This window comes from Pseudomonas sp. StFLB209, assembly GCF_000829415.1.
In the GTDB taxonomy this organism is placed as follows: Bacteria; Pseudomonadota; Gammaproteobacteria; order Pseudomonadales; family Pseudomonadaceae; genus Aquipseudomonas.
In genome coordinates, this window is the sequence record NZ_AP014637.1 from 1 (window position 1) to 57671 (window position 57671).

The 57671-nt window shown below is 60.8% G+C and carries 40 protein-coding genes (1 of these 40 running past the window's edge); 17 read left to right on the forward strand and 23 right to left on the reverse strand.

The annotated features are described in order from the left end of the window. Positions 1-28: 28 nt before the first annotated feature. Genes PSCI_RS00005 through rluC form a run of 3 tightly spaced genes read right to left on the reverse strand, consistent with a single transcriptional unit; the run spans position 29 to position 2656 of the window. Positions 29-1021 (reverse strand): S49 family peptidase, encoded by a 993-nt coding sequence (locus tag PSCI_RS00005; protein ID WP_045481110.1) that lies wholly within the window; start codon positions 1019-1021, stop codon positions 29-31. 26 nt (positions 1022-1047) lie between these two features. Further along, entirely contained in the window at positions 1048-1710 is a 663-nt protein-coding gene (locus tag PSCI_RS00010; RefSeq protein WP_045481113.1) for an HAD-IIIA family hydrolase, read from the reverse strand. Then, positions 1700-2656: a 23S rRNA pseudouridine(955/2504/2580) synthase RluC gene (rluC, locus tag PSCI_RS00015; RefSeq protein ID WP_045493612.1), complete on the reverse strand. Its 957-nt coding sequence runs from the start codon at positions 2654-2656 to the stop codon at positions 1700-1702. Before rluC ends, PSCI_RS00010 begins: the two co-directional genes overlap by 11 nt. A gap of 725 nt (positions 2657-3381) precedes the next feature. Between rluC and rne the strand changes: the two genes are divergently transcribed. Then, the gene (gene rne / locus PSCI_RS00020) at positions 3382-6750 is read left to right on the forward strand and encodes a ribonuclease E (protein ID WP_052483323.1); all 3369 of its coding nucleotides are present in this window, start codon (positions 3382-3384) and stop codon (positions 6748-6750) included. A gap of 106 nt (positions 6751-6856) precedes the next feature. Here the strand turns inward: rne and murB are convergent, their stop codons facing one another. The 7 genes from murB to PSCI_RS00055 all read right to left on the reverse strand — a co-directional run bounded on the left by murB (position 6857) and on the right by PSCI_RS00055 (position 13245). Continuing rightward, a complete protein-coding gene (murB, locus tag PSCI_RS00025) occupies positions 6857-7876 on the reverse strand; it encodes a UDP-N-acetylmuramate dehydrogenase (RefSeq protein ID WP_045481119.1) in 1020 nt (339 codons plus the stop codon). 25 nt (positions 7877-7901) lie between these two features. Next, a complete protein-coding gene (kdsB, locus tag PSCI_RS00030) occupies positions 7902-8666 on the reverse strand; it encodes a 3-deoxy-manno-octulosonate cytidylyltransferase (protein ID WP_045481122.1) in 765 nt (254 codons plus the stop codon). Next, entirely contained in the window at positions 8663-8848 is a 186-nt protein-coding gene (locus tag PSCI_RS00035) for a Trm112 family protein (protein WP_045493619.1), read from the reverse strand. The genes kdsB and PSCI_RS00035 overlap by 4 nt, the downstream gene beginning before the upstream one ends. A gap of 11 nt (positions 8849-8859) precedes the next feature. Then, positions 8860-9855, reverse strand: a complete 996-nt coding sequence (lpxK, locus tag PSCI_RS00040) for a tetraacyldisaccharide 4'-kinase (RefSeq protein ID WP_045481125.1) — start codon at positions 9853-9855, stop codon at positions 8860-8862. Then, positions 9855-10286: an ExbD/TolR family protein gene (locus PSCI_RS00045; protein WP_045481128.1), complete on the reverse strand. Its 432-nt coding sequence runs from the start codon at positions 10284-10286 to the stop codon at positions 9855-9857. The genes lpxK and PSCI_RS00045 overlap by 1 nt, the downstream gene beginning before the upstream one ends. Continuing rightward, entirely contained in the window at positions 10283-10957 is a 675-nt protein-coding gene (locus tag PSCI_RS00050) for a MotA/TolQ/ExbB proton channel family protein (protein ID WP_045481131.1), read from the reverse strand. Before PSCI_RS00050 ends, PSCI_RS00045 begins: the two co-directional genes overlap by 4 nt. 71 nt (positions 10958-11028) lie before the next feature. Beyond that, the gene (locus PSCI_RS00055; RefSeq protein WP_045481136.1) at positions 11029-13245 is read right to left on the reverse strand and encodes a DNA internalization-related competence protein ComEC/Rec2; all 2217 of its coding nucleotides are present in this window, start codon (positions 13243-13245) and stop codon (positions 11029-11031) included. A 202-nt stretch (positions 13246-13447) separates the two neighbouring features. On the opposite strand from PSCI_RS00055, the gene tssI reads away from it, so the two are divergent. From tssI to PSCI_RS00080, 5 genes are all read left to right on the forward strand, one after another. Beyond that, entirely contained in the window at positions 13448-15463 is a 2016-nt protein-coding gene (gene tssI / locus PSCI_RS00060) for a type VI secretion system Vgr family protein (RefSeq protein WP_045481139.1), read from the forward strand. Further along, positions 15460-16311, forward strand: a complete 852-nt coding sequence (locus PSCI_RS00065; RefSeq protein ID WP_045481142.1) for a DUF4123 domain-containing protein — start codon at positions 15460-15462, stop codon at positions 16309-16311. Before tssI ends, PSCI_RS00065 begins: the two co-directional genes overlap by 4 nt. After that, positions 16308-19592 carry a toxin VasX gene (locus PSCI_RS00070; RefSeq protein ID WP_045481146.1) on the forward strand — a complete coding sequence of 1095 codons (3285 nt, stop codon included), beginning with the start codon at positions 16308-16310 and terminating at the stop codon, positions 19590-19592. Before PSCI_RS00065 ends, PSCI_RS00070 begins: the two co-directional genes overlap by 4 nt. A gap of 37 nt (positions 19593-19629) precedes the next feature. Continuing rightward, positions 19630-20520, forward strand: a complete 891-nt coding sequence (locus PSCI_RS30035) for a DUF6708 domain-containing protein (protein WP_045481150.1) — start codon at positions 19630-19632, stop codon at positions 20518-20520. A gap of 203 nt (positions 20521-20723) precedes the next feature. After that, positions 20724-21695 carry a DUF6708 domain-containing protein gene (locus PSCI_RS00080; protein WP_045481154.1) on the forward strand — a complete coding sequence of 324 codons (972 nt, stop codon included), beginning with the start codon at positions 20724-20726 and terminating at the stop codon, positions 21693-21695. Here PSCI_RS00080 and PSCI_RS00085 read toward each other — a convergent pair. The 3 genes from PSCI_RS00085 to PSCI_RS00095 all read right to left on the reverse strand — a co-directional run bounded on the left by PSCI_RS00085 (position 21670) and on the right by PSCI_RS00095 (position 24183). Continuing rightward, positions 21670-22458: an ABC transporter permease gene (locus PSCI_RS00085; RefSeq protein ID WP_045481157.1), complete on the reverse strand. Its 789-nt coding sequence runs from the start codon at positions 22456-22458 to the stop codon at positions 21670-21672. The genes PSCI_RS00080 and PSCI_RS00085 overlap by 26 nt on opposite strands. Continuing rightward, the gene (locus PSCI_RS00090) at positions 22458-23390 is read right to left on the reverse strand and encodes an ABC transporter ATP-binding protein (protein WP_045481161.1); all 933 of its coding nucleotides are present in this window, start codon (positions 23388-23390) and stop codon (positions 22458-22460) included. Before PSCI_RS00090 ends, PSCI_RS00085 begins: the two co-directional genes overlap by 1 nt. Before the next feature lie 169 nt (positions 23391-23559). Beyond that, a complete protein-coding gene (locus tag PSCI_RS00095) occupies positions 23560-24183 on the reverse strand; it encodes a glutathione S-transferase (protein WP_045481164.1) in 624 nt (207 codons plus the stop codon). 135 nt (positions 24184-24318) lie between these two features. Here PSCI_RS00095 and PSCI_RS00100 point away from each other — a divergent pair, with 135 nt between their 5' ends. Then, the gene (locus PSCI_RS00100; protein ID WP_045481168.1) at positions 24319-26766 is read left to right on the forward strand and encodes an acyl-CoA dehydrogenase; all 2448 of its coding nucleotides are present in this window, start codon (positions 24319-24321) and stop codon (positions 26764-26766) included. A 66-nt stretch (positions 26767-26832) separates the two neighbouring features. Continuing rightward, complete coding sequence (locus tag PSCI_RS00105; protein WP_045481171.1) at positions 26833-27243, forward strand: PA2817 family protein; 411 nt, start codon at positions 26833-26835, stop codon at positions 27241-27243. Between the two features lie 108 nt (positions 27244-27351). Here the strand turns inward: PSCI_RS00105 and PSCI_RS00110 are convergent, their stop codons facing one another. The 3 genes from PSCI_RS00110 to recQ form a co-directional block, all read right to left on the reverse strand. Then, positions 27352-29652, reverse strand: a complete 2301-nt coding sequence (locus PSCI_RS00110) for a FimV/HubP family polar landmark protein (protein WP_231906539.1) — start codon at positions 29650-29652, stop codon at positions 27352-27354. A gap of 147 nt (positions 29653-29799) precedes the next feature. Next, entirely contained in the window at positions 29800-30237 is a 438-nt protein-coding gene (locus PSCI_RS00115; protein WP_045481173.1) for a MarR family transcriptional regulator, read from the reverse strand. A gap of 91 nt (positions 30238-30328) precedes the next feature. Then, a complete protein-coding gene (gene recQ / locus PSCI_RS00120; protein WP_045481175.1) occupies positions 30329-32467 on the reverse strand; it encodes a DNA helicase RecQ in 2139 nt (712 codons plus the stop codon). A gap of 201 nt (positions 32468-32668) precedes the next feature. Between recQ and PSCI_RS00125 the strand changes: the two genes are divergently transcribed. The 3 genes from PSCI_RS00125 (at position 32669) to PSCI_RS29400 (ending at position 33970) form a co-directional block, all read left to right on the forward strand. Continuing rightward, positions 32669-33256 carry a UPF0149 family protein gene (locus PSCI_RS00125; protein ID WP_045481178.1) on the forward strand — a complete coding sequence of 196 codons (588 nt, stop codon included), beginning with the start codon at positions 32669-32671 and terminating at the stop codon, positions 33254-33256. 1 nt (position 33257) lies between these two features. Continuing rightward, positions 33258-33662: a YbaN family protein gene (locus tag PSCI_RS00130; protein ID WP_045481181.1), complete on the forward strand. Its 405-nt coding sequence runs from the start codon at positions 33258-33260 to the stop codon at positions 33660-33662. 149 nt (positions 33663-33811) lie between these two features. Then, positions 33812-33970 carry a hypothetical protein gene (locus tag PSCI_RS29400; protein WP_158497577.1) on the forward strand — a complete coding sequence of 53 codons (159 nt, stop codon included), beginning with the start codon at positions 33812-33814 and terminating at the stop codon, positions 33968-33970. Here the strand turns inward: PSCI_RS29400 and pap are convergent, their stop codons facing one another. Beyond that, on the reverse strand, positions 33971-35470 hold the full coding sequence (pap, locus tag PSCI_RS00135; RefSeq protein ID WP_045481184.1) for a polyphosphate:AMP phosphotransferase: 1500 nt from the start codon (positions 35468-35470) through the stop codon (positions 33971-33973). Between the two features lie 128 nt (positions 35471-35598). Between pap and mnmC the strand changes: the two genes are divergently transcribed. The 5 genes from mnmC (at position 35599) to PSCI_RS00160 (ending at position 42600) form a co-directional block, all read left to right on the forward strand. Continuing rightward, positions 35599-37584 (forward strand): bifunctional tRNA (5-methylaminomethyl-2-thiouridine)(34)-methyltransferase MnmD/FAD-dependent 5-carboxymethylaminomethyl-2-thiouridine(34) oxidoreductase MnmC, encoded by a 1986-nt coding sequence (mnmC, locus tag PSCI_RS00140; protein WP_045481188.1) that lies wholly within the window; start codon positions 35599-35601, stop codon positions 37582-37584. A gap of 103 nt (positions 37585-37687) precedes the next feature. After that, entirely contained in the window at positions 37688-38380 is a 693-nt protein-coding gene (locus tag PSCI_RS00145; protein ID WP_045481191.1) for an MBL fold metallo-hydrolase, read from the forward strand. A gap of 21 nt (positions 38381-38401) precedes the next feature. After that, on the forward strand, positions 38402-39070 hold the full coding sequence (locus PSCI_RS00150; RefSeq protein ID WP_045481194.1) for an ABC transporter ATP-binding protein: 669 nt from the start codon (positions 38402-38404) through the stop codon (positions 39068-39070). Between the two features lies 1 nt (position 39071). Beyond that, positions 39072-41540: an ABC transporter permease gene (locus PSCI_RS00155; RefSeq protein WP_045481197.1), complete on the forward strand. Its 2469-nt coding sequence runs from the start codon at positions 39072-39074 to the stop codon at positions 41538-41540. Next, the gene (locus PSCI_RS00160; RefSeq protein WP_045481200.1) at positions 41530-42600 is read left to right on the forward strand and encodes a lipocalin-like domain-containing protein; all 1071 of its coding nucleotides are present in this window, start codon (positions 41530-41532) and stop codon (positions 42598-42600) included. Before PSCI_RS00155 ends, PSCI_RS00160 begins: the two co-directional genes overlap by 11 nt. Before the next feature lie 140 nt (positions 42601-42740). On the opposite strand, the gene PSCI_RS00165 is transcribed toward PSCI_RS00160, so the two are convergent. The 6 genes from PSCI_RS00165 to PSCI_RS00190 all read right to left on the reverse strand — a co-directional run bounded on the left by PSCI_RS00165 (position 42741) and on the right by PSCI_RS00190 (position 56270). Continuing rightward, a complete protein-coding gene (locus PSCI_RS00165) occupies positions 42741-44873 on the reverse strand; it encodes an HlyD family efflux transporter periplasmic adaptor subunit (protein ID WP_231906338.1) in 2133 nt (710 codons plus the stop codon). A gap of 10 nt (positions 44874-44883) precedes the next feature. Continuing rightward, positions 44884-46242, reverse strand: a complete 1359-nt coding sequence (locus PSCI_RS00170) for an efflux RND transporter periplasmic adaptor subunit (RefSeq protein ID WP_045481203.1) — start codon at positions 46240-46242, stop codon at positions 44884-44886. Beyond that, entirely contained in the window at positions 46239-53021 is a 6783-nt protein-coding gene (locus PSCI_RS00175) for a DUF4347 domain-containing protein (RefSeq protein WP_045481205.1), read from the reverse strand. Before PSCI_RS00175 ends, PSCI_RS00170 begins: the two co-directional genes overlap by 4 nt. A gap of 74 nt (positions 53022-53095) precedes the next feature. Continuing rightward, positions 53096-53944: a sulfotransferase family protein gene (locus tag PSCI_RS00180; RefSeq protein ID WP_045481207.1), complete on the reverse strand. Its 849-nt coding sequence runs from the start codon at positions 53942-53944 to the stop codon at positions 53096-53098. A gap of 20 nt (positions 53945-53964) precedes the next feature. Further along, the gene (locus PSCI_RS00185; protein ID WP_231906341.1) at positions 53965-54768 is read right to left on the reverse strand and encodes an efflux RND transporter periplasmic adaptor subunit; all 804 of its coding nucleotides are present in this window, start codon (positions 54766-54768) and stop codon (positions 53965-53967) included. Next, positions 54765-56270 carry a TolC family protein gene (locus PSCI_RS00190; RefSeq protein WP_197540940.1) on the reverse strand — a complete coding sequence of 502 codons (1506 nt, stop codon included), beginning with the start codon at positions 56268-56270 and terminating at the stop codon, positions 54765-54767. The genes PSCI_RS00185 and PSCI_RS00190 overlap by 4 nt, the downstream gene beginning before the upstream one ends. Before the next feature lie 1122 nt (positions 56271-57392). On the opposite strand from PSCI_RS00190, the gene PSCI_RS28115 reads away from it, so the two are divergent. Beyond that, on the forward strand, positions 57393-57671 hold the beginning of the coding sequence (locus PSCI_RS28115) for a phage tail protein (RefSeq protein WP_052483325.1). 390 nt of this gene lie beyond the right edge of the window; only the first 279 of its 669 coding nucleotides appear in the window; the start codon lies at positions 57393-57395; the stop codon falls past the right edge of the window.

Here is a 57671-nt window from a genome sequence, read left to right on the forward strand (position 1 = left end):
GGCCGGGCTTGCTACAAACCAGCTTGACCTAACGCAGTGACGGCCCGCCAAACCCGGCCCACATCGCCAGACGCTCAGCAATACTGGCACCCAGCTTCTTGGAGAAACGATCGAACGGCGACTCCTGAATGGTGTAGTCGACGATATCTTTGGCACCGATCACTTCGCGAGCAACGTAGCTGGAGCTGCCCAGCCCATCGACCAACCCAAGCCCCACGGCCTGCTCACCTGTCCAGACCAGGCCAGAAAACAGTTCGGGATGCTCCTTGTCTTTCAGGCGCTCGCCACGACCCTGCTTGACGCTGGCGATGAACTGGCGATGAGTGGTATCCAGTACACCCTGCCAGAACTGCGTTTCGTCAGCCTTGGGCGGCTGAAACGGATCAAGAAACGCCTTATGCTCACCCGAGGTATAGGTGCGACGATCCACACCGATCTTCTCCATCACCCCGACAAAACCAAACCCGGCTGCCGTAACCCCGATAGAACCCACCAGGCTGGCCTTATCGGCATAGATCTGATCAGCAGCACTGGCGATGTAATAGGCACCGGAAGCACCCAGATCGGTAATGACCGCATAAACCTTGATCGCAGGCTTCTCGGCACGCAGACGACGAATTTCGTCATATACATAGCCAGACTGCACCGGACTGCCGCCCGGACTGTTGATGCGCAGGATCACCCCACGCGTCTTGCTGTCTTCAAAAGCGGCGCGCAAGCTGCCGACGATGTTGTCGGCACTGGCCGACTCCTTGTCAGCGATCATGCCCTGGATTTCGATCAGAGCCGTGTGATCAGTGCCACGCGACGCGGCCTTCTTGTCACCCAACAACGGAGTGAACAACAGCAACATGCCAAACAGGTAAGCAAAGGTCAGGAATTTGAAGAAAATCCCCCAGCGCCGCGCCCTGCGTTGCTCTTGCACACCCGCCAGCAGCGTCTTCTCCAGCAATTTCCAACTTTTGGCATCTTCAGGCGAACCGCCATCTTGCGAATCTGGCGCTTTCCATTGATCAGACATAGCTCTTTCACCTTACCCGCAGACTATTAGGCACCGCGCCCATCCAACCAGACACGCAGCTCAGAAAAGTGTTCGATGGCCAATTGTGGCCGATACTCACGCAACGAATCGAGCGACTGAGCGCCATAACCCACGGCCACCGAATGCATGCCAGCATTGCGAGCCATCAGCAAATCGAAAGACGAGTCACCGATCATCAGCGAGCGCTCCGGCGCGACATCGCAATGCGCCATGATCTCGTGAAGCATCAGCGGATCAGGCTTGCTGGCAGTTTCATCTGCGGCCCGGGTGATATCAAAATACTCCAGCCAGTCATGCGCCTTGAGCACCCGATCCAGCCCACGCCGGGCCTTGCCGGTGGCTACCGCCAGCCGGTAACCCTGCTCACGAAACGCCTGCATCGAATCCAGCACACCATCGAACAGCGGCGACGCCACCTGATCCATGGCCATATAACTGTCGGCATAGCGCTGACGAAAATCCAGCAACTGGTTGGGCGAGATCTGCGGGTACAGCGTGCGAATCGCCTCCGGCAATCCCAGGCCGATAATGCCCTTGATCGCAGGATCATCACGCACCGGCATATCGCCAGTGATAGCGGCCTCACGCATGGCGGCGACAATCCGGCCAATCGAGTCGGCCAGCGTGCCGTCCCAGTCAAAAATCAGTAAGTCGTAGTCACGGCGCACTCAGACGCTCCACTGTCTTGGCCCACATCTCATCGACGGGCGCCTGCAATTCGAGTTTGCCGCCATCAGGCAGCGGCACGGTCAGGCGATAGGCATGCAGAAACAGCCGCTTGCCGCCCAGATCACGGATTTCCCGAGAGAAATCTTCCTCACCGTATTTGGTGTCACCGGCAATCACATGCCCGGCATGCAAGGTATGCACGCGAATCTGGTGAGTCCGGCCAGTGATCGGGCGCGCCTCGACCATGGTCGCAAAGTCGCCAAAACGGCGCAGCACCTTGAACAGGGTCAGCGCCTCCTTGCCTTCATCGTTGACTTCCACCATGCGCTCGCCGGAACGCAAATTGCTCTTGAGCAACGGCGCATTCACCTGCTTGCAGGCGCTCGCCCAGTTGCCGCGCACCAGCGCCATATAGCGCTTGTCGACACCGTCACCGCGCAAGGCTTCGTGCAGATGGCGCAACATGCTGCGCTTCTTGGCGATCATCAGCAGCCCCGAAGTGTCGCGGTCCAGACGATGGACCAGCTCCAGCTCCTTGGCATCAGGACGCAACTGACGAAACGCCTCAATAACCCCGAAGTTCAGACCGCTACCGCCATGTACGGCGATGCCGGCTGGCTTGTTGAGCACGATCAGTGCCTTGTCCTCATGCACAATGGCCGCCTCCAGGCGCTGCAGCAGCCCCTGGGCAACCTGCACCGGCTCGTCACGCTCCGGCACGCGCACCGGCGGAATACGCACAATGTCGCCCGCCTGCAACTTGTACTCAGGCTTGGCCCGGCCCTTGTTAACCCGCACTTCGCCTTTACGCAAAATACGGTAGACCAAGGTCTTGGGCACACCCTTGAGGTAGGTGATCAGGTAATTATCAATACGTTGGCCGGCATATTCCGGGGCAACCTCGACCAGCTGGACGCCGGGGGTTGGGGGAGTGATATTGGTCATGCGGCGAATCATAACAATTTTTTATGGATTTGAAGCACTTAATGATTGCTGCTATAGTCGCGAACGCCGCCAAAAGCGGCCGGGCAGCAGATCACCGGATGACAACCGGCCCTGACCCACGCAATTCCCCGGGCGGGAGGCCGCCCAGCAAGGCTTTCGGTGACAACGAAGATGCCTGGAAACGTAACGAGCGCAGGTGACATGAGGCCTGAAATACGCCGGATTGCAGAGTCAAGACTCGCCTTCCCGAGCGCAGAACCCACGGCCAGTTCACAAGGTGCAGTCGCTTCCCGACCCTTCGAGCGCGAGTCCTGCGAACTACGCCTCGAGCCATGATGCGCGAAACTCCACGGGAGGATCGCGGTAAATGCCAACCCGCTGCGGATTCTGCGCGCGGCAGCACCCGAATTATCAGGGATACGTGTAGGGTGGAGACGCACGACCATCGGACTGTGTAGCACCGACGCTGTTCAAGACGCATCATCGCGTCCGCTCCCGATGGCCGATTCCTCCTCCTGATCAAAGCTTTTGCTGACTGGGTGTCATCTGTCACCACAGCAAGCAGGAACGTCGTCGCGACTCTTCAGCCCCACTGGCTGAAGAACCTCGCTGGACACTGGAGCGTCCCCACGCTCCTGACGTGCTCTGACACCGACCGTGAGAAGTCGTGTGTGCCGAACGCCGTTTCCGGCAGCCCCGGAAACCGACGGTACTACATGAAAAGAATGCTGATTAACGCAACTCAACCCGAAGAGTTGCGTGTTGCACTGGTAGACGGCCAACGCCTCTACGACCTGGACATCGAGTCCGGTGCCCGCGAGCAGAAGAAGGCCAATATCTATAAAGGCCGTATCACTCGCATCGAGCCAAGCCTTGAGGCTGCCTTTGTCGATTTCGGCTCTGAGCGTCACGGCTTCCTGCCCCTGAAAGAAATCTCCCGCGAATACTTCAAGAAGGCCCCTGAAGGCCGGGTCAATATCAAGGAAGTCCTGAGCGAAGGCCAGGAAGTCATCGTTCAGGTCGAGAAAGAAGAACGTGGCAACAAGGGCGCCGCCCTGACCACCTTCATCAGCCTGGCCGGCCGTTATCTGGTGCTGATGCCCAACAACCCGCGCGCAGGCGGTATCTCGCGCCGTATCGAAGGCGAAGAGCGCAATGAACTGCGTGAAGCCCTCAATGGACTGATCGCCCCTGCCGACATGGGCCTGATCGTGCGCACTGCCGGCCTTGGCCGCAGCAGCGAAGAAATGCAGTGGGACCTGGACTACCTGCTGCAACTGTGGACCGCCATCAAGGAAGCGTCCCTGGATCGCGCCGCGCCCTTCCTGATCTACCAGGAAAGTAACGTTATCATCCGCGCCATCCGCGACTACCTGCGCCAGGACATCGGTGAAGTCCTGATCGACAGCGTCGAAGCCCAGGAAGAAGCCCTGACCTTTATCCGCCAGGTGATGCCGCAGTACGCCAGCAAGATCAAGCTGTACGAAGACAGCGTACCGCTGTTCAACCGCTTCCAGATCGAAAGCCAGATCGAAACCGCCTTCCAGCGCGTGGTCGAACTGCCATCGGGCGGCTCGATCGTTATCGACCCGACTGAAGCCCTGGTGTCGATCGACATCAACTCGGCACGCGCCACCAAAGGCAGCGACATCGAAGAAACCGCACTGCAGACCAACCTGGAAGCGGCTGAAGAAATCGCTCGCCAGTTGCGCTTGCGTGATATCGGCGGCCTGATCGTCATCGACTTCATCGACATGACCCCGGCCAAGAACCAGCGTGCCGTCGAAGAGAAAGTCCGTGAGTGCCTTGAAGCCGACCGCGCCCGCGTTCAGGTCGGTCGCATTTCGCGCTTCGGCCTGCTGGAAATGTCCCGTCAGCGGCTGCGTCCGTCGCTGGGCGAAAGCAGCGGCATCGTCTGCCCGCGCTGCAACGGCACCGGCATTATCCGTGACGTCGAATCGCTGTCGCTGGCCATCCTGCGCCTGATTGAAGAAGAAGCGCTCAAGGACCGTACTGCTGAAGTGCGCGCCCAGGTGCCGATCCCGGTCGCAGCATTCCTGCTCAACGAAAAACGCAACTCGATCACCAAGATCGAACTGCGTACCCGTGCCCGCATCATCATCCTGCCGACCGATCACCTCGAAACGCCACACTTCGAAGTGCAGCGCCTGCGTGATGACAATCCGGATGCCAGCACGCACAAAACCAGCTACGAAATCGCCGCCGAAGCGGCCGAGATCGAAGACGTCGCGCCACAGGCCAGCGCCACCCGCACTCTGGTTCGCCAGGAAGCCGCGGTCAAAACCGCTCCGGCTCGCGCCAATGCTCCAGTACCTGCCGAAGCGGCAGCCCCGGTAGCGGCTCCGGTCGCTCCGACGCCAGCCCACGAGCCAAGCCTGTTCAAAGGCCTGGTGAAGTCGCTGGTCAGCCTGTTCGCTACCAGCAAACCCGAGCCGGTTGCCCCGGTTGCCGCTGAAAAACCAGCCGTTTCCGAGCGCCCTGCGCGCAACGAAGAGCGTCGCAACGGTCGCCAGCAAAGCCGTGGCCGCAACAACCGCCGCGACGAAGAGCGCAAACCGCGTGAAGAACGTGGCGAACGTACCCCACGTGAAGAACGCGTACCTCGCGAAGAGCGCGCACCACGTGAAGAACGTGCCCCGCGTGAAGAACGCGCACCTCGCGAAGAGCGTGCACCGCGTGAAGAACGCGCCCCACGTGAAGAACGCGCGCCACGCGAACTGCGCGAAGCCCGTGACGAGTCCGGCACACGCGAAGAACGTCAGCCACGCCCACCTCGCGAAGAACGTCAGCCTCGCGAGCGCAAGCCACGCGAAGAGCGCGTCCGTGAACTGCGCGAACCACTGGATGCCGCACCGGCTGCCGAAGCCGCTGCCGGCCAGCCAGCCGTAGCCCAGGAAGAACGCGCACCTCGCGAAGAACGTGCTCCGCGTGAAGAGCGCGCGCCTCGCGAAGAGCGTCAACCGCGCGCCCCGCGTGAAGAGCGCCAGCCTCGCAATGAGCAAGCCACTGAAACCGCTGAAGATGAAACGCTCAACAGCGAAGAGCAAGCCCATGACGAGCAGGATGGCGCCGAAGGCGAACGTCCACGTCGCCGCTCGCGTGGCCAGCGTCGTCGCAGCAACCGTCGTGAGCGCCAACGCGATGCCAATGGCGTGGAAATCGCTGATGGCGAAGAGTCTGGCGAAACCGACAACAGCAATGCTCTGGCGGCCGGCCTGGTGGTCACCGCAGCCGTCGCCGGCAGCGTGATCAGCGCACCTGCCGAAGCCGAGGCCAATCGTCAGGCCGAACAGGCCCAGGCGTCGAGCGACAGCCAGGCTGCACCAGCACCAACACCTGCTGACGCAGTTGAAACACCTGTCGCCGATGCACCGACCGTTACCAGCGAAGCCGTTGTTCAAGCACCTGCCCCGGCCGTCGAAACACCTGCCGTCGAAAGCAGCGAGCCAGTCGTCGCTGTAGCGGCGCCAGAAGTTGAGCTGGCCAGCGAAACCGCTGCCGAGCCACTGATCGTGGCCGACAACAAACCGGCTGCTGACTTCACCCCGACGCCAGAGCCTGTTCCGGAGCCGGTGATTGAGCTTGAGAAAGCACCAGCAGCGCCAGTCAGCGAGTCTGCCGAACTGAGCCTTCCGGTTGTCGAGGCACCTGCTGCCGAGCCAGAACCTGCGCCTTACGTCGCGCCGGTCGTCGAGCCGGTCGCCGTTGTCGAGCCCGAGCCAGTCGTTGAGCCAGCAGCCGAGCCAGCCCCTGTGGTCGTCCCGGTTGTAGAAGAGGCACCGGCTGTAGCTGTTGCCAGCTCGGGTCGTGCACCTAACGATCCTCGCGAAGTGCGTCGCCGCAAACGCGAGGAAGAGGAGCGTCGCCGCCTGCAAGCCGAAGCTGAAGCGGCTGCGGCTGCGGCTGCCGTACCGGCACAAGCACCTGAAGCCGAGGTGGTTGCTGCCGCAGCAGAGCCCGTGAGCGAGCCTGCTCCAGCCCAGGTACAGGCCGAGGCAGTGGTTGAACAAACCGCTACCCAACCTGAAACCTCAACTGAAGAACAGACTCGCGAAAGCAAACCGCTGGTCTGATCTGCTGATGTAAAAAAGCCCCGCCTGCAAAACAGGCGGGGCTTTTTTATGGCTGTTGAGTTATCCCTGCAGGAGCCGCCCGGCGGCTCTTACAGGGCAATACCGGTCAGTACAGGTTAGGCTCCATCTCCAGCTCAACGCCAAAGCGCTCAAGCACATCCGCCTGGATACGCTGCGCCAGCCTCAATAGCTCAAGACCGCTGGCCTGGCCATAGTTGACCAGCACCAGCGCCTGCAAGCGATGCACACCTGCATCCCCCTCACGAAAGCCCTTCCAGCCGGCCTGTTCGATCAGCCAGCCCGCGGCCAGCTTCACCCGCCCGTCAGTTTGCGGGTAGGCCACCAGCTGCGGATAACGCTGTTTCAGAGCGTCAGCCTGGTCAGCCGCAATCACCGGGTTTTTGAAAAAACTGCCGGCGTTGGCCAGCACGGCCGGGTCCGGAAGCTTTTCACTGCGAATGGCACAGATCGCGCGACTGACATCCAGTGCTGTGGGCTGTTCTATCCCCTGCTCGCTCAAGCGCTGACGCACCGGGCCATATTCCAGGTGCAGCGGCGCCTGACGACTGAGCGCAAAACGCACCCGCAGGATGATCCAGCGCCCGGCCTGCTGCTTGAACAGGCTGTCACGGTAACCAAAGGCGCAGTCATCGAGAAAGAACTCACGCAGCTCACCGGTTTCCCGCTCCAGGGCGACCAGGCTGTGGAATACATCCTTGATCTCGACCCCATAGGCACCGATGTTCTGCATCGGCGCCGCACCGACCGTGCCCGGGATCAGACTGAGGTTTTCCAACCCCACCAACCCCATCTCCAGGCACTGCAACACGAAAGGATGCCAAGGCTCGCCGGCCTCAGCCTCGACCATGACACGCTCCCCGTCATCCTGCACAACGCGCACGCCACGACTGGCCATGCGCAGCACCAAACGCTCGACATCACCGGCCAGCAACAGGTTGCTGCCACCGCCGATCACCAGCAGCGGCAGTTGTCGCTCGACGGCCAGCGCCAAGGCCTGACGAACATCGTCATCGCTATGCGCTTGTGCGAACAGGCTGGCGCGGACATCGACCCCGAAGGTGTTGAATGGCTTGAGAGAGACTTGCCGATGTACATCCAGGCTCATGCGCCAGCCCTCGACAGACGGCCCATCATGCCTCCAGCAGGCGCTTTACGCGCTCCAGGTCTTCAGGCGTATCCACGCCTGCCGGCGGCGCCTCCAGCGCATCAGCCACATGAATTCGCACCCCGTGCCAAAGTGCGCGAAGCTGCTCAAGCGACTCGGTGTTTTCCAGCCAGCACGGCCCCCAGGCCACGAAGTCGTGCAGAAAACCTGCACGGTAGGCGTAGATGCCGATATGCCGACGATAAGGCACGCCTGCCGGCAGCACGTCGCGACTGACCGCCAGGGCATCACGCGCCCAGGGCAATGGCGCACGACTGAAGGTCAGCGCCAGACCATTGATGTCGGTCACGACCTTGACCACGTTCGGGTTGAACAACGCCGCGACGTCATCAATCGGCTCGGCCAGTGTCGAGATCCCGGCCTCGGGATGGGCTGCCAGGTTGGCTGCCACCTGATCAATGATCGCCGGCGGGATCATCGGCTCGTCGCCCTGCACATTGACCACAATGGCGTCAGCCGCCAACCCCAACTGAGTGGCCACTTCGGCCAGACGGTCAGTGCCGGAGTTATGATCGTCGCGGGTCAGCAGCACTTCGGCACCAAAGCCCTGGCACGCCGCAACGATGCGCGCATCGTCGGTGGCTACCACCACACGGCTGGCGCTGCTTTTACGTGCCTGTTCCCAGACATGCTGCACCATCGGTTTACCGGCAATCACCTTGAGCGGTTTGCCAGGGAAACGGCTGGAGCCGAAACGCGCCGGAATCACGACAGTGAAGGCAGTGCTCATTTATCCAGGCGCTCCTCGGCGGTCAGGGTCCGGGCTTCGCTTTCGAGCATTACCGGGATGCCATCGCGAATCGGATAAGCCAGGCCGGCGCCCTTGCTGATCAGCTCGGACTTGTCGTCGCTGAGTTTCAAGGGGCCTTTGCAGATCGGGCATGCGAGGATGTCGAGCAGTTTGGTATCCATGATGGCTCCCATTAGTGATTAAGACGTGCCAGCCAGTCATCGAACCAGCTGACGAACGCCGTGGACGGCTGAGCGTCCACGGCCAGATACCACCAGTCGGCGGCAGCGAAGGCGCGGCATTTCACGGCGTCCTTCTCGGTCATGACCAACGGCAGCGCGGGACTGAAATCAAGCGCTTCAGCAGTGAACACCGCATGATCGGCGAAGGCATGCGGCACCGGTCGCCAGTTTAGCCCTTCAAGCGTCGTGAAAAAACGCTGCGGGTTGCCAATCCCGGCCACCGCATGCACGGCCTGACCCGCGGCAAAATGCTCGACACCGACTCGCTGGCCGCTGCGCAGATTGACCAGCGCCGAAGGCTGCAGAGTAAAGCCAAAGCCATCTTCGCGATCAGCCTGCGCGCCGTTGTACAGCAGCGCATCGACGCTTTGCAGGCGCTCGACAGGCTCGCGCAAGGGCCCGGCCGGCAGGCAACGACGATTGCCAAGCCCACGAGCGGCATCGATCAGCACCAACTCCAGATCACGGGCGAGCCGATAATGCTGCAAGCCATCGTCAGACAGAATCAGGTCCAGCGGCTCAGTGTCGAGCAAGGCCTGCACGGCGCGGCCACGATCAGGGTCGATCACCAGCGGCACGCCGCTGCGCTGCACGATCAGCAAGGGTTCGTCACCGGCCTGGGCAGCGCTTTGTTCGGCGCGCACCCGCCACGGCAGGCTCGGCGGTGTGGCACCGTAACCACGGCTGACCACTCCGACCCGCAGGCCGCGTTGCCGGCAGTGTTCGATCAACCAGAGGATCATCGGCGTCTTGCCGGTGCCGCCCACGGTGATATTGCCTACTACGACCACCGGCACCGAGGCCCGATAGATGCCGCCCTCCCCGGCCAGAAAGCGCGCCCGTTTGCGGTTGACCACCCGGCGGTACAACAGCTCCAGGGGGCGCAGCAAGGACAGTGCCGGATGGCCTTGATACCAGGCGGCGAGCAACCGGTCGGAAAGCGCCATCAGTTAGCCTGCGTGGTTTCGACCGTGGTCATGCGCAAATGGCTGAAACCCAGTTTTCCGGCGGCATCCATGGCGGTAATCACCGACTGATGCGGTGTCTTGCCGTCGGCACTGATCGACAGCGGCAGGCTGTTATCACCACCGGACTCGCGCTGCACGGCTTCGATCAGGCTGTCCAGATCGTTGCGCGGCAACAACTGGTTATTGACCGAAAAGATGCCGTCGGCATTGATCGCGATATCCACCTGCTTGCGTGCGGCATCGTCATTGGACGCACCGGTCACGGCCTGGGGCAGATCGACACGCAGTTGGGTTTCACGGGTGAAGGTGGTGGTCAGGATGAAAAACAGCAGCAGAATGAACACCACATCAATCAGCGCTACCAGATTGATATCGATATTGTCGCGCTGCTTGCGGCGGCGAAACTTCACTTGCGCTTGCCTCCGGTCCTGGCAAGGGACTTGAGATCGACCGGTGCGTCGACCAGGTCTACCTCACGGTCGCCCTGCACCACTTCAACCAGACGAATCGCCTGCTGCTCCATGCCAACCACCAGCTCATCGACCCGGCTTTGCAGGTAGCGATGGAAGAAAATCGCCGGGATCGCCACCATCAGGCCCGAGGCAGTACAGATCAGCGCCTTGGAAATACCACCGGCCAACACCACGGCATTGCCGGTATTACCGGCTGAATTGAACGAAGCGAAGATGTCGATCATGCCCAGTACAGTACCGAGCAGGCCGAGCAATGGCGCCATGGCCGCCACCGACCCGAGTGCCGCGAGGTAGCGCTCCAGCTCATGGATCACCCGCGCCGCAGCCTCTTCGATGCTTTCTTTCATGATCTCGCGACCATGCCGGGAGTTGGCCAGGCCAGCGGCGAGAATCTCGCCCAGCGGCGAATCAGCGCGCAATTGCTTGAGTTTTTCGCCGTCGAGCTTGTTTTCCTGAATCCACTGCCAGACCTGCCCGAGCAAGTGTGGCGGGGTGATTCGGCTGGCACGCAAGGTCCAGAGACGTTCAATGACGATGCCGGCCGCGACAATCGAACTCAGTATGATCGGCAGCATCATCCAGCCGCCGGATTTGACCAGTTCCCACACAGTGCCGACTCCCTTGAAAAAATTGGCGCCACTTTAACATAGGGTCGAAAGAGGGTGCTTGAGATTGCCGGTCAATCTCGCCAGAAACGCCGGTTTTCACGTTCACCCCGCGGTTGCTCGAACGCTCCCAGGCGCCAACTGATCGCGCCTTGCCCGGCGCTGTCGTGAATATCGATGCCCAGCGCCCGATAGCGCGCAACCACTATCGGGTGCGGATGGCCGAAGCTGTTATTGCGGCCACGGGAAATCAGCACGCCTTCAGGCATTACCCGGCGCAACAAGGGCGCCGAAGACGAGGTGCGACTGCCATGATGCGGTGCCTGAAACCAGCGGGCACGCAGATCGAAGTCAGCCTGGCGAATCGCCCACTCAGCCCCGGCTTCAATATCACCGGTCAACAGCAGCCGCTCACCGCTGGCATCGATCATCAACACACACGACGCCTCGTTGCTGTTGTAGGCCTTATCCCAACGCCAGGTCTCGAAACGCACGCCGTCCCACTCCCAGCGCTCGCCGGTGCGGCACGGCTGCGCCTGTAGCGATGCGTGCATTGCCTCGGGCTCGCCGCCAAGTACCCGCTCAACCGGCACACTGCGCTGCACCGCCAGGGCGCCACCGGCATGATCGGCATGAGCATGGCTGATTACCAGCGTGTCGAGGCGGCGCACGCCGGCCTTGCGCAACACCGGCACCACCACCCGCTCGCCCAGGTCAAACTCACCCGAGGCAGGGCCTGCGTCATACAGCAGGTTGTGATGGCGGGTGCGTATCAGGATCGCCAGCCCCTGGCCGACATCCAGTTGCAACACCTCAGCCTGACCCGGCGCAATCGGTTGTCTGGGTACAAACACACAGAGTAATAATAAAGGCCAACCCAACGGTCGCAGTGGCACACCGGCTGGCAGCAACAACAGCACAGCCCCCAGCAGACACAGCAACCACACCCAGAGCGGCAAGGCCTCCGGCAACCAGGCCGGCAGCCAGGCGGCAACCCAGCACAGCGCAACAAACAGCAATTGCATGCTGCCCCCGGCCAGCCATAGCAGGCTCGCCCCCAACCAAGGCACAGGCAGCAGCAAAGTACCGAGCAACGCCAGCGGCAACACCACCAGACTGACCCAGGGCACTGCCAGCAGATTGGCCAGCGGCGCACTGAGGCTGACCGGCAGCTCAAGCACAATCAGAAAAGGCAGCAGACCGATTGCGATCAGCCATTGGGCACGGCTCCAGGCCTGCCACCAGCGCCAGCGCCCCAAACGGCCGGCGAAAACCAGAATCAGCACCGCCACTGCCGCAAATGACAACCAGAAGCCCGCTTGCAGACTGGCCAGCGGCTCGAAGATCAGCACCAGATTCAGCGACACCAGCAAGGGCCAGAGCAGACCAAGATGCCGAAAGCGCAAGCGCCAGAGCAGCACCATCCCGACCATTACACAGGCACGCCGCACCGGCACCTCGAAACCGGCAAGCAGGCCATAGCCCAGCGCGGCAACAAAGGCCAGCCCACACGCCCAAGGTAACCAGGGCAAGGCCGCAGGCCACAGCCCCCGGCGCGCCAGCGCAGCAATCAACAGATACACCGCGCCCGCCAGCAAACCGACATGCTGCCCGGAAATCACCAGCAAATGCACCGTGCCGGTTTCTTGCAGTATCTGCCAGTCATCCCGTGACAGCCCTGAACCATCGCCCAGCACCAGGGCCGCCAGAGCGCCTTCACGGCCGTGTGCATCAACGGCCAGCAAACGCTGGCGGATAGCATCACGCCAGGCGGCACGGGCAGGTGCCAGACGCTGACCATCGAGCACTGTCCCGGTCGCACCAATACGCTGTGCCAACAGCCAGGCCTGATAATCAAAGGCGCCTGGATTGACCAACCCGTCCGGCCGCCGCAACTTGACCGCCAGTCGCCAACGCTCGCCACTGGCCACCGGCGGCCCGCCATACCAGCTCACCCGGATACGTTGCGGCAAACGGGCACGTCGCGACTGCGGCTGATCCAGCTCAAAACGCGTCACACCATCGTTCGCACTCGGCAGCCCCACCACCCGCGCTTCCAGCCATAGCGTACCGCCATCCAGGCGCGGCAGCAGCCGGTCATCCAAGGCATTCTTGGCCGAAAAACAGGCCCAACTGAACCCCAGCAGCCATAACGCAACAGGATAAGTGCGCCATGGCAATAGCATCAGGGCCAGCACCGGCATCAGCAGCAATAGCCAGCCAGGCGGCAGGGCCGGCAAAAAGCGCAGGGTCAGCAAGCCCAGCGCCAGTGCGACCAGCGCAGTACGCATGGTGAATCCTCAAGGGCAAAAAGGTCTTGAGGATGGGCAAATCAGTGAGGGGGTGCAGGCGCAGATTATTGCGGGATTTGACCGGCGAATGTCCTCTCAGTCGTGCACCGACTTCCTACAAATACCGCAGAAGCATCCTGCATTTTTCCGTGTGGCCGCTTGGTAGGGTTTCAACTTTGGCGCCTTGAACGGGTAACAGCAGATGCATGCCACAGATCAGCCATTGAGCCTGCACCTCAAGAATCCGCAGCACGACCTGCAAGTGCTTTCGTTTAGCGGCGAAGAAGCCATCAGCATGCCCTATCGATTCAATATCGAAGCGGTCAGCGAAGACCCGCAACTGGATCTGGACGCATTGCTGCATCAGATGGTCTTTCTGGCTTTCAACAGCCAGGGCGCAGGCATTCACGGCCAGATCCAGCGGGTCGAGCAAGGCATCAGCGGCATGCGCCTGACACATTACAGACTGACTCTGGTGCCTCGTCTGAGCTATCTGCAATACCGTATTAACCACCGCATCTTCCAGGCCCGCTCAGTTCAACAAATCATTGAGCAGATCCTCAAAGAGCATGGGCTGTTCAGCGATACCTGCCAATTCCGGCTCACCATGAAATACAAGCCTCGCGAATATTGCGTGCAATATGGCGAAAGCGATCTGCAATTCATCCAGCGCCTGTGCGCGGAAGAAGGCCTGCACTACCACTTCGAGCACAGCAGGGATATGCACATTCTGGTGTTCGCCGACCACCAGGCGATGTTTCGCAAACTGGGTTTCGAGCTGCGCTACCAACCGGTCGCAGGCCTGCAAGCCGAAACGCAGGTGGTCCGGCGTCTGGGTGTGCGCCTGGAAGCACGCACCGCCCGCACCACACGCCGTGACTATGACTTCCGCAAAGCCGGCCGGCGTCTGGAATATCAGGCAGGTCCCGACCCGCAGATCATCCAGCCGAATCTGGAAGACTATCGCTGGCCAGGGCGCTTCACGGGTGAAGAACGCGGCAAACCCTTGACCCAGCGGGCGCTGGAAAGCCGCCGGGCAGACTACCGTCAGGCAGATGGCGAGAGTGACCATCCCGGCCTGGTCAGCGGGCATTTCGTAGCACTCACCGATCACCCCCGCACGGAGTGGAACGATACCTGGCTACTGACCCGGCTTGAGCATCAGGGCTACCAGCCGCAGGTACTTGAAGAAGCCGCACGCAAAGTCGACGGTATGGTAGAAGGCTATCGAAACCGTTTTACGGCAACACCCTCGGACACGTTCTTTCGTCCACCGCTGCCCCACAGCCGACCCAAAATTGCCGGCAGCCAGACTGCCCGGGTAACAGGCCCTGACAACCATGATGTTCATTGTGATGAATACGGGCGAATCAAGGTGCAGTTCCATTGGGACCGGAACGACCAAGCGGGCGAGTTCAGCAGTTGCTGGCTGCGAGTAGCCTCCAGTTGGGCTGGCGATACATTTGGCGCAACGGTCCTCCCTCGGGTCGGCATGGAAGTGTTGGTGAGCTTTCTCGAAGGCGACCCGGACCACCCGATTGTCAGTGGCTGCCTGCCCAACAACCTCAACATGCCGCCCTACCCACTGCCCGAGCGCAAGACCCGTAGCGTGCTGCGCAGCCACAGCACACCGCACAATGGCGGTTTCAGCGAGCTACATATCGAAGACCTGGCCGGCCAGGAACTGATCTACCTGCGCGCCCAGCGTGACATGGAACAGAAGATCAACCACGACAGCCGCCTCGAGGTGGGCAACGACCGGCAGGAAACCATCAAAGGTAACAGCATCAGCGTGCTGGAAGGTGAAGAACAGCGCACGGTCAACGCCGACCGCAAGACACAAATCAAAGCCGACGATTATCTGCAGGCTGACCAGAACCGCCATGTTCGGGTCGGCCAGATTCTGACAGTTGAGGCTGGCCAGCAGGTGCATATCAAATCCGGCGCGCACCTGATTATCGACGGCGGCGCCAGCATCACCCTCAAGGCCGGCGGCCAGCACTTGCTACTCGGCGCTGGCGGTATTTTCAGTAGCAGCCCAATCCTGCCCGGCGGCGTCCCGCTACCCGGCGCACCGGCGTTAGCGGCGCAGCCCGCACCGCTGACAGCACTGCAAAACCTGACCCTCAATGTACAGAAACAGGCATTGCGCAGCGCTGCAGGCAAGGCTGCTCCTGTATGTGCTGTGTGCCACAAACTCAAGGAGCGCAATGCATGAGGCGTTCCTACCTGCTTCTGGACAGCGCGCAGATCGACGGTCTGGATCAACACTTATTACAGGTTGGCGAGTTCATGGCATGCCATCCGCTGTACCTGAACACAGCCTATGCCGAGCTGGCCGACTGCGGCCCGCTACTGGTTCCCGTAGTCGCTGGCAGCAAGCTTGCAGACCTGTTCCACACGCAGTGGCGCTCGCGAGCAGGAATCTGGCTTGAAACCGAGGCCAGCGAAACCGAGCTGCTGGATCACCTGCGCAGCCTGGTACATGTCAACCTCGACGGCGACGTGACAGTGTTATTCCGCTATTACGACCCACGTATTACCCGCCTGTGGCTGGCAGACCTGCAAACGTTCGAACAAGACCGTCTCATGGGCCCCGTGCAATTGATCCGCCTGCCCGACGATGACAACAACGAACTGCTGATCAACCGCAGCGAAACTGCAGCAGACAGCCAGCGTTACCAGCCAAAACCCTGGCTGCACCTGAGCGCAGAACAGCTCGATGTCCTTGGCCAGGTGCAACGCCAGCAGTTCGATCAACACTTGATTGACCATTGCCGCCGCTACTTCCCCTTCGCTTTGGCCGGCATGGACACCACCGCGCATCGTGCATGGGCAAAGGCATGCAGGCTCAGTGCCGCCCGCCATGGCTATGGCACGGATGACCAGGTCACTCGCTGGGTCAGCCTCTATGCCCATCTAGGCCCTGATTTTCCTGCGGCACCTGCGCACCAGGCATACCGCCAGATCCTTGAAGCACCCAGCTCCAGCCCCCAGCAACGCCTGGATGCGCTGCTTGAAGAATTGACCCTGCAACTGACCCGCACGGCGCAAGCAAAGACATGAACGACAAATCCTCTTCATCCGCACTGCTGAACCTGAGCCAGGCCGAACGGGCTGCCGGGCAACGCCCTCGTCAGGATATAGACAGCCTGGTTGCAAGCTGCCCGGCCAGCCAGGGCAAGCTCTTCGTCGTACCGACACGTTACGCCCTGGCGGAGTACCCGGCCGACCATGCCAGTTGCCAGCCCGGCGTCGAGCCGCAGAGCCACCCCATGGCGCTGCGCCGGCTACGCGAAGGTTTTCTCTACCTGTGGCAAAGCCCCGGCCCGCTGCAACGCTTTGCAATCTGCCCGCAAGGCATGCTCGAACCGCAACCGCTGACCGATGATGACACCATCACCCTTAACGGCAGCCTTACGGGACTTGCGCTGGACAAACATTCGCCTGCCTGGCTGATGTATGCCGAGTACCCGCTCAATGCCCGGAGTTGCGAAGCACTGAATGACCCCGGCACCCGCCAGAAACGCATGCGTCGGCTGGATTTACCACAGGTTGCCAACCACTTGAGCGCCGCCCATTGCCCACCACTGGAGGCAGCAGAACAGGTCATTGCCGAACTCATGCCGCAAACCTACCACTGGGGCGTGGTCAGTGATCACCAGCTCAATGGTGATGCCGAGTACAAGAAGGCAGAACAGCTCAAGGAACAGATGTTTGCCAACCCGACCGCTGAGACCAGCAAGGCTTGGACGGATGCCATGTATTGGGTCGGCGAGCGTGACCGCATCGCCTCCAAGCACGCTGACGCACCTCAGGGCCGCCCCGCTCCAGGCCAGTGGAGCGCCGCAGCATGGCAGCCTCTGCACACCCGAAAATGGCTGGACAACGCACGACAAGAAGCCGCTGAGTGCTGGGCAGTGTTTGCCTGTCTGGATGATGACTTGGGTGTGTTGCGTGATATTGATCGGGACCAGAGTCAGTTCGAAGACGCCCACCAACAGTGGGTCAGCGACAACCAGATTCGTCTGACCGTGGGTGGATTCATCCGCAGCCTGATGACAGAGGATGGGGCGGAGCTGGCGGATCGGATCAATTATCGTTTTAAGGAGGAGAAGCTAAAAATAACCCCGGAACAAGGAAATACGCTCTTAAAAATCCATGAGCGCCTGGATCCTCTTCGCTTCGAAGAATCACGACTCGCAAACGCCAGTGCTGTATTGATCACCCCGGAAGGCAAGCAGAAACTCGCCAGCCTCAAGGAAGAAATCAGCCTGTTAAAAAAACCAGTGAACAATTTCATCCCTGTAAAGCTACAAAAAGATGTGGAAATAGAGACTCGTGTTTATAGACAACATAAGAGTCACAATCAAAGATCAGGCAAATTCAGTGGCAAGATAGGAGAATATATTGACCTGAGCACAATGAATAACTGGCTGGACGTGACCGCCCCCGACCACTACAAAAGTGTCGAAGTACACCACAGACGGCTCCATGCAGACAGGGATATCTTTCTTTACCGTCACGAGAGTGGTACTTGGTTCGTCGATTACGACGACATTAATTATCGTAATTGGCTGGACCAGCTGGCCGCCGCCTGCCTTTCCGAACAATGTAATTACAGCCAGGGCGCAGAACAGTTCGCAGAGTATGTGCGTAGCCAGGACAAGGGTGCATTGCGCCAACTGTTCTTTTCCTGGAGCCCCAGCCTGGAAATGGCCTTGAACTCTGAAACTCGTTTAGGAGAAGTACTTGTAGCGCTTGGAGACGAAAATCGAAGCAATATTCAGGCTGGCTTATCCGGAATATTGGGGGCATCAACCAGATCAATACTGACGTTCATGCAGCGCACGGAAAGCAACAGTCGCTGGGTAACCTTGGTCAACCGCATGGCACCTACCGTGATGCTCCTGAAGGGGGAACTCGACCGCATAAGCCGTGTATGGATGAGTCTGATGATATTTACCCATATCAAAACCCAGATCGCATTCAGATGGGTAACCAATAAAAACTTCCGGACGCTAGAAGCATTTGGTAAAAATGTCGATGAACTGAAGGACTGGACGAAACTCACCAGCGACCATATCAAAAGCGGACGTGCAGCCCAGATTATTAATAGCAGAGCTGTAAAGAGCAGCGGCGGCGTGACCGCGCTGATTGTTTTGACCTTGAACATCTGGAATGCCAGCAGATATCTGAATCAGGCTAATGCGGTCGAGAGGATGGATGAACAGAGAAACTATGAAACAGCTTCGGCTACGCTTTATGCTTCTGCGGCGTTAGTGGCTGTCATCGATAGCGTGATCCGTAAAGGTTTCGGCATCAACCAGCTAAAAATTGGCCTAAGCTTTACCGCGACTCAAACCTTTTTCAGCTCAATCATAGGAGCCTTGTCAATCGGAGCAGCCGTCAATGAATTTCAATCGTTGAAAAAACAAATCGATAGTTCGAACTACATTGTGGATCCTTGGCTAGAAGCACGCAAAAACATCGTTAGTTTACAAATATTGGCGTTCACCGCTCAAACCCTAATAGCCTCTCGCTACACCATAGCTATATTGGCAGGCACAATGACCATTGGAGCGGGATTGGCCGGTGCAGGTGCCGCAATCGCACCACTGCTCGTAATAATTGCGATACTCGGCGGAGCCTACCTTATAACATGGCTCTTCCAACAAACCCCACTCCAGAACTTTCTCTACCAATGCTGCTGGTCCATCCAACGAGCTAAAGAGAGGTCACCACTTGATCATGGGACTCAACAAAAAGAGCTGGAGCACTTGCTCGCTCTAGTTTATACGCCGCGCATAAATTACGAAAGTATAAGCTCACATGTACCTACTGACGGTCAGTTTCCGATGCGTAACAAACCGCATCTGCAATCGTTATCTATCGACTTGCCGGGAGCCACCCCCGACGGCGTTTACCTGGAACTGGCAATGATCGGCGACCCGGTTGATTACCGGCTATGGATGGACATCTGGGGAACGCCAGGGTTGACCGAACCTCCTTACCGAATGCGAGATATGGGCAGCCACTGGTTAAAAACAGCTCATTACAAATGGATTCCTGCCAACGAAGGGCAAGGCCTGCGCCTTACGGGTCGCTACCTAACAGACACTGTGATGGGCTCACTTCCTAGAAGTATTTCCATAAAGATAAAATACAGCACCCCTATAACGTCTTTACTGGGAATAAATCATTCTATTGGCGGTGATTCTGGGCTGATCTATACCATCACTGCAGAAGATGGAGTTATTTCACTTAGGCCTCATGAGGCCCCTACGTTGAGCAAAGCCAGACTTCATAGAATCGGCGTCCAGCGCCGCTCGCTTCCGCTCCACTGAGCGCACAACTACAGACACCTCTTCCAGAGAACTTAAATTGGCCCTTAGAATAACTCAATTCTCCCCACTGCCTTTACCTACCGGACGCTCGCCCTCTGACGCCTCAGACATAGCCTGGCGGAAGAACGAGGTATTCCTTGACATAAACCAGTACAACACCGGCACAGCCGCAACACTAATATGGTTTAACGCAATTCTTTACCTGTCACTGGCACTCGCATTAAAAAACCTTACACCTAACGTCGTCCCCTGGCTATTAATAACCAGTCTAGCCATAACACTGGCCACACTCCCAATTCTTTATAAAGGCTTAAAAAAACCAACACCTTTACCTGTACGCTTCAATCGCCAACGTCGAGAAATATGTGTTATGAGAGCACAAGACGTCTATTGGATAATACCTTGGGAAAGCGTAATAGCCACGGCGCACTACACTTCAGAAACCGCTAGAAGAAGCGGCATGAGTCTTGGGTTCCTGAATGTGCGTTTCGACAGCCCACATCCTAGAGAGCGTGTTGAAAAAGATTGTCACGAGTTAACCTTTAACTGCCCAGATGAAGAAATGGCGGCAAGCTATTGGGAATACATACGCACCTACATGGAATCAGGTCCCGATGCGGTCCATGAACCCTCAAGAAAATTCACTCGCACCAAAGGCATCTTCGCCAGCTACCTGGATGACCTGAAAGAAGCCGCCAAGCGCAAAGGCTGGATCCTCACCCTGATCTGGGATGGCTTTTTTGGCCTGGTCTTCTTCAACGTACTGCTGGCCGATTATCTGGAGCGCAAGAAGCTTTATCCTCTCCCCGACCTCGACCACCCCGATATCATCGAATGGTCAAAACCCCTGCCGCCGGAGCAGTGGGCCAGGCCTTCTGCCGAATTTCAGGTCGCGCTGGCCGAGTACGAGGCGCGCCGGGTCTCATGACCCGGCGGGCAATCAGCGGTTACTGACGCATGCCGCGTCCGCTGACCAGCATATCATCGGTGGCGAGGACGGCTTGGCTTTTACCATGGACCCCAACAATGGTCCCATCCCCTTACGCAAGCACGAAGCCTATATGCTGAACAAGGCGAAATTACACAAATTGGGCACTTACGAGGAAACCCTCACAATACCGGGACCAAAACATGACGTTCCCTGAAGCAGGCACATGCAAAAAGACCGTATTTCGCCGAAGCGACTATTTGGCTCCATTACCAATACCCACCGGCCAGAAGCCTGGGGACTCATTAGGGATTATCTGGCGAAAGAACGATACATACATGGACATCGGAAGCTTCACCCTTTCCGCCACCATTCGTCTTGTATGGTTTCAACTCCTGCTCTTTTTAGGAATGGGTTCTCTGCTGAAATACCTAAACATAGACACATATTGGATGATTTGGGCAGCAGGGTTAGTTGGATTGTGCATCGCCCTTTACTTTATAGCACCCGCCTTACGCCGCCCGTCCCCCAACCCTGTTCGTTTCAATCGCCATCGACGTGAAGCTTGCGTCGTCAGAGAAAACGGCGATTACTGGTTTGTGCCTTGGGAGCAAGTCGTTGCAGTGGCCACTCAGGCTTCGAGCATGAGTCAAGGAGGAAAAGTCACTCAAGGCATGCTGTATATAGGTCTGAATAATCCTCTAACAGTGAAGAAAGATAATCAGAACTACCTGCTAGGTTTTTATTGTGGGGGCGGTGAACCTGCTATGGCGTTGTGGGAATGCATCCGTACCTATATGGAAGTAGGGCCCGACGCTGTGGTCTCGATCGGTACATCCAGATTCACCCGCACCAAAGGCATCTTCGCCAGCTACCTGGATGACCTGAAAGAAGCCGCCAAACGCAAAGGCTGGTTCCTCACCCTGCTCTGGGATGGTTTTTTTGGCCTGTTCGTCTTCAACGTACTGCTGGCCGATTATCTGGAGCGCAAGAAGCTTTATCCCCTCCCCGACCTCGACCACCCCGATATCATCGAATGGTCAAAGCCCCTGCCGCCGGAGCAGTGGGCCAGGCCTTCCGCCGAGTTTCAGGCCGCATTGGCCGAGTACGAGGCGCGCCGGGTCCCATCACCCGGCGGGCAATCAGCAGTCACTGACGCATGCCGCGTCCGCTGACCAGCAGGCGGATGCAGAACAGGTAAAGCACTGCGGTCGCACCGACCATGAACGCCATGGCGATGCTGATGCTGATGTCGGACACGCCGAGGATGCCGTAGCGGAAGGCGTTGACCATGTGCAGGACCGGGTTGGCCAACGAGACGGTCTGCCAGAACGGTGGCAGCAGGCTGATGGAGTAGAACACGCCGCCCAGATAGGTCAGCGGAGTCAGCACGAAGGTCGGGATGATCGAGATGTCGTCGAAGTTGCGGGCAAAGACGGCGTTGACCATGCCCAGTAGCGAGAAAATGGTCGCGGTCAGCAGCACCACCACGACGGTCACGCCCAGGTGATGGACCTGCAGGTCAGTGAAGAACATCGACAGCAGGGTCACGATCAGGCCGACCATCAGACCGCGCAGTACCCCGCCCAGTACGTAGCCAACGAGGATGGTGTGCGGGGAGACCGGCGAGACCATCAGTTCTTCGATCGAGTGCTGGAATTTGGCGCCGAAGAAGCTCGACACCACGTTGCCGTAGGAGTTGGTGATGATCGACATCATGATCAGCCCCGGCACGATGTACTGCATGTAGCTGAAGCCGCCCATGTCGCCGATCTGGCGGCCGATCAGGTTACCGAAGATCACGAAGTACAGAACCATGGTGATCGCTGGCGGCAGCAGGGTCTGCGGCCAGATGCGCATGAAGCGCCGCACTTCGCGGTAGACGATGGTGTTCAGGGCAACCAGATTGGGGCGCAATTCGCTGTTCTGGGTACTCATTATTGGGCCACCTTGGCCAGGTTCTTCTCCACCAGGGACACAAATAACTCCTCAAGGCGATTGGCTTTGTTGCGCAGGCTCAGCACTTCAATGCCTTGCAGGGCCAGTTGGCTGAACAGCGCGGTGATGCCGATGTTCTTGTCGACCTGCACTTCCAGGGTATGACTGTCGATCAGCTTGCTGGCAAACCCCGGCAGTTGCGGCGCAGCGCTGTACGACTGCTTGAGGTCGAGCACGAAGGTTTCAACGGTCAGGGTGTTGAGCAATTGCTTCATCCCCATGTTCTGCACGATCTCACCGTGGTCGATGATGCCGATGTTGCGGCACAGTTGCTCGGCCTCTTCCAGATAGTGCGTGGTAAGGATGATGGTGATGCCTTTCTGGTTCAATTCGGTCAGAAAGGTCCACATCGAGCGACGCAGCTCGATGTCCACGCCTGCGGTCGGCTCGTCGAGAATCAGCAGGCGCGGCTCGTGGATCAGCGCCCGGGCAATCATCAACCGACGCTTCATACCGCCAGACAACGAGCGCGAAGGCACGTCACGCTTATCCCACAGGCCCAACTGAGTCAGGTACTGCTCGGCGCGTTCCTTGGCAATACGTGCCGGGATGCCGTAGTAACCGGCCTGGGTGACGACGATGTCGAAGGTCTTTTCAAACTGGTTGAAGTTGAATTCCTGCGGCACGACACCAATCGAACGCTTGAGCGCAGCCGGTTCGCGGTCCAGGTCGTGGCCGAAGATATTCACGCTGCCGCTGGTCTTGTTGACCAGGGTCGACAGGATGCCGATGGTGGTGGATTTGCCGGCGCCGTTGGGGCCAAGCAAGGCGAAAAAGTCACCTTCGGCGACGTCCAGATCAATGCCCTTTAGGGCCTGGAAGCCGTTGCCGTAGGTCTTTGTGAGCTGTCGAATGGACAGAGCAGAACTCATGGCGGAAAACGTACCCATCAGGAAGAAAGTTTCTGGTTATGAACGAGCGCACGAGGCGCTCGAATAGATGCTGCAATGGTGCTAGGACAGACCGCTCAAGTACAGACACATTCATTAATAATAAATATCGAGCCGGGACACGATCGTCTGCCGGCAGTTTCAATGCCATTCAGGTCAATGGCGTCATGACCGCCTTGCGATAAGCCGCACGCGTCTTGAGCCGCTCGTACCAGGCCTGCAAATGGGGCAGCTCAGGGCGCTCAATGGGCATCTCGAACCAGCCGTAGGCAAAGCTGCCCAGCGGAATATCGCCCATCCCAAAAGCATCACCGGACAGGTAAGGCTGATCGGCCAGCACGGCATCAGGGATTGCCAGCAGGCCATGCAGCGTCTGGATACTTTGGTTGATGAAGTCCCAATCCTGCTTTTGCGGCGCAGTGCGCACAACGCCCCAAAACACCGGTTTAAAGGCTTCGGCCAGCGTCGAGGTGGTCCAGTCCATCCATTTGTCAGCCTGCGCGCGCACTTGCGGATCAGCCGGATACAGCCCTGACGCTGCGCCGTAACGCGCGGCCAGATAGCGCACGATGGCGTTGGATTCCCAGAGCACGAAGTCGCCGTCTTCAATCATCGGCACCCGGCCGTTGGGGTTCTTTGCCCGGTACTCTGGCTCGTCGACCAGGCCAAAGGCACCGCCAGCGTCCTGGCTCAGGTACGGCACTCCGACTTCTTCTGCAATCCACAGTGCCTTGCGGACGTTGCTGGAATTCTTGCGTCCCCAGATCTTGAGCATTTGCTTACCTCCTGTGATGACCGCCATTCGTCGCTGACCAGTCTACCCTGTAACGGTCGCAACTTACTGGCTCATGCAGGGTCACTAACCATGTTATGAACACGGCCCGACCGTCGCCGTCACGGAGGATTATTTATGCTGTTGTTGTGGATCGCAGGATTGCTGGTAGGCAGCGCCTGGCTGGCGCACCGCCGCGTTATCCCTATCGCAATATTGGGTGTAATCGCCCTTTATCTGCTGGCCATGGGCATCTGGAGCCACGCGCCGGGCTGGTTGCTGGGCATTTTCTGGCTGGCATGGCTGGCCGTGCTGCTGCCATTGGTGCTGCCAGAGCTGCGCCGCAAACACTTCAGTGCGCCGATGTTCAAATGGTTCAAGAAAGTGTTGCCGCCGATGTCCGACACCGAGCGCGATGCCATCGACGCCGGTACTGTGTGGTGGGATGGCGAGCTGTTCAGCGGTCGTCCGGACTGGAACACCCTGCTCGCCTACCCGCCAGCGACCCTGACCGAAGAAGAGCAGGCGTTCATCGATGGCCCGACCGAAGAACTCTGCGCGCTGGTCAGCGACTGGCAGATCGGCCAGGACATGGACTTGCCACCAGAGGCCTGGGCGCACATCAAAGCGCATGGCTTCTTTGCCCTGATCATTCCCAAGCAGTATGGCGGCAAAGGCTTCTCTGCCTACGCGCACTCGCAAGTCGCAATGAAGCTGGCGACCCGCAGTGGCGACCTGGCCTCCACCGTGATGGTGCCCAACTCGCTCGGCCCGGCAGAATTGCTGCTGCATTACGGCACCGAAGAACAGCGTAACCATTACCTGCCCCGCTTGGCCCGTGGCGACGACATTCCCTGCTTTGCCCTCACCGGCCCACTGGCAGGCTCCGACGCCGGGGCAATGCCCGACACCGGGATCATCTGTAAAGGCCAGTGGCAGGGTCAGGAAGTCATCGGCCTGCGGCTGAACTGGGAAAAACGCTACATCACCCTCGGCCCGGTGGCGACCTTGCTGGGCCTGGCGTTCAAAGCCTACGACCCTGATCATCTGCTCGGCGAGCAGACCGAGCTGGGCATCAGCCTGGCGCTGATCCCCACCGATACCCCCGGTGTCGAGATCGGCCGCCGTCACCTGCCGCTGGGCGCCGCCTTCATGAACGGGCCGAACAGCGGCAAGGATGTATTTGTGCCGCTGGATTACCTGATCGGTGGCCAGCAAATGCTTGGCAAGGGCTGGATGATGCTGATGAACTGCCTGTCGGTGGGTCGCTCCATCTCGTTGCCAGCGGTAGGCACCGGCGCGGCCAAGTACACCAGCCTGGTCACTGGCCAGTACGCGCAGGTTCGCGAGCAGTTCAACGTCCCACTGTCGGCCTTCGAAGGTATTCAAGAAGCGCTGGCACGGATCGGCGGCAATGCCTGGCTGATGGACAGCGCACGGATCCTGACCGCCAATGCTGTGGATCTGGGCGAAAAACCGTCGGTACTGTCGGCGATCCTCAAATACCACCTGACCGAACGCGGCCGTGAATGCATCAGCCACGCCATGGATGTGCATGGCGGTAAAGGCATCGTCATGGGTCCGAACAACTACCTGGCGCGCAACTGGCAGACCGCACCGATCTTCATCACCGTCGAAGGCGCAAACATTCTCTCGCGCAACCTGATGATCTTCGGTCAGGGCGCGATCCGCTGCCACCCGTTCGTACTCAAAGAAATGGCCCTGGCCAGCCGTGAAGATCATGACCGGGCACTGTACGAATTCGATGACCTGCTGATGCGCCATATCGGTTTTGCGGTGGGCAACGCCGCCAGCACCCTGATACTCAATCTGGGCCTGGGACGCTTTGACAAACGTCCCGGCGACAGTCTCAGCCAAGGCTATTTCCGCGCGCTGGACCGTCAGGCCGCCGCCTTTGCCCTGCTGGCTGACCTGAGCATGATGCTGCTCGGCGGCGAGCTGAAACGCCGCGAGCGCCTGTCGGCGCGCCTGGGCGATGTGCTCAGCCATCTTTACCTGGGGTCGGCAGCGCTCAAGCGCTACCACGATCTTGACTCGCCTGATTATCTGCGCCCGCTGTTGCAGTGGGCCATGGAAGAAAGCCTCGGCGAGTCCGAGCGGGCGCTCGATCAGTTGCTGCGCAATTTCCCCAACCGCTTGCTGGGCTGTGCGTTGCGGGCGGTGGTATTTCCGTTCGGTCGCCGTCACAAAGGCCCTGACGACGCTCTCGATGCCCGAGTCGCGCAACTGCTGGGCCGCAGCAAAGGTGATCCGGCCCTGGAGCAACTGCTGGCTGGTTGCTACCGCCCGCAAGCTCAGGAGGATGCTGTCGGTGCGCTCAACCATGCCCACCAGCAGGTTCAAGGCAGTCAGGCAATACGCCGCAAACTGCAACTGGCGGTCAAATCGGGGCAAGTCCAGGTGCACGGTGACGAGTCGCTGATTGATGCCGCCTTACGCGCCGCAGTGCTGCAGAGCACAGAAGCGCACAGCCTGGAACAAGCCGAGCAGGCGCGGCGCAAAGTGATCGACGTCGACGATTTCAGCAAAGAGCAGTTGGCGCCTGCGCCTGACAAGGTCAGATAACCAATCCCACAGCGGGCGCGATGAGGCTTATACTCTCGCGCCTTTTTTACATCCGAGGATTTCATCATGGCCGACGCCATTCTCAACCATCATCTGGCTCTGCTGACCCACCTGCGCAGCATTCTGGTTGCCTTGGGCGAGGCCGAGCAGGTGGAAGAAGCCAACCACGCGCTGTTCATGGAGCGCTTCGACGAGTTGATCGAGCAACTGCCGCAAGACCCGCTGCAAAGCCAGTATCTGGGCCAGGACCTGATGTGCCAGGTGATTCAACGTTACCCGCAGATCGCCCACCTGGTGCCTCGCGACCTGCTGTGGTTCTTCGGCGGCGACTGCCTGCACTTCATGCCAGATGAAGAGATCGACCTCTATCAGGCCCTGGAGGAGCGTCGCTTTGAAGCCGAAGAAAATGACGAACCCTTCGACTGGGCTCAGGAAAAACAGCTGCTGTCGCTGAACACCCAAGGGCCGTCGCACTGATTGCAGGAGTGGCCGGGCGGTGCTCCGCTTTAGCCGCGCAGGCAGCGCCATGGTTTTTGGGGCAAAGAAAAAGGGGTCGTGATCGACCCCTTTTGTTTGCCTGAAGAATCAGTCCAGGCTCGACAACAAGTCTCTGGCCATCTGCTGATGCGCCTCGTCGCCGTATTCAACCACCTGTTCCAGCAGCCGCCGCGCGCCGTCAACGTCACCTTCATCGATCATCAACTGAGCCTGATTGATTTGAGTCAGCGGCTCTTCGTCCAGTTCCATCAGGTCGAATTCCATGCCGTCGTCGTCGGCAAAGCTGTCGAGAAATGCATCGTCCAGCGCGTCATTGCCGACGGGCTCGACCAGTTCGATGGGTTGGATGTTCTGCTCATCCAGCCCGGAAAACCCCTCCAGCCCGTCCAGCAGATCAAAGCCCGACAGCGACTGATCGACACCGGAGGGCGCGATGATCTCGATAGAATCATCTGCACCATAATCCAGGTCCAGGGAATCACCCGCCTCAAGAGGTTGCGCGGACTCGACAGACGCCCCCCGAAACGGCTCGTCATCGAGTTCGAAAACTTCCGGCAATTCGGTAAGGTTGGATGCAAAGTGCGGATCCAGCGGTGCAGCCTCGGGCACCTCGGCCTTGCCATGGTGCGCTGGTTTGTCAAACGGATCGACCAGATCCCAGTCAGCGTCCATGGACAAATCATCCAGGTTCAGCTGGAACTCATCGTCGTGCTCCGGATTGAGCGCAGCGGCTGCAGTTTCGTCCAGTTGTGCCGGGGCCTCGGGCTTCGGCTGCGCGGGTTCAGCAACTGCCGGTCCGACCATCGCGGTAACCGCAGCAGCCGCCGCTGCGGCGCCCACGGCCACCCCTGTGGCGGCAACGGCGGGTGATGGTTTGAGCTGCGGGTAACGATCACGTATTCCCTGGATCTGTTCACGACTCAGGCCATGTTCCAATGCTGCCTGCTCTTGCTGCTCGAATCCCGCAATGTCGCCCTGCTCGCCAAGCAGCTCAAGAATACGTTCGCGAACATCTGCTCGCTCAGGTTGCTTGCTCAGGGCATCACGCAAGATAGCCAAGGCTTCATTAAAACGTCCATAAGCGATGTAGATGCTCACACCATCCAATGCATCCGGCGCCGCCCCGGAAAGACGCTGGCTGCTCGTTACCTTGTTCAACGACGCGCCATTACTGGCGCTCTGCACAGGCGCGGCAGCCGGAGGCGCGACGACAGGAACTTCGTAGACGGGCAGCGCCACCGCTTGAGCCGGCTTGATCAGCCGCTCGTCACTGACGGCTGGCTCAACATGCTCAGGCGTCGACACGCTCTGGCGACGTTGGCGCAGCCGCAAACCGAGGATCAACAGCAGCAACGCTGCAACCACACCGAGTAACACCGGCAGGCTGAACAGAGGATTGTCGGTGCTGGCCTGTTCAGCTGCGGGCGCAGCGGCTGGCGCAACCACAGCAGCAGGTGCCGCCGGGTTACCGGCAATCGCTCGCGTGCTCAGGTCCGGAGCCTGAGCGGCGTCACGCATTTCGGCCAGCCGGGCCTGCAAGACAGTGACGGCCTTGTCGCGCTCGAACACCTGTTCCTGCAACGCGCGATTGAGGCTCTTCAAGTCTTCGAGCTGTTGGTTTTCAATGGCATCGGCAGCCAGTTGCGCCGCTTTCTGGGCATCCGCCACAACAGGCACTGCAACGGCGTCAGCGGCTGACGGTTCGACTGCAGGCGGTTTGGGAACTACCGCAGCGTCTGGTAACAGCAGGTTTTGCCCGGCCCGCAGGGCACTGCCCGCGCCAGTCGGAAATGCCTGCGGGTTGAGCGCCTGGATGCCGTCTGCCAGTTGCGCCGCCGAACCGTTGCTACCGGGGCCCTGCAACCGGCGAGCGATGCTGTTGAGCGTGTCGCCGTCGGTAACGATGTAATGCTTGCCCTGCACCGCCATGGGCGGCGCCTTGGGCATGCGCGAATCCTGCACGCTTGTTTCCTGAAGCGGCTTGCGGTTACGCGTCGCCGCCAGGCCCTCGGGGGTGTTGGCCGGATCGAGCAACAAGGTGTATTCGTGCAGCAGGTCACCGTTGGGTCTGGACAACTGCACGACAAAGCTCAGGTAGGGTTCTACCACAGCCTTGTTCGACGAGACCTGTATATAGCCACTATTGCCGCGGATGACCGGCGTAAAGCGCAGGTCATTGAGGAAGAAGACCCGTTCTATACCCGCTTTGGTGAATGCGTCGGGTGAAGCAAGCTTGACGACGATGTCTTCAGGGTCGAGGCCAGCGGTCTCAATCAACTGAATCTCGGCGTTCAACGGCTGGTTGAGCGCCGAGTGCAAACGGATCTCGCCCATCCCCAATGCTGCGGCCATACCCGACCAGCCAAGCGAGCAAAGCGCTACCCACATCGCCAACCCGTGGCGACGTCCGCCCGCTTTCAGGGCAACTTTTACGCCGCGCTCCACTCTTTTCAGCATGCGACCCCTTATGGAAACCGTTCCTGGTTTCCCGCATTGAATTGCGCCCAAGTATGAGCGAGAACCCGCTGCCACGCTTCAGGTTCTTTCCAGGTTTTCCAGTATGCGCGCATGCACCCGCATGCAAAGTTGCAGTTCTGTTTCATCGACACCGGTGAGCAACTCGGCGCGCAGGGTATTGGCGATGGATTCGATCTGCGCGATCAGCGGCGCGGCGCTGTCGCAAAGCAGGATCTTCTTCGCCCGACGGTCTTCGACAACCGCCTGGCGGCGAACCAGGCCCTGGGTTTCAAGGCTGTCGAGCAGGCGGGCCAGGGTCGGCCCTTCGACGCCGACGCTTTGCGCCAGCTCACGCTGGGTCGGCGCCTCATCATTGAAGCGGGCCAGATGCAGCAGCACCAGCCAGCGGGCCTGGGACAGGCCCAGACCCGCCAGCCGCCGGTCCAGCTCGGCGCGCCAGCCACGGGTCATCTGGGCCAGTTGCATCCCGAAGCGGTGTTCATCAGTCAAAGGCATAACAAACTCATGGTTAATCTAATTATTAGCCAGCTAAGCATGGCCTCTGGCCGCGATCAAGCGCAGCGCCGAGACCTTTCGTCGCAACCTGTTACGCCTCGAACTCCGACTGCAGGGCGGCACGCACGCAATACAACACCCCTTCAGGGACCCGACCGCTGAATTGCGCGGCCACATCGCTGACCGCCGGCAGCTCGCCCTCGCCGTCGAGAAACGCGTCCTGGATTTCTTCTTGCAGTTCGGCTTGCAGATCAAGCGCCTGCTCAAGCGACAGTTGCTGGCCGGCAATGGCTTCAGCCAGCAGGCTGTAGACATTCTTTTCCGAGCATTGCAACTGCCCGGCGATCTGAATCGGGGTCATGCCGGCACGGGCCAGACTGATCAGTTCGTGGCGCAGGTCGGCCACCACCTTGGGCGCCTCGGCCTGACCACTGAGCACTTCAAGGAAGGCTTCGCCGTAACGCTCCAGCTTGCGCGCGCCCACGCCACTGACCCTGGCCATCTCGGCCATCGAGCGTGGCTGACCCCGGAGCATTTCCAGCAGGGTCGAGTCCGGAAAGATAACGTACGGCGGCACCCCATGCTCTTGCGCCAGGCGTCGGCGCAGGGCACGCAGCGCGTCCCACTGTTCGCGCTCTTCACCACGCACCAGTTGGCTGGCCGGACTACCGCTGCCGCCGCTACTGCGGCTGGTACTGGTCTGGGCCTTGAGATCGCGGCGCAGTTCCAGGCTGACCTCACCGCGCAGCAAGGGCCGGCAACTGTCGGTCAGGCGCAGCCCGCCGTAACCTTCCAGGTCGATATCGGCCAGGCCACGGGCGACCAGTTGCCGGAACAAGGTGCGCCACTCACCTTCCGAGCGGCTTTTGCCAACCCCGAACACCGCCAGATGCTGATGACCGAAGTTCTGCACCTTGTCGGTAGACTTGCCGAGCAAGACGTCCACCAGATGGCCCACCCCGTAGCGCTGGCCGGTCCGGTAGATCGCCGACAGCGCCTGGCGGGCAGGCTCGGTGGCATCCCAGGTCTGCACCCCGTCGACGCAATTGTCACAGTGCCCACAGGGTTGTGGCAGCTCTTCGTCGAAGTAGGCCAGCAGTGCCTGGCGCCGGCAGCGAGTTTCTTCACACAGTGCCAGCATGGCATCGAGCTTGTGCTGCTCCAGGCGCTTGTGCCGCTCGTCGCCCTCAGAGTTTTGCAGCATTTGCTTGAGCATCAGCACATCCTGCAGGCCGTAGGCCATCCAGGCGTCAGCGGGCAAACCGTCACGCCCTGCGCGGCCGGTCTCCTGATAATAAGCTTCCAGCGACTTGGGCAGGTCCAGGTGCGCGACAAAGCGCACGTTGGGCTTGTCGATGCCCATGCCAAACGCCACGGTGGCGACCATGATCAGGCCTTCCTCGTTAAGGAAGCGCCGCTGGTTGCTGGCCCGGGTCTCGGCGGGCAGGCCAGCGTGGTAAGGCAGCGCCGGGTAGCCGCTGTTGCTGAGAAACTCGGCCACTTCCTCAACCTTTTTGCGCGACAGGCAATAAACAATACCGGCATCACTGCGCCGCTCGGACAGGAACGCGAGCAACTGCTTGCGCGGCTGCTCTTTGGGCACGATGCGATAAAAGATGTTGGGCCGGTCGAAGCTCGACAAAAAGCGCTCGGCATTTTGCAAATGCAAACGGGTGACGATCTCTTCGCGGGTCCGCTTGTCGGCTGTAGCCGTCAGGGCGATGCGCGGCACATCGGGAAACAGCTCGGCCAGTTGACCCAGTTGCAGGTATTCGGGACGGAAATCATGACCCCATTGCGATACACAGTGCGCTTCATCAATAGCGAACAGCGCAATATTGAGGTTCTGCAGGAACGACAACATACGCGGCTGAACCAGCCGCTCGGGCGCCAGGTAAAGCATTTTGAGCTGGCCCTGGCGCATGCGCGCGGCCAGTTCACGCTGCTGCTCGGCGCTCAGGGTCGAGTTCAGCGCGGCGGCCGACACCCCCAGTTCATCGAGGGTCGCAACCTGGTCGTCCATCAACGCGATCAGCGGCGACACCACCACGCAAAGGCCGTCGCGCAACAGGCCGGGCACCTGGAAGCACAGCGATTTGCCGCCGCCGGTGGGCATTAACACCAAAGCATCGCCGCCGCTGGCCACGCGCTCGATAATCGCACCCTGGCGCCCCCGGAAGCTGTCGTAGCCGAAGATGTCCTTGAGAATGCGTTGAGCCTGTTCGAGCATAAAAACCCCGGGTTGTGCTGCTACAGCAGGCCGCGTCGGTCGAGCCGCGCGGCTACAAACGCGGCAGTATACCCGAGCGCCCTACTCAGCGGAGGCTCTGTACATCAGCTGTCAATATTGCCCGGCAGTGCTCACGCTGCTGGCGCCCAGGCCGTTGAGAGCCTAGAATTTGGCATCGTTTATTTCCAAGGTAGTCCGTCAATGTCCTTCGCTGAGCAACTTACCCGCCTGCAAGTCTTCCTTGATGCAGATGATCTGCACGATGAAGCACTGGACTACGTGGCCGCCCATGGCTACCTGACCGCCCTGTCAATCTGCTCGGAGCAGGTGCCTGAGCGCGAGTGGATCGAAGCACTGTTCGCTGAGCCACCGCACTACGCCAGCGACGCGCAGCGCGAAGAAATCGAAACCACTCTGGTCTTGTTGCAAGCGCATATTGCCCGCCAATTGGCCTCGGACGAAGAGTTCGAACTGCCTTGCGACCTGGACCTGGGCGACGACCCGGACGACTCGGAACTGCGCGGCTGGTGCATCGGCTTCATGGAAGGCGTGTTCCTGCGCGAGAACGCCTGGTTCGAAAGCGCCGAGGAAGAAGTCAGTGAAATGCTGCTGCCGATCATGGTCGGTTCGGGCCTGTTCGACGAACAACCGGAATTCGCCGACATCGCCCAGGACGCCGGCCTGATGGACGACATGATCGTCCAGATCCCTGAAGCCCTGACAGCCCTGTTCCTGCTGTGCCAGGCACCGGAAGAAAAACCGGCAATCCTCAAGCCTCGCCACCACTGAGTTGGTCACCCCGTCATCGCGCACCCGCTCACACGGGCTGGTGCGCTATGCACTGCTGGCGATCGGCTGGCTGAGTGTCCTGCTCGGAATCATCGGCATCTTCCTGCCGGTGCTGCCCACCACTCCCTTCCTGTTGCTGGCCGCGGCGTGTTTCGCGCGCAGTTCGCCGCGATTTTACCGCTGGCTGGTCGAACACCCGCGCCTGGGCCCGTGGATCCGGGACTATCTGGAAGGTCATGGCATTCCGCTCAAAGCCAAGGTCTACGCCATCGGCCTGATGTGGTTCAGCATCGGGGTGTCGTGCTGGTTCGTGCCGCTGACCTGGGTGCGCGTGCTGTTGCTGCTCTGTGCGGTGTTGGTCAGCCTGTGGATTGCACGGCAAAAGGCACTGCCGCCACGGCGCTAGCGCCAGGCTTGATGCTTGCAAAACCGCTATAAGCCTTATGCAAAAAACGTCTGACCTTCGCGCAAAGTTGTTCTTAGCTGTTGTTACGCCGCTGTAACGCCCAAGGCCGTTGCAGCGCGTGGACATCACCATTGATCAAGGACAACCCCATGCGTGACCTCCCTCCCCTGTACAGCGCCATCCTGCGCGCCCTGGCCGAAGCGTTGGCTGCCAACCTGCCGAACCGCAGCCCCGAGCGGCACGATGCTGCGCCAACGCTCAGAGACTGCACCCCCGCGCAGCACGCCAGCGATCAGCGGCCTGCGTAACTATTTTTTCTTGCTGTCGCGGGCAAATGCCGCTTCCAGCGCTTCGTTGAGGGTACGCAGCACCTTGACCCGCGCCCAGCGCTTGTCGTTGGCCTCCACCAACGTCCACGGCGCAATCGAGGTGCTGGTGCGGTCAACCATGTCACCGACTGCGCGGCGATATTGCGGCCATTTTTCGCGGTTGCGCCAATCGTCTTCGGTGATTTTGTGGCGTTTGAACGGGATCTCTTCCCTGGCCTGAAAACGCTCCAGCTGGGTCTGCTCGTCGATCGCCAGCCAGAACTTGACCACCACCACCCCGGCGTCGGTCAACTGCTCTTCGAAGTCGTTGATCTCGCCGTAGGCGCGTAACCAGTCGGTCTCGCTGCAGAAGCCCTCGACTCGCTCGACCAGCACCCGGCCATACCAGGAGCGATCAAACACGGTGAACTTGCCGCGTGCCGGGATCTGCCGCCAGAAACGCCACAAGTACGGCTGGGCGCGTTCGTCTTCGGTCGGCGCGGCAATCGGCACGATGTGGTACTGGCGCGGGTCCAGCGCCGCCGCCACGCGGCGGATCGCGCCGCCCTTGCCGGCCGCATCGTTGCCTTCGAACACGGCCACCAGCGCATGGCGTTTCATGCGTTTGTCACGCATGTTGCGCGACAGACGCGCCTGCTGGGTGATCAACAGATGCTCGTACTCATCCTTGTCCAGTTGCTGGTTCAAATCGAGGCTGTCGAGCAGGGTCAGTTCATCGTCATGGGTGCCGCGCGGTCCGACCGCCAGCGCCTGGGGTTCGACTGGCGGGGTGTTCAGCGCCGCCTGCATGCCTTCGAGCAGTAAACGGCCAACGGTCAGGCTGCGATAGTTGGCATCGGCGCCTTCGATCACATGCCAGGGCGCATATTCACGGCTGCTGCGGCGCAGCACCCGCTCGCCGAAGCGCACAAATTTGTCGTAGGTCTTGGACTGCTGCCAGTCCAGCGGGCTGATGCGCCAGCTGTGCAGCGGATCGTCGCGCAGGCTTTTGAGGCGTTGTTTCATCTGTTTACGCGACAGATGGAACCAGAATTTGAAGATGATCGCGCCTTCATCGCTGAGCATCTTTTCCAGCCGCTCCGCGCCGCTGATCGCCTGGTCCAGTTGCGCGTCCTTGAGCAGGCCATGCACCCGGTCCTGAAGCATCTGGCTGTACCAGTTGCCAAAGAAAATGCCCATCCGGCCCTTGGCCGGCAATTGTCGCCAGTAGCGCCAGGCCGGGGGATGATCGAGTTCTTCGTCGGTCTTCTGGTCGAAGGTGCGCACCTCGATGAAGCGTGGGTCCATCCACTCGTTGAGCAATTTAACCGTCTCGCCCTTGCCGGCGCCCTCGATGCCATTGATCAGCACAATGATCTGCCGCCCGGCCTGCTCATGCAGCTCGTACTGGGCTTCAAGCAATGCCTCGCGCAACGCGGGCACCTGCTCGTCGTACGCCTGCTTGTCGATGGCATGGCCGATTTCAGCGGATTCGAACATCCTGGAACTCCCTTTACGAATCTTCGTTGATAGCGCTTTGCCCATTAAGACCATCAATTCGCCCGATGGGTCAATCCGTTCAGCCTGCGACCGGGTAAAATGCCGCCTCGTCCACCGCAGAGCCCGCCATGACCGCCTCCTTCCAGAACGCCCAGCTCAGCTGGGACGAAAACGGCAACCCACGCTCCAACGCCTTCGATGACGTGTATTTCGCCACCGATGCGGGCCTGGAAGAGACCCGACATGTGTTTCTGATCCAGAACGACCTGCGCGCCCGCTTTACGGCCTTGCCGGCGGACGGGCGGCTGGTCATCGGCGAAACCGGATTCGGCACCGGGCTGAACTTCTTCTGCGCCTGGCAGTTGTTCAACGAGTGTGCACCGGTCGGCGCACGCCTGCATTTTGTCAGTGTCGAGAAGTACCCCCTCAGCCATGCCGACCTGCAACGCGCCCTGGCGCTGTGGCCGGAACTGGCTGCGCAAGCCGGGCAATTACTGCACCAGTACCGAGCCATTCATCCAGGCTTTCAGCGGCTGCTGTTCGACGACGGGCGTATTACCCTGACCCTGCTGATTGGCGATGCGCAGCAGATGCTGGAACAACTGGACGGGCGCATCGACGCCTGGTTTCTCGATGGTTTTGCCCCGGCTAAAAACCCTCAGATGTGGAACGAGCAGCTGTTTGCGCAACTGGCGCGGCTGTCGGCGCCCGGCACCACGCTGGGCACTTTCACCAGCACCGGCTGGGTACGCCGGGCGTTGGGGGCGGCCGGTTTCAAGATCAAGCGCGTGCCGGGCATCGGCCATAAATGGGAAGTCATTCGCGGCGCCTTTATCGGTTGGCCCGACGAAGCCGAGGCGCCCCCTGCGGTCAAACCCTGGTTCGCCCGCCCACCGCGGCCTGCCGGTGAACGCAAAGCCCTGGTGATCGGCGGCGGCCTGGCCGGTTGCAGCACGGCACGCAGCCTGGCCGTGCGTGGCTGGCAGGTCAGCCTGCTGGAGCGTCATGAACAGTTGGCCAGCGAAGCCTCGGGCAACCCGCAGGGCGTGCTGTACCTGAAACTTTCAGCCCATGGCACGGCGCTTTCGCAACTGATCCTCAGCGGCTTCGGCCATACCCGGCGCCTGCTGGAGCGTTTGCAGCGTGGCAGCGACTGGGACGACTGCGGCGTGCTGCAACTGGCGTTCGATGACAAAGAGGCGCAGCGCCAGGCAAAACTGGCCGAAGCCTTCCCGGCCAGCCTGTTGCACGTGCTGGACCAGCACGCCGCCGAACAACAGGCCGGGGTGAGCCTGCCCGGCGGCGGGCTGTTCTACCCCGAGGGCGGCTGGGTGCATCCGCCGGCGCTGTGTCAGCAACAGGTCGAACACCCGAATATCAAGGTTCTGACCCACCACCAGGCGCTGGATCTGCGCCACGAAGATGGCCTGTGGCAGGCCTGGGCCGATGACCGGTTACTGGCCAGCGCTGCGGTGGTGGTTCTTGCCAATGCCGCCGATGTGCAGCGCTTTAGCCAGAGTGCCGAGCTGCCGCTCAAACGGATTCGCGGGCAGATCACTCGCCTGCCGGCGACCGCCGCCAGCCAGGCGCTCGCGACTGTGGTCTGCGCCGAAGGGTACGTGGCGCCGGCGCGTGGCGGCGAACATACCCTGGGCGCAAGCTTTGACTTTCATAACCAGGACTTGAGCCCGACCCTGGCCGAACATCAGAGCAACCTGCAATTGCTGGAGGACATCTCGCCGGACCTCAGCCAGCGCCTGCATGGCGCCGATCTGGACGGCGCGCAATTGCAAGGCCGGGCAGCCTTTCGCTGCACCAGCCCCGATTATCTGCCTATCGTCGGCCCGCTGGCTGACGGGCAGGCGTTCGCCCACACTTATGCGGCGCTGAGCAAAGACGCCCGCCAGATTCCGCCCCTGGCCTGTCCATGGCTCGACGGCCTGTACGTCAACAGCGGCCATGGTTCACGAGGGTTGATCACCACACCGTTGAGCGCCGAATTGCTCGCGGCCTGGCTGGACGACGAACCGTTGCCGCTGCCGCGCAGTGTGGCCGAGGCCTGCCACCCCAATCGCTTCGCGCTGCGCAGCCTGATTCGTGGGGGCAAAAGCTAGATTCGGCGGGTTTTTGTAACAGGCATTTGCACAGGCGGCTTTGACCTGAGCGGCGATAAGCCCTACGGTGGTTACCTGCACACGCTGAAAAACGGAGACTCGCATGCTGTTTCGTCAACTGTTCGACAGCCAGACATCCACTTACAGCTACCTGCTCGCCGATCAGGGTCAGGCGCTGCTGATCGACCCGGTCAAAGAGCATCTGGACGATTACCTGCGGTTGATTTCCGACCTTGATCTGCGCCTGATCATGGCTATCGACACCCACACGCACGCCGACCACATCACCGGCCTGGGTGATCTGCGCGATGCCACCGGCTGCAACACCGGCCTGGGTCAGGAAAGCCACGTGCCTTGCGCCAGCTTCAACTTCCATGACGGCCAGAGCCTGGCCTTTGGCAGTCGCGAATTGAAGGTCTGGCATACGCCGGGGCACACCAGCGATTCGTACTGCTTTCTGCTCGCCGCCCGCGGCCGTCAACCGGCCTGGTTGTTCAGCGGCGACACGTTGTTGATTCGCGGCAGTGGCCGCACCGACTTTCAAAATGGCAGCGCCCGCCAGCAGTGGGCCAGCCTGCAACGCCTGCTGGATCTGGGCGACGACACGCTGGTGTTCCCGGCGCACGACTACAAGGGCTGGACCTGTTCGACCATTGGCGAAGAGCGCCGTCACAATCCGCGCCTGCAAGTGGCCAATGCCGAAGAGTACGCCGCGCTGATGGACGGCCTGCACCTGCCGCCACCCCGCTTGCTGGACGTGGCCCTGGCGGCCAATCGGGCTTGCGGGCAAAACTGACCGCTCATAGAGAACCGCGCCATGCTGCAGGTTGACGACCTCATCAAGCACTACCCCACCGCCCAGGGGCCGCTGCAAGTGCTTGATGGCGTCAGCCTGCAACTGGCGCCTGGCGAAAGCCTGGCGTTGATGGGTGAGTCGGGCAGCGGCAAGAGCACCCTGCTGCACCTGATTGCCGGCCTGGACCGACCAGACAGCGGCTGTATTGCTGTCAACGGCCAGCGTCTGGACGGCTTGAATGAATCCGCTCTGGCGCGCTGGCGGCGCAGCGGTATCGGCCTGGTGTTCCAGCAGTTCAACCTGATCGGCAGCCTCAAGGTGGCAGACAACCTGGCCTTTCAGGCGCGTCTGGCCGGGCGCCACGACCGCGCCTGGCAAGCGCAACTGGCACAGCGTCTGGGTCTGAATGGCTTGCTGGATCGCTATCCCGAGCAACTGTCTGGCGGCCAGCAACAACGGCTGGCCATCGGTCGCGCACTGGCCGCACGGCCGGCCTTGCTGCTCGCCGACGAGCCGACCGGCAATCTCGACGAAGCCAGCAGTGACGACGTCATGCAACTGCTCATGGAGCTGTTGGCCGACAGCCCCACCAGCCTGCTGATGGTCACCCACAGTCCGCGCATCGCCGCCCGCCTGGCTCGCCGGGTGGTATTGCATAAAGGGCGGCTCGACGACGCCGCAGTCCACTGAGATGAGCGCACTCGGCTGGACGCTGTGCGCCCTGCTGAGTCACTGGCGGCGTCATCCGGTGCAGTTGGCCGGCGTGCTGGTCGGCTTGTGGCTGGCAACCGGGTTGCTGACCGGCGTGCAGGCGCTCAACAGCCAGGCTCGCGACAGTTATCAGCGCGCCAGTCAGTTGCTCGGCGGCCAGGCCCAGAGCTGGCTGGTCAGCCCCGACGGTGGGCCATTTTCCGAGCGGTTGTTTGTCGAGCTGCGCCGGGCCGGCTGGCCGGTGTCGCCGCAACTGCAAGGCCGGGTCAGCCTCAACGGTGAGCGCCTGCAACTGCTCGGCATCGAACCGTTGACCCTGCCACGTGGCACTGCGTTGGCGGGCCAGACGCTGGGCAACGACCAGTTGCTGAATTTCCTGCGCCCGCCCGGCGTCACCTGGATCGCCAGCGATACGTTGCGGGCGCTGGGTTTGCAGGAAGGCCAGCAACCAGCACTGGACAACGGCCAGCGCCTGCCGCCATTGCAAAGCGTCGCAACGATGCCACCGATGCTGCTGTTGACCGATATCGGCCAGGCGCAAACCCTGCTGGCAATGCCCGGGCAAGTCAGCCGCCTGCTGCTGGCCAGTGACTTCGCCGCCACCCAGCCAGAACTGCTCCCGCGGTTTGCCGACCGGTTACGCCTGCAGCACGGTGATGCCAATGACGACCTGGCGCGCTTGACCGACAGTTTCCACCTCAATCTCGATGCCTTGGGGGCTTTGGCTTTCGTGGTCGGCCTGTTCATTGTCCATGCGGCTATCGGCCTGGCGCTGGAACAACGTCGCGGCCTGCTGCGCAACCTGCGCGCCAGCGGGGTCAGCGTGCGCATGCTGGTGGCCGCGCTGGCCCTGGAGCTGGTCGGCATGGCTGGGCTGGCCGGCATCGCCGGGGTGTCCAGCGGCTTTGTGCTGGCCAGCCTGTTGCTGCCTGACCTGGCCGCCAGCCTGCGCGGCCTGTATGGCGCACAGGTGGCCGGGCAGCTGAATCTGGGCGCGGGCTGGTGGCTGGGCAGCCTCGGCGTGGCGCTGCTCGGTGCCCTGCTCGCCGGCACCAGCAGCCTGCTACGCGCCGCCCGCCTGCCAGTGCTGGCGCTGGCCCGTGCTCAGGCCTGGCGTGAAGCGCATCAACGCTGGCTGCGCCATCAGCGCCAGATTGCCCTGGCGGGTCTGGCGGTTGCGCTGGGCGCCGGGTTCGGTGACAGCCTGATCAGCGGTTTTGTGCTGGTCTCGGCACTGTTGCTCAGCGCGGCGCTGGGCCTGCCGGTGATTCTCGACGGGTTGCTGGCGGTGGCTCTGCGCCGTAGCCATTCGGTGCTGGGTCAATGGTTCATTGCCGATTGCCGGCAGCAGTTGCCGGCCCTCAGTCTGGCGTTGATGGCGTTGTTACTGGCGATGGCCACAAGCATCGGTGCCGGCGGCATGACCGCAGGCTTTCGCCAGACCTTCAACACCTGGCTGGAGCAGCGCTTGAGCGCCGAGTTGTACGTCACCGTCGCCACCCCGCAACAGGCCCGTACCCTGCCCGACTGGCTGGCGCAACAACCGGGGGTCAAAGCGGTACTGCCGGACTGGCAAGTCAGTGTGCGCCTGCAAGGCTGGCCAGCCGAACTGCATGGGGTGATCGACCATGCGCATTACCGCGAACACTGGCCGCTACTGGCCGGCAGCGCCGAGGATGCCTGGCAGCAACTGGCGCAACAGGACAGCGTGATGCTCAGCGAACAGTTGGCCCGGCGTCTGGGCCTGGACGTTGGTGACACGCTGGAGATCCCGGTACCGCAAGGCCGCTGGCACCCACGCATCATTGGCCTGTATGCCGACTATGGTAATTCACGTGGCCATTTGCTGGTCGATTCGCGGCACCTGTTACAGCACTGGCCCGACCTGCTGCCTGGCCGTTTCAGCCTGCGTACCGAGCCGCAGGCCGCTGGCGTGTTGAGCGCCGCGTTGCAACAACGCTTCGGCCTCGACGATAGCCGGATCGTCGATCAGCAGCAGCTTAAAGACTGGTCCGGTAAAGTCTTCGAACGCACCTTCGCCGCCACTGCGGCGCTCAATAGCCTGATCCTCGGCGTGGCGGGCATTGCGCTGTTCATCAGCCTGCTGACGCAAAGCCAGGATCGTCTCGGGCAACTGGCGCCACTCTGGGCATTAGGGGTCGACCGTCGTCGTCTGGTAGTGCTCAATCTTGCCCAGACCTGGCTGCTGGCCAGCCTGACTTTGCTGGCCGCTGTGCCGCTGGGCGTGCTGCTGAACGGGTGCCTGAACGCGGTGATTCAGGTCCAGGCGTTTGGCTGGCGGCTGCCCACTCAGCTGTTCCCGCTGCAATGGCTGAACCTCACGGCGCTGGCCCTGCTCGCCACCTTGCTGGCCTCGGCCGGGCCGCTCTGGCGGCTGTACCGCAGCCAGCCCACCGACCTGCTCAGGAGTTTTGATCGTGACCAGTAGCTGGCGCTTTGGCGTGCTGAGCCTGTTGCTGCTGGCCGGCTGTGACGACAAGCCGCCGGCAGAACAGGGCTTTGCCGGAATGGGTGGGCAGGCTGATGGCTACACTCAGGTCACTGCGGGCCGGCCGTTCAGCTTTCCTGCCGATCACGCCCCGCACCCGGGCTTTCGCATTGAATGGTGGTATGTCACGGCCAACCTGCAAGACCCGCAAGGCCGGCCCTTCGGCGTGCAATGGACGCTGTTTCGCAATGCCCTGCAGCCCGGCAGCAGCGGCGCCGGCTGGCAAGACACCACGCTCTGGATGGGGCACGCGGCAGCCACCTCCGCCACCTCGCATCACGCTGCCCAGCGCCTGGGACGCGGCGGTGTCGGTCAGGCCGGCGTCAACCTGACACCGTTCGCGGCCTGGATTGACGACTGGTCAATGACCAGCAGCGCCAGCGAACCGATGCGCGATCTGCACCTGCAAGCCAGCGCTGCCGCTTTCAGCTACACGCTGCACCTGACCAGCGAACGCCCCATGGTGCTGCAGGGCGAGCACGGCTACAGCCGCAAGTCCGAACAGGGCCAGGCATCGTATTACTACAGCCAGCCGTTCTACACGGTTAAGGGTCAATTGCAGATTGACGGCCAGACTCATCAGGTCAGCGGCCAGGCCTGGCTGGACCGGGAATGGAGCAGCCAGCCGCTGACCGCCGAGCAGAACGGCTGGGACTGGTTTTCTCTGCATCTACAAGATGGCACACGGCTGATGCTCTACCGCATCCGTCGCACCACCCGGCCGGCCTACCTGATCGGCAGCTGGATTGCGCCGGATGGCCAGATCCAGCCACTCACTGGCGATGACATTCGTCTTGCGCCGCTGAACGAAACCCGCGTGGCAGGCCGGAGCCTGCCGACCCGCTGGTCGATAGAAATCCCCGGCAAGAACCTGTCGATCATCACCGAGGCCCTCAACGCCAAGGCGTGGATGGACCTGGACGTGCCTTACTGGGAGGGGCCGGTGCGTGCCAGCGGCAGCCAGAGCGGGGTCGGGTATCTGGAAATGACCGGGTATTGAACGGTGGTTTGCGGTCAGGCGCAATATTGTTCAGTTAGGCACCATAGGTCTCGCTGGGAACACTTTCCAAGGAGCAGCGTGATCAAAAAAGCCAGAAGCCCCCGGCAGTCGACCTGGCTAGCCAACCTGGCGCAGCCGCCTCAGAACCCGGTCTCGCGCCAGATCACTACCAATACCGAACGCAGGAAGCTTTGCGCCAGCGATTGCCAGTCACCGGCAATCACCACCTTGCCGCGCCAGCTTTGCAGTTGCGCCAGCTCTGGCGGTTGCTCGCTGCTCAGCGTCACCCGGTACACCGCCCGCTCCGGGATCAGTTTGCCGTGTTTGTCGCGGGTCATCACCGAGCCGCCGGCGGCGCTGGACAGCTCACCATTGAGCAATTGCCGGGTGGCGTCCTGCTCAATGGCCTCCACCCGCAACGACAGGCTCAGGTCAGCGCGGCCGTCGGCGTAGAAGCGCGCACGGTCACCAACCTTGATCCGCCTTACATCGTCCTCATCCAGATAAGTTTCCACCCGCCAGATACCAGGCTGCACCAGGGTCGCCAGACGCTCGTGGGCACTGACCCAGACGCCGGGTTTCAGGCCCGGTTCGAGGTTGTACAGCACGCCATCGAACGGCGCACGCGGCGCATAGCGCGCCAGTTCGGCCTGGACACTGGCCAGTTCGGCGCGCGCCGTGCTTTCCTGTTGCGCGAGCAATTGCATGTTCTGCCGCAAGGCGGGGTCGATGCCGGTATTGGCCGCCTGCTGGCGGATCGTCTCAAGCTGCGTGCGGGCCAGGCTCCAGCGCCGCTGCAGGTCCGGCGAGGCCAGTTCGAGCATGACCTCACCGGCCCTCACGGGCTCACCGTTGGCCTTGCTCAGGCTGACCAGCTGTGCGCCGGCCGGCGCATGCACCGGAAAACTCTCTGCCGGGCGCAACAGCCCCGAAGACCCAACCCGCGTGGGCAACGGCACCACCAGCAACAGCACCAGCGGCAGCACAATCAGTGCCAGCCGCCATAGCCCCCGGCGGCTTCCCTTGAGCGTCAACAACTGCGGCCACAGACGCACTTCCTTGATTAACGGCATCAACACGAACCAGCCTATTTCAACGATGAACAACACAATGCCCACGGCCTTGATGAAGAAGTGGTAAACCAGCACCGCGATACCCAGAAACAGCACCAGCCGGTACAACCACGTGGCGTAGGCGAACAGAATCAGCCCCAGGGTTTTACTCGGAGAAAAATACTCCGGCGGCTCAAGCCCCAGGCCAAACAGATTTTCGCGCAGGTGCCAGCGCGCCAGGGCAAACGAGCGGCCATGCAGGTTGGGCATGTCCAACCAGTCAGACAACAGGAAGTAACCGTCAAAGCGCATGAACGGGCTGGTATTGATGGCCAGCGTCGCAATCCAGGTGGTGGTCGCCAACATGAACGCGCACGACTTGGGCAGGCCATCGGGCAGCAGCGCCCAGGCCAGGGTCGCCCAGGCCGCGACCACCAGTTCGGTCGCCACCCCCGCCGAAGCCACTGCCAGACGCTGCTTGTGGCGGGCCAGCTTCCACACCTCGTTGGTGTCGGTGTAGGCCATCGGGAACATCACCAGAAATGCCACACCCATCGCCGGGATCCGGCAGCCATAGCGCTTGGCGGTGTAGGCGTGCCCCAGCTCGTGAAGGATCTTGATCAGCACGATGGTCACACCGTAACCGGCCAGCCCTTGCCAGGAAAAGGTATCGATCAGGGTGGAGGTGAAGCGGGTCCATTCGCGTTCGACCAGAATCAGCCCCAACACCAGCACCATCAGGGTCAGCCAGGCAAAGCCCTTGCTGAACAATGGCGCCACCCAACCCTGGGTGCGTTGCAACCAGGCATCCGGGCGCACCAGCGGCACCCGGAAGAACAGATAACCGTGCAACAGGTTGTGCCAGAAACCGCCCTTGCGCTGACGCACCTGCGCGGCCATGGCCGTGGCACTGCCGGGCAGGCGCTGCAACAACTGGTTGTCGTGCAGGAAGCGGGTGAACTCCAGCACATCCTCTGCGAGCACCTGCAGCGTGGTCTGGCGTGAGATGTCCGCTGCAATCGCTGCGGCCTCAGCCATCTCCCAACGCGAAATGATTTCGAAGCTCAGCCAGTCGATGCGGAAAAACTGGTTGCGGATCGGGTCGTGCAAGGTCCAGCTCGGTTGCCCATCGCTCAGGGCGGGACCTGGAAACAACGCCAGTTCCTCGCGCAGCGGCGCCATGACCGGCGCCGCCGCAGGCCCGGCGGCCGCAGCGGCCATGACCGCCACCTCAGACCCCCAGCATCTGGCGCACCGCGGCCAGCGGGCGACGCAACACCCAGTAAGCCAGCGGCACCTGCTCGGCACTCAGCCTGACCGTGCCTTTGAGGCCCACACGCTGATCAGTGGTGGCATCCAGGGTGGCCCGCACCCGATAGGCGTAGCTGCCGTCGGGTTGCTGCTCGGCGTCGTGGGCGATATAGCGCAACCGGGCGGCCACGGGTGTCAGCGGGCTGGCATTGAGGTACAGCCTGACCGGTGCTCCGGCCTCCAGCGGGATCGCATCGCCCACCGCCAGCCAGGCCTGGATTTCGACATCCTGCGGCAGTGCGATGCGCATGATCCGCTCACCGGTGGTCACCGGTTTGCCAATCCACTCACTGGGGTCATCGAACAGCGCAATACCGTCCTGTGGCGCCACCACCCGCGAGCGTTGCAACTGACCTTGCAGGTAGTCGGACTCGGCACGGCGCTCTTCGATCTTGCCGGCCAGAATGGCCAGCTGTGACTTGGCCTTGGGGTCGTAGACCGCCATCTGCGCGGTTTGCCGGTATTCAGCCTCGGCAGTGACCAGCGCCTGACGGGCCACCTCCAGGCGGCTGGTCAGTGCCGCCTCGTCAAAGGTGAACAACGGCTGGTCCTTGACCACCTGCTGATTGGGCTCAACCATGAATGCGCCCAGCACACCATCCATCGGCGCCCGCAAGGTGGCCGGGTTGGCCGGCACCAGTTCGCCCGGCGCCAGTACCGTCAGATGAATCGGCAGGCACCCCAGGGCGATGATCAGGCCAGCCAGCAATGCCAGACGACGCGGGCGCCGCCAGCTACGGCGCAGCCCCGCCAGCCGGCGACGCCACGACGGCGGCTCGCTGCGCAGGCGCGCCTCGAACGCGTGCTGCAACACATCACGCCATTCATCCAGCAACGCCACCTCAATGGGCTGCCAGGGCGTGTCGCGCATCAGCAGCAAGGCCCCAGTGGTGGCCTCCCCCGACATCGGCAGCCACAGCAGGTACACCGGCAGCCAGTCACCCCACTCACGGGCCAGTGCCTCAGGCACGTCAACGGAGGTGACCTGGCGAGGCCCCTGCCCTTGTGCATGCAGCGCCCGGCACAGTTGTTCCAGCCACTGCACATAAGGTGCGTTGGCTTCCTTCTGCACCACGCCCGACAGCGCCCTTATCCCTTCTTGCTCGAACCACAGCGCCGCCTGGCGATAGGGCACCAGCGCATGACCTTCGTTGACCGCCAGAAAGTCCAGCTCGACGCTGTCGCTGGCATGCCTGGCCCGACGGGCCAGGCTCAGCAGCAGGTCCAGCGCCGCGGCCGACACGCCTTGCGGTGGCTGCGGCGAAGACAAATCGGTCATGCGCCCGCCGCAGCCAGCGACGGCGCCCGCTTGGCTGCGGCACGCAGTTGCTCAGACAAACCGCTACGCCCGCTTGGCGCTTCGGCACGGCCATTCGCACCCGCACTGCCCTGGCCATTGACCCGGAAGTTAGCTTCCGCAGTGCGACCATTCTGGTCACGGGCCTGGACCTTGATCACCAGTTCGCCATTGAAATTTTCCGGCGGACGGCCTTCGAACTGGCCGCTGGCTGCGTTGAAGCTCAACCAGGCCGGCAGCGGCCGCCCATCGGCCAGGGTGGCACGCAAGGTGATGCCGGGGTTCTGCTCGGTGTGGGCGAAGGCATCGGCCGGTACGGTGAAGTTCCAGGTCTGGCCAGCGCTCAGTTGCTGGTCAGCAACGCCGCTCAGCACGCGCAGGCCTGGCTGCTCAGAGACCAGCGACACCACCTGGAAGCCGCCACGGCCAACATCGGTCAGGCCGCTGCTCAGTGCTGGCGAGCTGATAAAGGTCGAGCCCTGGCGCTGAGCACTGTCGTTGAGTGGATTGACGAAAACGCCCAAGGCCGCCCCGGAAACCGGCGACTGGGTGAAGCCGGCTTGAGCGCCAGTAGCGGAACCCGCTGCTTCGACGATACTGCGATTGGCCCCCTCAGGGCGCGAAATCTCTATCGCCGTCAGAGTGCTGACACCGCCAAGCTGCTGCTCGGTAATCAACTGGTTGGCATTGACCGTAGCTCCCGTATCCGCCAGTACGCTGCCGGACCCGACGCTCGGCAGAACAACGTTCGTGGCAGGCGCCAGCACTGGCGGCAACGGGGTCGGTGTGTTCGGCACCTGCGGATCAGCGATCTGCACCGGCGGGGTCACCGGATCAACCGGCGGTGTCACAGGTGGCGTGACCGGCGGCGTCACCGGTTCAGTCGGTGGCGTAACAGGCGGCGTGACGGGTTCGGTCGGTGGTGTCACCGGTGGCGTGACAGGCGGCGTTACCGGCTCGGTTGGCGGGTTGACTGGTGGTGTGACGGGCGGGGTCACCACCGGTACAGCACTGGTACGCACGGTAAAAGTCAGGCTCGCCGAAGCGTTGCTCAGGTCCGTCGCCGTGACGGTCACGCGGATATCACCCACGGTGGTCGGGGTGCCGGTAAAGGTACGGGTGGCGGGGTCAAAGCTCAGCCAGGCCGGCAATGCTCCGCCGCCCATCAGGCTGGCACTCCAGGTCAGCGAATCACCGGCATCGACATCGGTGATCATGCCGTTGGGGAACGTATAGGTCCACGGTGTGCCTTCGGTCACCTCGCGCACGCTGACGATGCCATTGACCTCAGGTGCGTCGTTGGCACCGCGAATGGTAATGGTCAGGGTCGAGGTACTGGTGGCCAGGGTATTGTCGGCGATCGTGTATTGGAAGGTGTCGGTCAGGGTGTCAGCCGTGGTGCGCAATGCCTGCACCGCCGCGCTGTTGTTGTTCACCACGTAGCTGTAGCTGCCGTCGCTGTTGAGCGTCAGGGTGCCATAGGTCCCGGTGAGCGGGCTGCCCACGGTGCCCCCTCCCACTGCGGTCACCGTGCGTACATCACTGCCGTCATCGTTGGTAAGCACGTTGCCGGTCGGGTTAACGCCCGGCGTGGCATTGCTCACCCCGCCTGCCTCGGTGGCGAGCGCCGTATCAGGGTTGGCTGCTGGCGGCACATAAGCATTGACCGCAATGCTGTAGCTGCGCTCGAACGAGTTACCGCCGCTATCGGTGCTGCGCACGCGTACCGAATAGATACCGGCGGTGAGCGCCTGACTGCTCACCCGCAGCTCATCACCGACTACCGTGAACCTGGCGTTATCGGTGGAGCCGGTGCCAGCGACCAGCGTGTAGGTAAAGGAGTCCACCACACTCAGGTCGGTGGTACTCAGTGTCCCGACCACCGCGTTGGCGCTGTTGGCGCTTTGCAGGCTGGTGTTGCTCAGTTGCATGCCGCTCGGCGCATTGGCATTGATGGAGTCATGGGACTGGGTAATGGCCGTGGTCCAGGTGGCGGTATTGCCTGCAGCATCCATCAAACCGACGTTCACCGGCAGGCTGGCCGAGCCGGCGTAATCGGTGCCGCCATCGGTCACCACGTATTGCGCTCTGTAGAGAGTGCTACTCATGGGCGTCAGATTGACCAGCGAATATCCGGCAACAGTACTGCCCGGGGCGAGGGTGTAAGGCACGCCGCCATCGTTGCTCACGGTCAGCGTCACGGTGATGGTGTCACCGACCCGTTGTGGCACGTTGGGCCCCTGCAGATTGCTGATCACCGGCGCTACGCGGTCCACGGTGTAGGTCTGGCCGGTAGTGAAGCCGCCGCCGATAGCGGTATTGCTACCCGACACGATGCCGGTGTTGGAGCCTTTGAGATCAAGGCGCAAGGTACCGTCACCGGCCAGGCTACTGACCGTCACTTGCCGGGTATTGCCTGTCCCGCTCACCGAGTCAATAACGCCAGAGGCGTTACCACTGGTGGTCGTCAGGATGAAATCGCTGGTGTCTACGCCAGTGACCGCCACGTTGAAGGTCACGTTGTAGACGATGCTGGTCGCCGAGGCGAGCACCACCTCGGCCGAAGCACGATCGATCGAGCTGACTGCTGGCACGACCCCGGCAACGGTCGCTGATGGCCCGCTGAACAGGGTTTCCAGGGTGCCACCGTTATCCGTGTAGGTAACCTTGTCGCGCACCGACTTGCCGACCTGATCGCTGCCCAGAACAAAGCTGGCAGCGTTGGCGCCGTTGATGTCTGACCAACTGCCGTTGGCAAACTCCTGCCATTGGTGGTTGAACGTTACGCCTGACAGGCCATCGACATCGACAATACCCGAAGTGCTGGCCGTCAGGGTCTGGCCCTCCTGAGCGCTGCCAGTGACGGTCGGACTTCCCGAGGGTGCGTCATTGACCGCCGTTACACTGATAGTGAAGGTCTTTTCGACGAAATTCACTCCACCATTGGCGGTGCCACCACTGTCGCTCAGCCGCACGGTAACAGTGGCGACCCCATTGGCGTTGGCCGCCGCAGTGAAGGCCAGGTCACCGGTACTCGGGCTTATCGCTGGCTGGACGCTGAACAGCGCGTTATTGCTATTGGTGGTGATAAACATCAGGGTCTGCCCGGACTCGTTGGCAGGCCCGACCGACAGATTGGTGGCCCAGCCCGCGATGGTCTGCGGCCCGGCGTCCTCCAGGACAGTCACATCGGCCCCCGCGGTGAAGTCCGGCGCATCGTTGACGCTGGTCACGCTGATGCCAATGGTGTTGGTGCTGGCCGCGAACGGCGTCGAGCCACCATTGCCAGACACATCCAGTCGCGAGGCGGTGCTGGTGCTGTAAGCACCAGCGAAGGTGTTGTCTATCGCTCGCACGCTCAACGCAGCCGGACTACCGAAGTAGTTGGCAGCCGGCAGAAAACGCAACTGCGTGCTGGCCGACAGCAGCAGGGCATCGGTATTGCTGACCGTACCGACCGCATACCAGTCGCTGCCATTGACCGAATACTGCCAGAGCCCATCGGCGACATCGGCGGAGTTGGCCACTACAGCGATGCCACTGAGGCTGGAACCGGCATCGACATCAACGAAATTGAAGCCCGGCAGCGCATTGATCGCAGTACCGGCAGGGCTGCTCGCGTCTTCCAGAATCGCCGGCAAGGTCAGATTGCCCAGCCCGGTCGGTGCATCGTTGACCCCGGTGATGGTGATGGTAAAGGTCTGCGCCGCACTGGTGTCGACCCCGCCATTGGCTGTGCCGCCTGAATCTTTCAGGGTCACAGTAACCGTCGCAGTACCACTGGCGTTGGCAGCGGCGGTAAACGTCAGATTGCCATTCGCATCGATGGCGGGCTGAGTACTGAACAGCGCATTGTTATCGTTGCTGACGGTAAAGGTCAGGGTTTGCCCTGACTCGTTGCCCGGCCCGACACTGAGATTACTGGCCCAGCCAGTCACCGTTTGCGCACCGGCGTCCTCCAGCACGGTCACGTTACCGCCCTGGGTGAACGAAGGCGCGTCGTTGACCGCCGTGATGGTGCCGCTAATGGTTCTGGTCGCAGCAGAAATAAACGTGCTGCCACCGTTATTGCTGGTATCCATGGTAACGCGGGTTTGAGAGGCCGCTGCGCTACTGGTAGAACCCGGGAACGTATTGTCCAGCGCACGAACCGTCAAGGCCGGAGTGGTGCCGTTGTAGTCGGCCACCGGCACGAAACGCACCAGCGTCGCAGGCGAAAGTATCAGCCCGGAAGTAACGCTGACCGTACCGATTGCGTACCAATTGGTACCGCCATTGGTGGAGTACTGCCAAAGGCCTTCAGTTGCCAGGTTGGCCGGGTTGCCCACCACGATCAGGGCAGCCAGCGACGCATTGAGATCCGGGTCAGAAAAGGCGGCGCCAACAATGCTGGTGATCGATGTACCGTTGTTGCTGCTGGCATCTTCGAGAACCGTCGGCACCGTCATGTTGCCGGTCAGGGTCGGCGCATCGTTGATCGAGGTGGCGACCACCGTGGTAGTGCTGTTAGTTACCGCCGGGTTGGTGCCGTCGTTGACCGACAACGTGAAGGTAGTGGTCTCGGTACTGCCGACCGCCACATGGTTATTGGCCGGCTGGTAGACCAGGGCGCGCAATGCAGCCTGCACAGAAGCAGCACTGCCAGAGGCGCTGGTATAAGTCAGACCACCATTGCTGCTGGTGAAACCCGCCGCAGAAGTGAAAGCCCCTTTGCTCGCGTTATCCAGAGTGATAGTGACAGTAACGTTGCCGCCGGTGAGGGTGACACCGGAAAACGGCTGCAGCGTGGCATTGTCGTTGACCGGCTGGCTGGCGACGGTGCCGCTGATGGTCGGCGGCACGGCCGGTGTGCTCTCCAGAACATAGTTGCCGTTGTTATTGGCAGTACCGTCCAGGCCATCTCTACGGCCATTCTTTCCGTCTGATGTACCACCGAATCCTGCACTGGCCTGGTTGCCACTGAAGGTCGTATCGGCACTGGCGATCGCAGTGCCGCCGTTATTCCAGATACCGCCGTACGCATTGCCGCCATCGCCGCCATTGCCGACAGCGTTCGGGTAGGTAACGCTGGAATAGCCGCCACCGCCACCACCGCCAGCGGCTGCAGAGTTATTGCTGATGACCGAGCCGCCATTGATTGTCAGTCTGCCGGTGGCAGCATTATAGATACCGCCCGCCGCATGACCGCCCGTCGCACCGGTAACATTACCCGCACCGCCACCGCCACCGCCGATGATACCTGCAATAGCGCCGCCCGAACCGCCAATGCTCAACGCTCCCTGGCCAGAAATAACCTGGCCTGTGCCCGCTATTCCGGGCTGACCGCCAAGACCACCGAAACTGTCTAAGTAGCTGCCTCCCTTCCCACCCGCTGCCCCCGACGCAGATTGGCCGCTATAAAGAACACCTCCACCATAGATGAAGTCACCGCCACCAGCACCGCCACGCCCTGCGGTGCCTGAGCCACCGCCACCGCCGCCACCCAAAGCATAATTGTAATGACCGCCACCGCCACCGCCACCGGTGGCCTTGTTGCCGGTAATGGTGCTGCCGGTAATGGTCAGTGTCCCGGCGTTGTAGATAGCCCCACCCAGCCCCGAACCACCCAGGTTGCTCTGCGCGTTGTATCCCGGCTCGCTTTCATCAACGCTAAGACCGCCCCGACCACTGGCCATGCCATTGGTCAGGGTGACGTTCTTGATGACAAGACTGCCATTACCTGCATTCATGTGCATGATTTGCCGGTAGTTACCGCCGTCGATAGTGTGCCCGTTGCCCTCGATGGTGGTGACATGGCCATCATTTATCGAGAAGGTCAGTGTCGCATCGCCGGCGAGGAACGAAATATTTCCGGACAGCGTAATGGTGTCATCTTCACCATTACCACCGTATGAATTCAGCAGTCCCTGAAGTTGCGTGACCGACGAAGCGCTGTCGGTGGCCAAGGTGTAGTCGTAGTTTGCCAGGCGCGAAGTATCCAGGACCGGCAGGCTGCTTAAGGCTCCGGTGCTGATTTCCAGCTCCCAGTTGCCGCCACCGGCTACATTGCCGGTGTCATCGGTCGAGGCTGCGACCACCGCACCGGTCGCCTCTGCCAGACTGCGAATAAAGCTGTCACCTGCGCTTCCGGCACCAACATCGCAGCCATACAACAGAATTTCGCCACCAGTGCGCAAGGCATTACCGATCGTCGCCAGTTCAGCCTGGTAGTCGCTCAGGTTGTCGCCATACAACGCACTGTTGCCAAGCAGCAACAAACCATTGCCACCATGGGAAACGATGCTGATCGACTCGACGTTCTGCAGACCTTGCAGCGCTTCAGCAATCTGGGTAATGCCGTCACGCGCGGTATCGAGTATGACAACCTTCACATTGGGCTCAGCCGCAGCAATGATTTGCTGGTAATCGGTGACCGCGCCATCAACGAACAACAGTTTGCTGACATCGCCTGGCAAACCTTCGCTGGCCCGTTCGGTCAAAGGCCCCACACTCGCCGGTGGTTGCTCGGCAGGCGCCTTGCTCGCCACTGCGGACTCTGCAACCCGGCTGGCCGACTGTGCGGCCACGGCCTTGGCCAGTTCTGCGATGTGCGCAGTCGGTGCTTCGCCAGCGACTACCGGTTTGGCAGCATCACCTGCGGTCGCAACGGCCGCACCGTCGAACATGATCCGAGCCTCCAGCGCCAGGGGCGATGGTTTACGACGCTGCAATACACGGGGCAGGTCGGCGGAATTCGGGCACTGGGTCTTATCGATGTTCATGGGGGCGGTCCTTGCTCTGAAGGCGGTACGACGCAAAACGGGAAGGCTGAAACGTTATCGGCAGTCAATGCTGCCTATTGAGTACCGACTATCGGCCTGGCAGTGATCACGCTGGCAGCACTGCCATCCTGGTTATGCCAGAACGCCAGTTTTTCGAACTGGGCGAACAGATCGGGAGGCAAAATGGTGCGTCGCGTTTGCAACTCCACCTTGCGCCGCACTTCATGCATGCCGTGCACACCCAAAGCAGCGTCGAAGCTGGGGGCGTCGTAACTGACGGCCTCGAAGTCGTGCTCAAAGACTGGCTCACCGATGAACGAATAAATCAGTGGCATGACTTTATGCGGAGCCTGGGCCAACAAGTCGTAGTCGACCAGCAGCAGGCGGCCTGCGTGTTCGCCGTAAAACGCCTCTTTCAAGGCCGACCACGGATACCCCACTAGGCGATTGCGCTGACCGAGAGTCTCGACACGGCTATACACCGTATTACGCTCAACGCCGTCACCAAACAGTTGGGTCACCTCGTACGGATTGGCACGGTAGCGCCGCTCCAGACTGTCCATGACCCAAGCAACGTTGCGCACACAAGCAATCACCTTGGCTTGCGGGAATTGCTCTGCCAGCAAAGACATGCTGGCACTCCAATTACGATTGGTATCGAAAATCACCGACTTGTCGGCTTTGTCTGCGTAATAGGCATCGAAAACACCTCGTACAAGACGTTGGCGCTGAACCTGGTCAAGCATGTGGCCCAACTCGCTACCGGCACCAAACTGGGCAATAAGGTTGTTGACCAGGACCCCTACCGGGCTGCTCATGCCCGCGTGGAAGCGCGGGTTTTGCAACAACAGCGCACCCAGCAGTGTCGAGCCGGAGCGCGGCAGGCCGGTGATGAAATGGTACTTCTGCGCGAGAGCGCTCATAGCATGTCCTTGCCGAAGGGTCAGTGACTTACGGGTTGACTCAAGACCACCGTGCCGCTCATACCAGCAATCAGTTCGGCATAGTGCCCGTCAATAGTTGCCACCAGCTTGATCGATTGGCTAACCGGGTCAACCCGTGCACCAATACGGGTGATCTTGGCCGGATATTGCTTGCCGGTTTCATCCACCCGCAGTTGCAGCAAGGTGCCGTTCTTGAGCCAGGACAACCAGCGCGAAGGTGCCAGGAATTCGATTTCCAGTACGCTGTCGTCAAGAATGTCGAGAATCGCCTGGCCAGGCTGCGCAAACTGTTGTTCACGCATTTTCTGCTCAACCACTCGTCCGGCGAACGGCGCCGTAATGCTGCACTTGCCAAGCATGGTGCTCATCAGCGAAACCTCGGCGCGATTTTTCATCACCTCAGCCTCGGACACCTGCAACTCGACCTGACCGATAGAGTTCAGCTCATTGAGCCGCTTGTTGGCACTCCAGGTCTTGTCAGCGGCGGAAAGTCCGGCCCGCGCCTTGTTCAGTTGCGCTTGCTGCAGCGAGCAGTCAAAGCCCACCAGCACCTGTCCTTTTTTGAATGCACTGCCCTCGGGCACCGGCAAACTGCTGATCTTGGCACCGATTTCCGATGCCAAAGTGGTGAACTGGCGCGGAGCCAGTTGCGCCCGAATATCCCGAACCTCATCAGTTGAAGTGGCGGGGGCTGCGGTCACAGGCAACGGAGCAGCAGGTGCCGGATCTGCCGCGAGGACCGCAGGCAGCCAGGCCAGGCCACATATCAGACCCAGGCTGCGACGCCAGTTCATCTGTTTCATTGACCCGCTCCGGGGGTCGGCACAGGTGCCGTCAACTGCCCCTGGTTCCACTGGCGGAGCGAGGCGTGCACCTCATCCTGCAGTTGCTGGAGTGGCACCTGATCGAGGTCACCGATACTCGGTTCAAGCCCCAATGTAGCTTGCAGCTTGCTGGCCGCAGCATTGGCCAGAGCCATGGCCTGATAACGGCGTAATTGACTGAGAATGGCTGAAGTGTTGCTGGCCACAGTGTCCAGTTTGCCTGTGGTTTGCACCTGGCTGCGGTTAGCACTCTGCTGGTTCAGGCGGTCGTCCACCTGCCAGATGGCATCGGCGCGCTGAAATTGCTGCAAGGCATTGGCATATTGCAGACGCGCAATGTGGACCTGAGCCAAAACGGCCATCTGGGTCGCCACACGACGCTGATCAGCGACAGCAATACCGGCTTTGGCCAGACGCATCTGCGCCGGGGCACTGAGAATATTGAGCAGGTTGAAAGAAAGCTGGGCGCCCGCTTCGTTCCAATTGTTATTGATCAGATACTTGTCCGAATCGTGGCGCAGGCTGTAATTCAGGCTGAGATTGGGAAACAGACGCAGCAGCGTCTTGCGGGTCTCTTGGCCAGCAATGCGCGTGTTGTAGTTCTGCTCGCGCAGCAGGGCATTCTGTGCCAAGGCCTGAGCTTCCAACTGTTCGACGGGCAGGTCGAGCACCCGCTGGTTGAACGACTCGGCCGGTTCCACCACGGTCAGTTCAGTACCCAACGGCGCGTTGATCAAGGCTGCCAGTTCGATACGGGCAGTCCCCAGTTCTTGCTCGATGGCCTCCAGCAGCCGGAGGTTTTCCAGCACCTGGCGCTGATAGCGCAGCGACTCGACCGGTGAACGCAAACGCTCGCTCTCAGCCTGACGCGCATCAGCCAAGGCCGACTCGGCAAGGAGGGTAGAGTCTTTCACCGACTGACGCAGTTTCTGTGCACTGGCTGCACGCCAGAATGCACTGCGCACGTCCTGCACCAGCACATGCATGGCCTGCCGACGGCGCTCTGAAGCGATCAGCACACGATCAGCGTTCTGCTTGGCACTGTAATATGAAAGACCAAAGTCCAGCACACTCCAGGTCAGACCCAGATCACTGGTGGCATGGTGTTTGTCGCTGGAGATATAAGGGTTGGCCAATGACGGTTCGCCAGTCACCGAGTCCACGGCACGGGTAGTGGCGTACTCGCTGCGATGACTGTAGCCGGCAGCGGCGATCATCTTCGGCAGCATGTCGAAATTGCCGACATCGTACTGGCTCATCGCGAGCGCCTGCTCCATCTGCCGAGAGCGGGCTTCGAGGTTGTACTTCAGGGCTCTGGCGATGGCTTCATCAAGACTTAGTGAACCATTTATCGCTGGCACGTTCTGACGAGCAGTAAGCGAATCCTGAGCAGCCTGCTGCTGCAACGCGTTTTTGTCGATCGGCTCTGGCGACAGGCTCATACAGCCGGTCAGCAGCAGGATCGATGCGAGACTGCTCACGCGCATGATTGAGAGAACTGGCATGGCGGCCATGACGGGATGATTTGCAACGGTTGCGAGCTTGAAAGGCATACTTCCTTATTCCCCTAGATCAAGAACGAGCCGTTGCCCGCCCCTCTGAATCCATTCAGCCAATCGTAGCAATCAGCGACTCCAGCGCTTGTATCCGCGATGCTTTCAGTAAAAAGACTGCGACAGTGAATGAATCCAGAAAAATTTGAACTTGATAGTGTCATGGCACGCGCACCACTTTGATGCACGCAAGTTTGTTTCGCAATTGTTACACAGTGCCCACAAAAAAATACGGGCGCAGTTTTGCCGCAAAAAATAGTGCGTGGGCTTGATGATGTCAAATTGTCTTCATTCGCGCGGCATTTATAAACCCGATGATCTGACCAACGGAAGGCCCTGACCGGGCACACGTTGCAATATTCAGTTCGTAACGCAGCCAATGAGGCGCCTCTGAAAACGTAGGCGAGGCAGCCAGCGCAAGGCAAAAAACGGCGAAGAGTGACCGGGGTCACCCGTAATGTCGCTTACCGCGCCCATCGTTTCCAGCTTGCCCATAAGAGCCGCCGCGATCACCGACAGGGCACCTCTAAAAACTACCTGCGTTGCGCGGGCTGCCTCGCCTACATTTTTAGAAGCACCCGACAGCTGGATAACGAGCGTTTCAGCGCAGCTGGATGCGACGTGATTCGATCGATATTTTTTTGAGCCAACCACTGGAACTGTCTTTGAAAACGTGACATACATTTGTCGCGCCGGTTGTGTCCTACAAAACCAGCCGCTCGTAGCCTTACAGGATCAAGCTCGAATATCAGTATTTTCAGCGGATGAAGCCATGCAAACACTCAGTGCGCATCACCAGGCATCGTTAGGCTCTTCAAACCCTCCCCTTTTGAATCACTGCATTGTGCGCTGCCCGAAGTCGTCCGGGTTTGCCCACGCGCCAGACTCAGCATGAACTTCTGACTCATTGATCAGCCGTTGATAGCACGCGCTGCTTTAAGCAGTTATCTGGCCGACGGCATCATTGACCAGCTCATTTTACTTGAACAGACATCCAGACTCGATGCCTGCTCTTCCCTGCAACCTCAAATGATGTATCAGGAGCATTAAATGGATGGCGTTTTTATCGGAACCATCATTCTGTGGGCAGGCAGTTATGTGCCTGTAGGCTGGCGTCTGTGTAACGGAGACTCTCTCTCCATACAGCAAAATCCGGCCTTGTTTGCGGTGCTCAGCAACACGTACGGAGGCAATCAATCGCAAGGGACATTTGCCCTGCCCAATCTGGTAGGCAAATTCATACAAGGCACCGCAATCCCCCAGAATGTCTACCAGACCGGTGGCGCGGCCAGTGTTCCGGTTCAGCCATACGTCACGCTGACGGCTGAT

Bases quoted from the DNA above. Each gene is read 5' to 3' on its own strand.
- PSCI_RS00125 (WP_045481178.1), top strand. From the start codon at position 32,669: ATGTCCTTCGCTGAGCAACTTACCCGCCTGCAAGTCTTCCTTGATGCA.
- PSCI_RS00100 (WP_045481168.1), top strand. From the start codon at position 24,319: ATGCTGTTGTTGTGGATCGCAGGATTGCTGGTAGGCAGCGCCTGGCTG.
- PSCI_RS00085 (WP_045481157.1), bottom strand. From the start codon at position 22,458: ATGAGTACCCAGAACAGCGAATTGCGCCCCAATCTGGTTGCCCTGAAC.
- PSCI_RS00080 (WP_045481154.1), top strand. From the start codon at position 20,724: ATGACGTTCCCTGAAGCAGGCACATGCAAAAAGACCGTATTTCGCCGA.
- PSCI_RS00170 (WP_045481203.1), bottom strand. From the start codon at position 46,242: ATGACCGATTTGTCTTCGCCGCAGCCACCGCAAGGCGTGTCGGCCGCG.
- PSCI_RS00005 (WP_045481110.1), bottom strand. From the start codon at position 1,021: ATGTCTGATCAATGGAAAGCGCCAGATTCGCAAGATGGCGGTTCGCCT.
- rne (WP_052483323.1), top strand. From the start codon at position 3,382: ATGCTGATTAACGCAACTCAACCCGAAGAGTTGCGTGTTGCACTGGTA.
- PSCI_RS00110 (WP_231906539.1), bottom strand. From the start codon at position 29,652: ATGTGGGTAGCGCTTTGCTCGCTTGGCTGGTCGGGTATGGCCGCAGCA.
- PSCI_RS00095 (WP_045481164.1), bottom strand. From the start codon at position 24,183: ATGCTCAAGATCTGGGGACGCAAGAATTCCAGCAACGTCCGCAAGGCA.
- murB (WP_045481119.1), bottom strand. From the start codon at position 7,876: ATGAGCCTGGATGTACATCGGCAAGTCTCTCTCAAGCCATTCAACACC.
- pap (WP_045481184.1), bottom strand. From the start codon at position 35,470: ATGTTCGAATCCGCTGAAATCGGCCATGCCATCGACAAGCAGGCGTAC.
- kdsB (WP_045481122.1), bottom strand. From the start codon at position 8,666: ATGAGCACTGCCTTCACTGTCGTGATTCCGGCGCGTTTCGGCTCCAGC.
- tssI (WP_045481139.1), top strand. From the start codon at position 13,448: ATGCATGCCACAGATCAGCCATTGAGCCTGCACCTCAAGAATCCGCAG.
- PSCI_RS00150 (WP_045481194.1), top strand. From the start codon at position 38,402: ATGCTGCAGGTTGACGACCTCATCAAGCACTACCCCACCGCCCAGGGG.
- PSCI_RS00065 (WP_045481142.1), top strand. From the start codon at position 15,460: ATGAGGCGTTCCTACCTGCTTCTGGACAGCGCGCAGATCGACGGTCTG.
- PSCI_RS00180 (WP_045481207.1), bottom strand. From the start codon at position 53,944: ATGAGCGCTCTCGCGCAGAAGTACCATTTCATCACCGGCCTGCCGCGC.
- PSCI_RS00185 (WP_231906341.1), bottom strand. From the start codon at position 54,768: ATGAAACAGATGAACTGGCGTCGCAGCCTGGGTCTGATATGTGGCCTG.
- recQ (WP_045481175.1), bottom strand. From the start codon at position 32,467: ATGCTCGAACAGGCTCAACGCATTCTCAAGGACATCTTCGGCTACGAC.
- PSCI_RS29400 (WP_158497577.1), top strand. From the start codon at position 33,812: ATGCGTGACCTCCCTCCCCTGTACAGCGCCATCCTGCGCGCCCTGGCC.
- PSCI_RS00165 (WP_231906338.1), bottom strand. From the start codon at position 44,873: ATGGCCGCTGCGGCCGCCGGGCCTGCGGCGGCGCCGGTCATGGCGCCG.
- PSCI_RS00090 (WP_045481161.1), bottom strand. From the start codon at position 23,390: ATGAGTTCTGCTCTGTCCATTCGACAGCTCACAAAGACCTACGGCAAC.
- rluC (WP_045493612.1), bottom strand. From the start codon at position 2,656: ATGACCAATATCACTCCCCCAACCCCCGGCGTCCAGCTGGTCGAGGTT.
- PSCI_RS00115 (WP_045481173.1), bottom strand. From the start codon at position 30,237: ATGCCTTTGACTGATGAACACCGCTTCGGGATGCAACTGGCCCAGATG.
- PSCI_RS00035 (WP_045493619.1), bottom strand. From the start codon at position 8,848: ATGGATACCAAACTGCTCGACATCCTCGCATGCCCGATCTGCAAAGGC.
- PSCI_RS00105 (WP_045481171.1), top strand. From the start codon at position 26,833: ATGGCCGACGCCATTCTCAACCATCATCTGGCTCTGCTGACCCACCTG.
- PSCI_RS00145 (WP_045481191.1), top strand. From the start codon at position 37,688: ATGCTGTTTCGTCAACTGTTCGACAGCCAGACATCCACTTACAGCTAC.
- PSCI_RS00070 (WP_045481146.1), top strand. From the start codon at position 16,308: ATGAACGACAAATCCTCTTCATCCGCACTGCTGAACCTGAGCCAGGCC.
- PSCI_RS00175 (WP_045481205.1), bottom strand. From the start codon at position 53,021: ATGAACATCGATAAGACCCAGTGCCCGAATTCCGCCGACCTGCCCCGT.
- lpxK (WP_045481125.1), bottom strand. From the start codon at position 9,855: ATGGCGCTTTCCGACCGGTTGCTCGCCGCCTGGTATCAAGGCCATCCG.
- PSCI_RS00055 (WP_045481136.1), bottom strand. From the start codon at position 13,245: ATGCGTACTGCGCTGGTCGCACTGGCGCTGGGCTTGCTGACCCTGCGC.
- PSCI_RS00155 (WP_045481197.1), top strand. From the start codon at position 39,072: ATGAGCGCACTCGGCTGGACGCTGTGCGCCCTGCTGAGTCACTGGCGG.
- mnmC (WP_045481188.1), top strand. From the start codon at position 35,599: ATGACCGCCTCCTTCCAGAACGCCCAGCTCAGCTGGGACGAAAACGGC.